Below are 57671 nucleotides of genomic sequence, written 5' to 3'. Positions count from 1 at the left end.
TAAACATAGAATTACAAAAAATTGATAACAGGCAAAGCGCAGAGAATGAGAACCCGGAAGAATACCAACAAGATATAGATCCAATGGGAATCTACGATAATATGGATAATAGGAAAAAAGTCGATTTCGATAACAAGAATGCTATAATGAGAATTTGCGATTTTCAAAATTTTGAAGATCTCTCTGAAGATCTATTGAATTTTGAAGATCTCTCTAATATTGAATATAGGTTTGAAGATCTCCTAATTTAATGAATTTATGATTTGTAAATATAAGTTGTTATAGGTTGTTTTTACAAATTGTGACCATTTCTTATGAGTTTTTGAGGTCTACTAGTTGTTTGTTATCTTTTTATTGAGAAAGAACTTTCAGAAAAAGAATTTCTTCCTTGCAATTCTCGCAAAAAGCTTTTAAAATTTTCCTCTTTAACTATGCAACCTATTAGTGAATCAACTATAGATCTACAATCGCTTTAGGTGGTAACGAATGGTTTTTTGTTATCATATGTTGAAATTGAAAAAACAGTGTATCTCCTTTTAATTTTTACTATTTTAGTGGAGGTTGATGATATTTGTAATGGGAGTTGAAATGTGAATTTTCGTATTAACCGTCAAATACGTGCTCCTAGGGTCCGTGTAATTAGCTTCCAGGGGGATCAAGTGGGTGTTCTTCAAATTCGGGAAGCGCTTATCATGGCGCAAGATTTAGGTCTTGATTTAGTTGAGGTTGCACCCAATGCTGACCCTCCTGTCTGCAAAATTGTCGATTATGGAAAATTTCGTTATGATCAGACAAAACGAGAAAAAGAGAGTAAAAAATCTCAGCATCAGATTAAAATTAAGGAGATTAAGCTTAAACCAAATATTGATGAGCACGATTTTCAAACAAAATTAAAGAAAGCTCAGGTGTTTCTAGAAAAAGGAAACAAAGTTAAATTAACTTGTTGGTTTCGTGGTAGGGAAATGGCTTATCCTCAAATTGGTCAGCGTATTGTCGATCGAATGATAAAAGAGTTAGAGCAATTTGCTCATTTGGAGTCGCCTGCAAAAATGATGGGGCGCAGTATGATTTGCGTGCTTGCTCCTCAGCTTTCTAAGTCAAAAAATAAGGAAAAATCAGATGCCAAAAATGAAAACAAATAAGTCGATTGCCTCTCGATTTAAAGTAACGGGTAGAGGAAAACTTCTCCGTAAAAGTCCTGGTCGTCGTCATCATTTAACAAAAAAATCTGCAGAAAGAAAGCGTCGTTTAGGAAATACAAAAACTGTTCCAGAAACGATGTTAAAGATGTATAAGAAAATGATAGGAGTTTAGAATCATGGTTAGAGCAACGAGTGCACCTGCCTCAAGGCGTCGTCGTAAGCGGCTTTTAAAGCGTGCTAAAGGATTTTGGGGTGATCGTAAAAATCATATTAAACAATCAAGTAATGCGGTAATGAGTGCATTAGCATTTAATTATCGTCATCGAAAAAATAAAAAAAGTGATTTTCGCCAACTTTGGATTATTCGTATCGGGATTGCAGCAAAAATCAATGGTTTGTCTTATAGTAAATTAGTGAATGGTTTAAAAAAGGCACGATGTGAGTTAAATCGCAAAATGCTTTCAGAGATGTCAATTCATGATCCTAAAAGTTTTAAAGCAGTTGTCGATAGAGCTAAAGAAGCGCTTGTCTAATGAATTTTGAGGAAACAATTGAGGCAATTAAAAAAGAGGCTCAGAAGGACTTAGAACAAAGTAAAGATTTAGATTCAATTGAAACCTTAAGATTAAAATACTTAGGGAAAAAAGGTTATATTTCTAAGTTAATGACTGATTTAAGAAATGTTTCCCCCAGTCTTCGTCCTCGTTTTGGAGATTTAATCAATAAATTTAAAAGTTTTCTTGAAGAAAAGATTGCTACGACATCTAAACAATTTGAATTTGAAGAGATTAATCATCGTCTGAGTCATGAAACATTGGATGTGACACTTCCTGGTTCACGTCGTTTTATTGGTCGTCAAAATGTGATTCTAAAGGTCCTGCATGAGGCAATTGACATCTTGATTAATATGGGATTTTCTGTTCAATATGGCCCGGATATTGATTCAGATTTTTACAATTTTGAAGCCTTAAATTTTTCAAAAAATCATCCTGCAAGAGATATGCATGATACCTTTTACTTGACCGAAGATTTGCTTATTCGTACCCATACTTCAAATACACAAGTACGCGTGATGGAATCCTGTCAACCTCCTATTCGGATGATTGCACCGGGCAAATGTTATCGAAATGAAAACATTTCAGCACGTTCTCATCTTTTATTTCATCAAATCGAAGGGCTCTATATTGATGAAGATGTGACTTTTGCAGATCTTCTATCTACAATAGAAGAGTTTTTTACTAGATTTTTTCAACAAACGATTAAGATGCGTTACCGTCCTAGCTATTTTCCTTTTGTAGAACCTGGTATTGAAGTGGACATTAGCTGTATTATTTGTGATGGAAAAGGGTGTGGTATTTGTAAATATACTGGGTGGTTAGAAGTTGTAGGAGCTGGTATGGTCCATCCTGAAGTGATGAAATCAGGTGGGATAGATCCTGAAAAATATTTGGGTTACGCCTGGGGATTTGGCATTGAGAGACTAGCTATGATTCGTTTTGGGATTAACGATATTCGTCTTTTCCTAGAAAATGATTTACGGTTTCTTCAACAGTTTTAAATTATAACAGATCGAGCAAGAGTTTCTATAGGCTAAGCGTTTTAAAGAATGAAGTAGATCTTTTAAAGGAAGAGTGGCAGAGTGGCCGAATGCGCCTGTCTTGAAAACAGGAGATGGGCAACCATCCGGGGGTTCGAATCCCTCCTCTTCCGTCCTTCATTTTCCAACCTAAATAATTCTCTCAACAGTACTTATATCCAAGTGATGCGCTGAGCTATTTTGTAGCTATAACTGCCTCAAACGGCAAAAATGCACAAAAAAGCACATTTTATGCACAGCAATACATTTGGGACTTCTCTTTTGAGAAGAAAATGCCAAGGTCACATTTACTGAATCAGATGGTAGCAAAAGCACAGTTGGTCTTGACTCAAAGATGAGAACAGACCTAAAAAATATCTTGAAGGCACAAAAGATCTTCATAAAAGCGAAGCTGACCTACTATTTATTACTTCTAAAGGTAATCCTATCTATCGAACCCACTTAACCCAAGTCTTCAAGCGAGTCAGGTTAGAAGCGGACCTTGGATTTTTTGTAAGCGCCAAAATGATTCAATGGTCCCAAGTATACGACAAAGTGAAAACAGGAATCTTAAGCAGGATACAGATCCTCGAAAAATTTCAATTAAACAATTTTCCAAAACAACTGGAGGCTTAGCAATAGAACCGGAGAAAAAGTAGTGCCTGAATGCTACAACATACAGGCACAATGACGAAAGATAGTTTTGCGAACCACTTTCTTTACTTCAGTATTCAATATTTACTTTTTAGCGTCAAATCCAAAGTACATCAAATTTGATCTAATACGGTGTTCTTTTTGCTGAGTCTCCTCAACTAAAGGAGACGATATGACAAAAAACGTCAATCACAAAGCTGCAGATGGTGAAATCCCCACTCTGCTTGCTATTCGCAACTTTGCTAAAAAGCACCCATTTATGACCGAAAATTCCATTCGGTGGTTGCTTTATAGACAACCTGAGGGGCTCGAAGAATGCCTAGTCAGACTTTCAAGAAGGATCTTCATCAAAGAAAAGGAGTTTTTTCACTTTTTATCCTCTCAAAGTAAAGCGAATCAAATCGAAGGGGAGGTATCAAATGACTCCTAGAGAAAAGGCCTCAGCTATTGAGGCCCTAATGAAAACACTCGCCTCTCAGGGAGATGCTTCGAATAGCTTATGGCACACAACCTAGAAATAACAAGAGCCTGGCGGCAACCAGACTCCAAAACTCCCCACTCAATAGGAGGAATACATGAATCAAATTGTATCAGATAGTGCAATTTCCAAGCATCCACTAAGTGCAGAAGAAAAGTCCAAGACTCGAGCCGAAGAGCTCATTAACATAGCTCAAAGTTCCTCGGATTTAAACGGACATTCTTACACCGTAAATCCAATTTCCTGCGCAAGTGCTCTTGCAAGTCTTGATCTTCTTCTTGTCCAGGATTGTGAGAAGCAAAGAACAATGATCACAAGCTCTCACACTGATTTTGTTAAGAAGTGGAAAAATCATCCAAAACTCAAGAGGTGTGAATCTCTTGGAACGATACTAGCTCTAGAGTATAGAGATGACAATTGCACCTATTTTTCGACGCTTAGTGATGATCTTTATCAATTCTTCATTAAGCAGAAGATGTTGCTAAGACCTCTGGGAAACGTTCTCTACGTACTTCCTCCTTATTGCATCACTCAAGAAGAGCTTAATCTAATATATGACACAACTACACTAACCCTTGAAGGAGACAGATGAAGACAAAGCTAACCTACCTACTTAGCTAACCTCCCTACTTACCCAAATTGTGCAAAGGGATGTCCTCCACGCAAAATGGCTCAATACCCTCTCCTACCTAGAAAACTGTGGAGCTCGGAAAATTGCTGCCTGTGAACACCCTACTTTGGTAAAAGAAGAAATGCTTAAACATGCTTCAGAGGAATTTCGACATTTTCACTATTTAAAAAAACAGATCAAGAGAGTTTCATCTTCCCGTTTCCCTAATTACCGCCATCCTTCTATTCTTGGAGGAATCAATACTCTAAAATATTTAAACAAATTAGATCTTTTCACATCCGGTTACCTCATTAAAGACTGTTGTCTGGATAAATACGAAGTCAAAAAAATTGCCTATCTCCTTGTGACCTATGCCATAGAGCTCCGAGCTCAGGAATTCTACCCCATTTATGATGAGGTGCTTCGGGAGCATCAATCGAAGGTGTATGTAAAATCCATTATTTTAGAAGAAGAAGAGCATCTACGGGAAATGCGAGAAGGGATTGCAAACTTACCTTCGGGATCAAAATACGCTGACAAAGCATGCTCTTTTGAGCACTACCTATTTAATAAATAGATGGATTGCGTAGAAGCTGATCTTTTCACTCAAGGGCAGGCGCCATGCTAAAGATCAATTGTCGTATCAGCAATGCGACAATTCATTGGCCCGTGTTTCAGATTCATCTGTCTCGATCTTTTTTACTTCTTGAATCACTTGTTGAAAATGCTTCTCCACTAAGGGTATATCTTCGCTCTTCAATAGCTCTTGGTATTTTTTTTACTCTAGACGAGCCTTATCAAGGGCAATCTTGTGACTTACCTTGCCCGCATGTGAAAGGATCTCTCTTGGAGTTGCTACCCTCAAAAAATCATCCAACTTAACAATCCAATCCTTCATGTATATGGGACTTCTATGTAAAGCCTGGAGCTCAGCAAAATCCAAATACATTGAGACAAGCCTATTTAGGATACCCAACTCCTCTTCGCTTAAGTAATTTTTAGCGATCTCTGCATCTGCCTTGCTTAAGCCCTTTCCAGACCAAGAGGTAAGCCCCATATGCTTCTTAGTGCTATCGGCTCTTTTATAAATGATTTCTGCAGCTGTATGGCCATGAGCCGCCCAATGCATCTTGTTTTGCACAATGCGAAAAAACTCTTTCGAAGCCTCAATATTGGGATCATAATCGATACTTGTCGCATAGATATCCAAGACTTTGCGCCAAAAGACCTTCTCCGATGACCGAATATCCCGAATGCGAGCAAGAAGCTCATCAAAATAGTTACCACCACCTAATCTCTTCAATCGCTCATCATCCAGTGTAAACCCTTTGATGAGATACTCCTTCAGCCTAGCTGTTGCCCATATGCGGAATTGCGTTCCTCTGTGGGATTTAACACGGTAGCCCACTGAGATGATGACATCTAAATTATAGTGATCCACCAGTCGAGAAACTTCACGAGTTCCTTCTTTTTGAACTATCCGGAAATTCCGGACAGTTGAATCGGTGAGTAACTCACCTTCTTTAAAGATATTTTGTATATGTTCGGAGATTGTACGCTTATCCTTACTAAACAGCTCAGCCATTTGGGCCTGTGTAAGCCAAACCGTTTCATCTAAAAGATGCACCTCTACTCGTGTCTGGCTATCTTCTGTTTGGTATAAGATGAACGAGCTATCACCTAAGCTACTATCCATGATTTCCTATTTGTATAAGGGCTCGATAGGAATTCTATATCAATCCTTTTTTACATTCACAGAGTTTTCGCATTTTCTGCAGTTGATCTGGACTTTGTAAGATCCAGTACCCTTGAAAATTATGCGCATTTTATGCACACTAAGCCACAATAGTCAGCAGCAATCTTCTGAAAAAGACTGCTCATAAAGGACAAGCTCCCATAGGGAAAAGTTGCTGCTGATTATTGAAATTTGTTGAGAGGTTTAAGTTTACCTCGGACTTGAAAACAGGAGATGGGCAACCATCTGGGGATTCGAATCCCTCCTCTTCCGTTTTTTTCTTTACAAAATTTACATAAAAATAAGAATTTCTGAATCTTTTTCTCTAACCTTTTCTTAATCTCAGTAAATATTTCAATTGTCTCTAAAAAAATTATATTAAAGAAAACAAGCCTCATAATGATCAAATCATTCAAAATTTAGAGAGAAGAGAGTGTCTTTTTCATTTCTTGATTTTTTTCTTTTTTATTCTTAAAAACAACAATTTTTCCTTCATTTTTCTAAATATATTTTAATTAATTCTTTTTATTTAAAATAAATAGTTTAGTTTTATTTGAGATATATAATTAAAAATAGAGATAATAGTATACATAACTAAGTATCTAAGTGCACCATAGTTGGCATAAGGAGGGGAGTATGGGTTCAAAAAGTAGTTTAGGTATATTGGATGCATTAGAAAATCTCAACACCTTATTGGATGTTGATACAATTAATGAGATTGAGATTACGGAAGAATCACGTTTTATTCCACATAAGGAAAAAGAGGGAGAGGAAATTCGAGAGATATACTGGGTTCAAGCAGGATCGGATGATCAAACAGTTAGAGTAGTTAAAGAAACTTTCCGTAGCGTATTTGATTACTTACAATTCTTTTATCGTAAGATGAAAGATACAGGAGATACAAAGAAGTTAGCAGAAGGAATGAATACGATTATGGTTTTAGTGGGTGAAGCCGCGAAGAAACTTGATCGTCTGGGTGTAGTTTTTAAAGAGAGAGTAAGTGAATTTTCTGAGTACAAAGACTTACAAAATTTTTACCGAAGAGAAGTGGTACCAGAATCATTTCAGACATTTGCCAAATCTTCTACTTTAAAGAAGAAAGTTGAGGTCATTCCTCACGAAGAGACCTTGGAGCATCAACTTAAACAAATTTTAGGAAGAGAAGAAGAAGTTGAAGAAGTTGCGGGTATCCATATTCTTAATGATCTCAAAGTGATTCAAAGAGATCATCTTTATGAACTCTTCTATTTGAAAAATGAGCAGGGTACGCATTTCTATACCTATGATCTTGCAAGAAATATTAAGCTTGCTTGCGATTTTGGAGAGTTTGCAGAGGAGTATTTTAGTGATGATCCATTACTGCAGATTAAAAATTGGGAAGATAAAGAATTGCATCTCTTAGCTCTTGCAATACGAAAATCTGCAGGACACTTCATGGATAAATTTTATCAAGAAGCAATGAAATACAAAGAGATGGGATTAATCGCTTTGCTTCATAATGCTTGTATGGCTCTTATGTTAGCTAGTGATCCTAAAAATCTCATTAGACAATTTTCTTTAAAAGGTTGTCATCTTTATTTTTGGGATTTTCTCTTTTTTCTAAGAGCAGTACTTCATAATCGTGAATTTGAAAAACTTGTGATATATGGATCTTCATCAGAAAAATCTTTTTTTCAAAATGCTCTTAATTTGATCTACCAGTTTTGTCGTCTTCTCTATACTCAAACTCATGATAGAAAAGAACTGTCTTCTGTTATTAGCCAAATTGTAGAAAAAACTATCCCCAATAAAAATCACGTAAATGCTCTTTCTGATCGATTGATGCAGACAAATCTTGGATTGATTCAAGCATTTAAAAAACATCCAAGTGGACCGGTTTTCAAGGCAGTCGATATTATTCGAGAAACAAGAGAATTTTGTTTTGATCCACTGATACAAGGCAACCTACCTTTTCATGAATGGACATTAAGTAAAGAGGAACAAGTGATTCATGTTCTTCATCTTCCATGTCCTATTATTCAGCAATGGATCCACCATGCCATTGTTTCTGAAGAATTTAAAACATTTCTAAGAGGATTTGAAATCAATGAGAAACTTCTGATTGTGAATTTCCAAGATAGAACCTCCTGGAAAGAACATGCCCGATCCATGGCTATCGAAGAATTAGCTCAAAAGGGAGAATTTGCCCCATATTTAACTACTATAACTCTTGCTAAAGATACGCATTTTTATAATCAATCTGATCTCTATCAGGAACTGGATAAAGCAGAGAGTTTTATTGGTCATTTAAGAGATCATTTACGTGATCCAACCACAGGTTATTATTTTCCTGATAATATAAATAAACAATTATTTCCTGATTTTATCGATTCTCTTTTAATAAAAATTCACAAGATATTTTTTGATTTTAAAAAGACATTGTCTTATCTAGAACGTTTAGATTTTATTCAGCTTGTTTATCATTTCATTGAATTAAAACTAATTGAAATCATCCAGCCATCCTATATTGCGCTAATTTCTAAAGATTCTCTTGATATTGGTGGAACCTCGAATGTTGGATTGCTCGCTCTTCTGGCAATTGGTTGTAGAAAAAACCTTGATTATAAAAAAATAGAGATGGCTCTTTTTGGATCAACAATCATGCAGCGAGAGCGTGTGATCCATCCTGAACGGTTTGATCGTCTTTATAATTTTATTAGATTGTTAGAAAGTAAAGGAGATTATTTGAGTCACTTTATTGCTTTGTTTAAAAAAGACAGTTTTAATTGGGAAATTAGTTGAGGATAGAGATGGTGTTGTTGATTAAATAATCGATCACTCAATTAACACAGTTTAAAGTGATTTGATAATTTCTAATTTACTTTACACCCTCTTCTTATATAACTCCTTTGAGTTCTAGCTCCAATACGTACTAATACTTCTCGAACATTGGTATTGGTCCATCCTGCTACAACTTTTAGAGGTAGTGATTTGGGATCAAATAAGATGACAGGATCTCCTATTTTTGCCTCCGGAATTTTTGTGAGGTCAATCATCATAAAATCCATACAGATACGCCCAATCATTGGACTTTGCTTTTCCCTTACAAGAACGTATCCTTTTTCTTTATAATCACAGTGTAATCCATCATAATAACCAAATGGAATGGTACCGATCAGACTATCCTGCTTGAAGATATAACCAGAATGATAGCCGACACTCTCTCCCTTTTGTGCTTTCTTAATAAATGATAGGTGGGATTTTAAGGTTAAAGCTGATTCAAACAAGGCTAATCCAATTCTTACAAGGTTACAAAATGGGATAGAAAAACGTTGTGCTCCCGCTCCGTTTGCTGCATGAATCCAATGAGGTAGAGGATCAAAAAAATCTACCACCTCTTTAAAAATAGCTATCTGCTGATTTGTATAACTATCCATTTCAGGGAGGTCTGCAGAGGTAAAGTGAGTCATGATACCTTTGATATAAAGATGCGATAATCTTCTAATCGCTTTGACTAATTGAATCGCTTTTTCTGGATTAACACCAAATCGATTCATCCCTGTATCAATATGCAGATGAATGGGAATGAGTTTTTTAGCAGCATGATTGAGAGCGGTTGCTTCTTCAATAGAACTGATAGCGGGTTCTAAGCAATATTCCACAACTTGTTTAGCTTCAAAAGCAGGAGCCGAAAGGACAAAAATCGGCATTTTAATACCTGCTTTTCTAAGTAAAATCCCTTCATTGACGTGAGAAACCCCTAAAATTTTCACTCCAAAATCAGACAGGTAGGGAACAATATCAATCACACCAGTCCCATAACCATTTGCTTTCACCATTGCCATGATCTCACCTTTTTTCTTAAATGCAGAAATATTGGATTCAATGGCATCAAGATCGATGGTTAGAGTACTAGAACTTAGCATATCGCCATCCAAACCACGCAAAAGAGAGGACAAATGGAGTAAGCATTGCCCATAAGGGAGAAATGACTTGATGTTTACCTAGTATTAAGCAGGCTTTTACAAGAGTAAAAAAGAGTAATATACCAAAAAGAGCCAATGCATAGATTATAAATACTTTTAGAGAAGGCCCAAAGTTTAAGCAAAAAGGAGTAGGAGCAATTACGACAAGAAAGCAAGCAAGGGGAATCATGATTTTATAGAGAAAAAGAGAAGCAATTTCAGCTTCTTTACTTGTAAGATGTAAGCGCCATGAAAAATTAGAAAAAAGTTCAGTTAGAGATTGAGTCAGTGGAAGAAAAATAGGATTTGGAAAGGATGCTTTATCAAAATGGATGGTATCAAAAATTAGCATGTCGAAAGACTCCATTTGTTGTAACTCTCCTTCTATGCGTTGTAAAACATCAACTTTTTTTCCAATTGGATTTTTTCCATAAGGGTAGAACTCTTGAATACGATAAATCAAATCATGATTTTTATATAAGTAAACATCATGAAATGACTGAGTTTCAGATTCAAATTGCTGATAGATTAAAATGCCATTTTCGGTTAACGGAAGAATGCCGATATTTTGACTAACCGATTTTTTGAAAGCGTATTTTTCAAATTTTTTTAAGGCAGTAGAAGATAGAGGTTGAAGAAATTGAAAGTTTAAATAGAGGAAGGTAGCTAAAATCATACTTGGATATAGAAAGATGTTGACCACTTTTTTTATCGAAATACCGCTCGAAATAAGTGTGATAATTTCATTACTCGTATTAAGTGTGGTTAACACCTTAATCGTCGCAATAAGAAGAGCAAGAGGAATCAGAATGTCAGCTCGATTAGGAAATTGAAAGAGGTAGTAAAGACAAATATCTTTAATAGGAATTCCTTCTCGATAAAGAATTTGCATATGGATCGAGTAATCAATTAATACATAAAGGAAGTAGCATCCTCCTATAAATAGAAAAAATGTTTTTGCGATTTCTTTTAATAAATATTTTTTTAAAATCACCTCAACCCTCGACTTAAGCGAAAAAGAGCTAAAATAGAAGCTATGGTAATAAAGAGATGGGGAAGAAAAAAACAGATAGTGGCCATCCAGAGCAAGTGACTCAACTCTTTCCCAGCAAGAAATAAGACTAAAGTGAGTCCTCCAAGAATGAAGACAAGAAGAATGTTTTTTTTATTTTGATTTTTATCCAGGGTAATTCCAAAAGATATGCCCATTAGGTTAAAGGTAAAGACAGCTATTCCTAAAGAAATACGCCGGATCATTTCTGAATAGCATTTTGCAATTTGTTCTCTCCCTGTCTTATACAAATTCTGTATTCGTGCTCTCAATAAGTTAAATTTCAAATGATCATTTGAAATTTTCCATCCTTGATTTTGAAGAAAACGAGAAAAATCAAGAGAAAAACAAGTTGTGAGTTTTTTATTTTCAATAATTAGTTGATCAAAATCAGGATTAGAAAGATTTGAAATCACTGTAACCTCTTCTCCCTTTAATTCATCTCCCTCAATCGTCATTTTTTTTGCTAAAAGCAGAGAGATCCTTTTATTGGTATGATCTTTTAGAGCAATGAGTAAATTCTTTATATTTTTTCCTGTTGAAACTGGTTCCATCTGAACATATGCTCCTTGTAATTTTGCAATTTTTGCGCTTTGGAGAAGCAAAAGAGGATTTTCTGTAGTTAGATGGGATACCATTTGACGACTTTTCAAATGAGCAGATGTTGTAAGTTCAGAAGCAATATAAAAATTGATACAAGACAGGATCATCCCTAACCCTAAAATGGGAGTGGTAATTTGTCTAAAAGAAAGGCCTACGGTTCTTAATGCAGTGAGTTCATGAGTTTGCGATAGTTTTTGAAAGAGAATCATTACTGAAATTAAAGAAGAAATTGGAATAGCAATTGGTAGAACATAGAGGATTTGATAAAAACTAAAGAGGAGTAAATAGAGGAAAGAAGCCCCTATCGCAGCAAAGTGGGCAATTTCTTCCAAGCGACTCACAAACAAGATCCCGATGAATGAGCTAATAGATAGTAAGAAGACTCTGAGATACTCTTTGATTAAGTAGCAAACGATTAATCCCATCTTTTCTTCATTTTTAGTAAATAAGAAGACATGTTACCATCTCTTTTTGATTCCTTGTAGGTATACTTAATGACCCAATTTTTTAGATGTTTGAATCTTACTATTTTCGAGAATTAAAAAAACAATTCCCCTAAATGAGATACCTCTCCCTTTTTATTAAGTTATGATTAAGGATTTTTTGCATTTTTATACATTAGAAGATACCCCTCTTCTTTTGGGATTTTCTGGGGGGAGTGATTCTACAATGCTATTTTATCTACTTTTAGAACAAGAGCACCCATTTGAAGTCGCTCATGTTAACCATGGATGGCGCCCAGAAAGCTCCTTAGAAGCTCTTGAAATTATGAAAATCTGTAAAAAAGAAGGTGTGACTTGTCACACTTGTTCTCTCAGATCCATAGATTCAAATCTTGAAGATTATGCTAGAAAAGAACGCCATCATTTTTTTCAAAAAATTTGCAATGATAGAAAATTAAGAGGTGTGATGCTTGGTCATCATGCAGATGACCAGGCTGAAACAGTATTAAAGCGAGTGTTTGAGGGGGCGTCTCTTCCGAAGCTTAAAGGGCTTCTACCAAAAACTCAAATTGGAGAATTGAATCTATATCGTCCTCTTTTAAAATGGAAAAAATCAGAGATTTTAGATTGGCTTAAAGTGAGAGGAATTTCTTATTTCTCCGATCCAACGAACAAAGATCATCGTTTTTTGAGAGGTAGAATGCGAGAAGAGCTACTTCCTACACTTTCAAAACAGTTTGGAAAACAGGTTCAGACAAGTCTTTGTCAATTAGGCGAATCAGCTCAAGAACTCGCAGATTTTCTTGAGTTTGAACTAGAACCTTTTAGAAAGCAGTTTATTTATTTTGATGGAAATATTTCTTTGGATTTCAATAAATTAAACCTAAAATTTCCATTTATCTATAAAGCGATTATTCGAGATTTCTTTGAGAAAGAAAATCTTACGATTTCAAAATCTACTTTAAATACACTCCTTTCTCATCTATTGAAAAATAGTGTATGTAAAAGAATTCAAGTTGGTCAAAGAGTGGTAGAAATTGATCGTGGGAAATTGACTATCAAAAAGTTAAAATTATTAAGTTTATAGGTTGATGTGGAATGGCAGGATAAGATATGATAAGATGTTGAGATTTAAGATTTTTAAATACAATTTTAATTCCTATTAAATTTCTCTATTTAAATAAAAGTTTTATTTTTATAATAAACAATAAGTATATTTTTAAAAATAGTTAGATATATTATGACTTCAGACAAAAAGAATAAGAATGAACCGAAGAAAATTTTTCCAACTACTTTCTTTCTTTTTCTTTTAGCGATTATTTTGGTGGTAATTACGCTACAGAATTTCATGTCGACTAAATCGGCAAAAGTTGCTTTTAGTCACCAAGTTGAGCATCTTGTAAATTTACAGCTGGTTGTTCCGGAAGAGAGTCATAAGGTCTCTTTGAATGATAATCTTGTGACTTTTAGTGGCAAATTTCGAGAACGTGAGACTGAAGAAAGTCGAAAACGCTATAAATATTTGGAATTGGTAGAAAAAAATCATAATTTAAAAAATGAAAAAAATGAAATCTTGTCAAGTTTAAGTCGCCTTCAAACAAATATTCGAGAAGCAGGTAAATGGTTTTTAGCAATCTCTGGGATATCGATTCCTGAGGGAGGTTATCGTATTGTTGAGGAGGTATATGATCTTCCTGAAAAAGAAAATGCAATTGTCATTAAAGAAATTTCTGAAAAGGAGATGATCAATTTAAAATTGATGCAAGAGCGTTTACAGCAAATAAAGTTGAGTAGTCAAGAGGACCTAACAGGTTTTGAAATTGATCTTGCTCTTTTAGTAACAAATTTTCGTTCTCCTATTTTAGGTGTAAGCGCTGAAGCAATGAAGCAAGAGCTAAAAACTCTTACCAAAGAATTAGAAGAAACTCAAGGGACTTCTTATTCAACTGCGCAAAAAATTTCTATCTATGAAACAATTCTATCTAAGCTCCAGGAAATTGTAGAAGAATTAAATCAACCTGTTGATCATATGCGTTTGAGTGAATTGCGTTCTATACGCCAATATAAAGAGCAAATGGAGCGCTATGAAAAGAGCAATCAAGCCTTAGAACAAAATGAAATACAACTAGATAAAGCACGTCAATCTTTATCTAATGTGATCTGGTTTTTTAATAATAAAGAACTTTCGGGTCGTGCACTAGAACGTCAAGATGTAGAAACATATAGCCATTGGTTTGCTAATGCAAAAGAAGAATGGGACAATTTTAAATTAAATCATGGTCTTTCTTTTAAAGCTCCTGATCAACCTCGTACCCTTGCTCTTGAAAAGACATTTAAGAGTGAAGAACAATCTCCCAATTATTTTAGTTATATTCTTACCATTCTTCCCATTGTTTTTGTCATTCTGCTCCTTTATTTTGTCTTTTCAAGACAAATGAAAGGTGTAGGTGGGTCAGCCATGAATTTTGGTAAATCACCTGCTAGGCTTCTCCAAAAAGGACAAAATAAGGTCACTTTTAAAGATGTGGCTGGTATTGATGAAGCGAAGGAAGAACTTTTTGAAATTGTGGAGTTTTTAAAGAATCCTTCAAAATTCACTACACTTGGTGGTCGCATTCCTAAAGGAATTTTGTTAATTGGTGCTCCAGGAACCGGAAAAACTCTTATTGCTAAAGCGGTAGCAGGGGAAGCAGATCGTCCATTTTTTTCAATTGCTGGTTCTGATTTTGTTGAGATGTTTGTTGGAGTTGGAGCGAGTCGAATTCGTAATATGTTTGAACAAGCGAAAAAAAATGCTCCTTGTATTATTTTTATTGATGAAATTGATGCTGTTGGTCGTCATCGTGGAGCAGGAATTGGAGGCGGTCATGATGAACGTGAACAGACATTAAATCAGCTTCTTGTTGAAATGGACGGATTTGAAACAAATGAAGCTGTTATTTTAATGGCAGCAACTAATCGTCCTGATGTCCTTGATAAAGCACTTCTACGTCCTGGACGATTTGATCGTCGTGTGATGATTGGACTTCCTGATATTAAAGGGCGGTATGAAATTTTAAAAGTTCATGCACGTAAGATCAAAATTGATCCATCGGTTGATCTTCTTACTGTTGCCCGATCAACTCCAGGAGCAGCAGGTGCTGATCTTGAAAATCTTCTTAATGAAGCTGCCTTACTCGCAGCTAGAAAGGGACGTTCTGCGATCACGGGTATTGATGTTGCTGAAGCTCGTGATAAAGTACTTTATGGAAAAGAAAGACGTAGTCTTGAGCTTGATGAAAATGAGAAAAGGACAACAGCTTATCATGAATCAGGTCATACGATTGTTGGATTTCTCGTTGAACATTCTGATCCAGTCGAAAAAGTGACAATTATTCCAAGGGGGTTATCTCTTGGAGCTACTCACTTTTTGCCTGAAAAGAATCGACTCAGTTATTGGAGAAAAGAACTTCTTGATCAACTCGCAGTTCTAATGGGAGGGAGAGTTGCTGAAGAAGTTTTTCTCGGAGATATTTCAAGTGGCGCTCAACAAGATATTTCGCAAGCTACTCGCTTAGCGCGCAGTATGGTTTGTGAATGGGGAATGAGTGAAGTTCTTGGTAAAGTTGCTTATAATGGACCTTCTGAAGAGGCTACCGGATATGTCTATCATCATGATAAAGCTTATTCTGAAGAAACTGCTCGTGCGATTGATGAAGAAGTCAAAAAACTGCTTGATGAAGCTTATGCTAGAGCAACTGGTATTATTCTGAAATATCCTGCACAAATTGAACTTATGACAAAAATGCTTATAGAATTTGAAACTTTAGATGCTGAAGATGTCCGCGATATTATTGATGGCCAATGGGATATGGAAAAAAAACAAAAACGTCTTCTCGAACAAGAGAATTTATATAAACGTCAGCCTGAAACACCACCACCACCTCCTCCTCAGAATGTCAGACCAAAAAAAAACGACTCCGACTTGGAGCTCAATCCAACTTAATCAAAAAAATAAAAGTCGTTTTTTTTAATGAGAATTATTTTACTAGATTTTCTTCTTTATTGATTAGAGCTTTATGACTGAGTTTTAATTGACCCCGTTCATTAATATCTAAAATCTTTACTAGAATACGGTCACCCTGTTTCACATGAGTATGGATATCTTCAATACGATTATGAGAAAGTTCTGAAATATGACACAGTCCCTCTTTACCAGGTAAAATTTCTACAAACACTCCAAATGGAACCACTGAAGTAATTTTTCCATGGTAGGTTTTATTAATTTCAACCTCACTGATTAAACCATCAATGATATTCTTGGCTTTTTGCATTGCTTCTGGATTAGAAGATGCGATGCTTATCAAACCTGAGTCATTAATATCAATTTGGACACCAGTTTCCTCAACAATAGCACGAATTTGTTTTCCTCCCGGCCCAATGATTGTAGCAATTTTACTTGTTTTAATTTGTATTGTCTCAATTCTTGGTGCATAAATGGACATTTCTTTGCGTGGTTGAGAAATCGTTTTGAGCATCTTTTTAAGGATATGAAGACGTCCTATTTTTGCTTGCTCAAGAGCTGTTTTCATAATTTCAATTGTAATTCCTTCAATCTTAATATCCATTTGAAAAGCTGTAATCCCATCAGCATCACCTGTAACTTTAAAATCCATATCACCTAATGCATCTTCTAATCCAAGAATATCGGATAAAATGACAATCTGTTCTCCTTCTAAAATTAATCCCATTGCAATTCCAGATACAGGTCGTTTAATGGGAACTGCTGCATCCATTAATGCAATGCACCCACCACAAACAGACGCCATTGAAGATGATCCATTACATTCTGTAATATTAGATTCAAGACGAATCGTATAAGGAAATTCTTCTTTTGATGGAAGAGTCGCCATTAAAGCACGCTCAGCCAATTTACCATGACCAATTTCACGCCTACCTGGGGGACCTACACGTCCCACTTCTCCAACAGAAAAAGGAGGAAAAAAATATTGTAAGTAAAAACGGCGTAATCCTTCTCCATCTAGATCTTCAAATCTTTGACCCATATTTTCTCCACCTAGAGTACACACTGCTAATGCTTGTGTTTCTCCACGTGTAAAAAGACAACTCCCATGCGAGCGAGGTAAAACATGAGTTTCAATATCGATACATCGAATCTCATCAAATTTACGTTGATCAGCGCGTAAGCCTTTCTTAAGAATCATTTGACGCATATACTTAGCTTGTATTTGCTTCAAAGCAATTTTTAGATCAGCTAAGAGAAATTGAGATTTTTCTTCTTCAGGGAAAAGATAGTCGATCAAATCTTTATGAATGGTTGTCATCTCTTCTTCACGTTTTAGTTTGTCTTGAATACAAATTGCATTTTGTATGGCGTCAGCTTTTTCTTTTTCAATGATTTCTAAGAGATGATGAGGAATCAGACGAATGCTGCTACAGTTTTTAGGTTTTCCAACTTCTTTTTCCCATGCTTTAAGAGCGTAGCAAATTTTTTTGATGACTTCATGTCCAAAGGAGATAGATTTAAGTACTTCATTTTCAGTTAAAAAATTACAATAACCTTCAATCATCAGAATTGAATCTTCTGTTCCAGCTAGAATGAGATCTAAAACAGAAGACTTCATCTCATTGTTTGTTGGGTTAATAATATATTCATTATCAACCATTCCGACTCTAACTCCAGCCACTGGTTTAATTAAAGGAATATCAGAAATCATTAGCGCAGCTGATGCTCCACAAATCGCTAAAGGTTCTGGCTGGTGCTCTCCATCATAAGACCATACATAGGATAGAATCTGCACCTCATTGTAGTATCCAGTTTGAAACATGGGTCGTAGAGGACGATCAATTAATCGAGAAGTTAAAATTTCTTTTTCACTGGGACGCCCTTCACGCTTAATAAATCCACCTAATGTTTTCCCAGCTGAGAAAAATTTTTCTTGATAATCCACCCGTAAAGGTAAAAAATCTATTTCTTCTTTAGCCTCTGAAGCAGCACAAGCTGTATTAAAAACTATAGTGTCTCCAAGATAAACAATTACTGAACCATTTGCTTGCTTTGCGACTTTTCCTGTTTCAAATGTAAGATGTTTGTTATGACTAATTTCGACAGTTTTTGTGTTTCTTTTCATTGAATTCTCCGTGAACGAAAAAAGAACTCAAAACCATAAGATTTGAGTTCTTAAATCAAGTAAATGCAATAGATAATCTATATGAGAGCGAATAATACTCTTAATATGAATTATTTCCTAAGATTTAAACGTTTAATAAGATTTTTATATCTCTCTGTATCTGTTGAATTAAGATACTCAAGAAGTTTACGCCTTTGTCCAACAAGTTTAAGGAGTGCTAGACGGGAGTTATGGTCTTTAGGGGATCGTTTTAGATGATCTGTAAGCTCAGCGATTCTTTCTGTAAGAATAGCAATTTGAACATCAGCAGATCCTGTATCTTTGTCGTGTAGCTGAAATTTTTTTGTGATTTCTTCTTTTGTGCCTTTATCTAGCGACATTTAAAAAATCTCCTGATTTTAATCAATATTCAACATTTATTATACACAACTTAAACTTTCATGTCGAGTATAACCGAAAGAAAGTCCTAATTCATTGTATGAGTTTTTTAGATGGGTTTTTATATGATAAGATTGAAATTTGCCGATGAGTATTTCTAGTCGCTTTTTTTAGTTTATATAAAATATTATTTTGGACATTTTATTCATTTGCGCAGGAAAATTTCAATGATTTTTTATTGAGTGTTTTCGTTTTAAATATCAAAATATATTAAATATTTAATTATTAATCTTATTTTATAAATAAAATAAATTCTTAGATAAGAAATTTTTCTATAAATTTGTAATAAAAATTCGCGCTATTATGATCAAACTAGTTATGGTAGATATTTTCAATTCTCAAAGAAAAAATGAATGATGATTAGAAAAAATTGGATAGGTAATGACTTTCTTGAAGGTGATTTTTTATGATTCAAAAAAATGATGAGTATTTTATGTATCAAGCTCTTCAGGAAGCAAAAAAAGCCTATGAGCAAGAAGAAGTTCCAGTTGGTGCAGTATTGGTGTTTAAAGGGAGAATCATTGCACGTGGTCATAATCAAATTGAGATGCTTAAAGATGCAACTGCTCATGCTGAAATGCTTTGTATTGGTGCCGGAGCACAAGCTTTGAATAATTGGCGTCTTTTAGATACAACCCTTTATTGTACCCTTGAACCATGTGTCATGTGTGCTGGAGCGCTTCTTTTATCACGAGTAGCTACTCTTGTTTGGGGAGGGAAGGATATACGTCATGGAGCAAATGGAAGTTGGATTGATCTATTTACTTATCAGCATCCGACACATAAACTTGAGATTAGATCAGGAATTTTGGAAGCAGATTGTACAGGAATTTTAAAAGATTTTTTTATCAAGAGGCGGTATGAAAATTAGAATCAAGCAATTATTAAATGAAATGGTAGAAGGACAGAGAGAAAAAGTTTTATGTTGTGGACGTCATTTTATTCCAACACTCACTTTAGAAGATGTTCTTCAGCCTAACGACTATCCTGAGCTAGAACACAATCCTCACTTTCGTTACGAAGAAGGGGTTTTAGATGGATTACAGACGATGCGTGCTGCTTTGCTTACCTTGTTTAATGAGGAATAATTAGTGTTTTTTATCTTTAGATTTAGAAATGTTTTTCATCCGTTCTCGTTCACGATAAGTTAAAGAATCCTCTCCATGATCTCCAATTTTATCTAGCATTCTATCCATAAATGCTTCGTCACTTTCTTGCATGACTGTGAGATCGATAATTTTTTCTGAATTAGGTGGTGTATTTGTTGATTGAAAAATCCCAAGATTGAAGGAGTAAGGATTGGGGAGTTTCCAAATGATTCTTCCAAAAAAAAATCCCCAACCAATCCCAATAAGATTTAAAAGTGAGGAGATAAAGTTTCCATAGGAAAGATCCATGAGGATGATAATACCAAGAAATATTGGAATGAGCGATTTGAACTTAATATGCAGTAAAAAAGAAAAGTCTAATTCTAGATCGGGATGGAGCATCGTCCATATGATCATCAATCCATAGATCGAAGGACCAATTCCGTAAATAATAAATTGACTAGAAAAAAGAAGAAGAATGGTTGTTGATACAATCCCTGCAACTAATCCTCCACTCAAATAAAAAAGAAAGAGGCCAATTTTTCCAAAGCGAAATTCAATTTCCGATCCAAAACACCAAAGCAAAACCATTTTAAAAAAGAGAGAAATTAAAAAAGACAAAGAAATTGCAGTATCAAGTGAATGAATAAAGAAATAGGTAAGAAATTGCCAAAACCATCCATGCTTTAAACCCCAAATAGATAGAGTAAACCATTGTAAAGGACCAGGGATTTTTAGATAATGATTCATTAGAAAAGTCAAGATAGGGCAAAACAGTGAAAAAAGAGAAATTGCCCAAATCAAGACTTTTACACCTTTCGGTGGTTGGTGAGATCTAGTAAAAAAAAGAGAGAACCTCATAGATAGGTGTAACTATAGTCTGGTCGATTTTATTAGACAACTATCTATGAGGTTCTCTATTTGAACTTTTCATAAACAAGAAGGTAAGCTTTTAAATCGCTCTTTAGATATTTGTAGGTTTTCTAGAGTTAATATTTTTTTATTGTCTAGAAGGTTGGCGAAGTAGTGCTTTAAAAGTTAAGCTTTGCAGAATTCTATTGATTTGTGAACTTTCTTGTAGAATTTGCATCGACTCATTGTTAATTGAGTTGATGTGAGTTTCATTGATATAGGCACTTTGTTGTAATACTCCCATTTTTTGAGTCAAAAATTGTCGTTCAGCCATCACCTGTTGGTTTTTTGCTTGCCCATTTGACACAGTCAGCTGATTTTGGTGAGTGACCCAAGTAACTTTATTCCATGAACGAACATGGATATGAGTATCCCAAACTTTCCACCATGAATCCCAAAAATTTCTATCAACTGGTACATATTCTACGTGTTGATCTTCTTTTAAATCAGGAACATAATACCATGGTAAGGCAGCTGCTTCCTTGTTTAGTTCTTTTTGAGCTATACCATTAGCTTTAGTTTGCTTAGCTTGAATCAATGCACTCTCAGAAGATGTCATGGCAGCTTCAACAAGATAATAGTAAGCAAGAGCAATGACATTTTCTTGAAAGGCGTTTTTATCTTTAAGATCTTCTTGCGAAGATTGAATATTAGCTAAGGATTCCTTGTTTACAAAAGCAGAGTCAGAAATTAGATTAGACATTTTTTTCCTTAAGTTTTTATATTTGAGTAACTTGTTGTGATAAACTCACTAACATGTTCATTAAATTTCCACACTGAGAGATAGTTTGCTGGCTTTCATTTATTACCGTATTAACTTTTGTTTCAGAAACCTGGGCATTTTGTTTTAAAACAGTTAATTTATTTTCAAAATTGCTTCGAATAGCTGAAATTTTTTGATTACGCGTATTGATCTCTTGTAAAAATGTATTTTTCTTAGCTTGTTCAATTCCATCTATTACCGACTGTCTCACAGTGGTAAAATTAAGTAATGCTTCTTGGTTAATCAAATTGTTTTGTGCCTTATTATTTGCTTGAATTTCCTTTGTCTGTATTGCAGCCATTTCATGGTTAAGTTGTACAGATTTATAAATTTCTAGATAGGCAATAAAAATCGGTTCAATACCACTATCTTGTTTTTTTTGCTCTACTTGATCAAGCTTACCTCCAAAACTTTTAATATTTCCTTTAAATGCTTCTGTGGGTTCAATTTTTGACATAAGACAACCTTTTGTTTTTATAATTTTTATTACTTTACCATCTCACAAATTCCCTGAAAAATCGTATTTAGTGTGCGTAACCAATTTGAATCCTCAGAGGCATTTTGTTGCAGTAGGTTAATATTTGTTGATGCTTGTGTCATTTCTATCTGAGCATCTTGACGAGCTGTGATTAAGAAATTTTGAATATCTTCTCTTATCGCAGCATATTGTTGGTTTTTATCCTGAACTCGATTAATCATAGCATTATCTGCGTTGTAAGGTAGAATACTAAATTTAATGTCACCATTTTGCTTGTTTAATCGATGTTGAGCTTCTGAGTTAGCTGCAATCATTTTTGATTCTGTCAATACGGAATGTTGACGAATTTCCATTGCACTCACAAGAAGAGCGAAAATTGATAGAAAGAAGTTCACTTTACTAGTAGTTTGATCTTCTTCTCCAATGGTCTTGCTTACTACTTCTCTAAAAGCAGGTTTTGTCTGATCAATGATCTGGATGGTTTGATCTAGCATATTGTTAAACCTATGTTATTAAAAAATAATATTTAATTATTATATCAAATAAATTATTAACTTTCAAGAATTTCGTTAAGATTTTTTTATAATATTAATAGATTCTTAATAAAATTTAATTCTCAAACCCTATTATAGGATTATTGATTTTATATATTTAAAAATTAAGAAATGATAAATCTTAGTCAAGATTAAGAGAAGGCAGTGATAAAATGCGCTTTATAAAAATCTTTTTAAAGAATGAAAAATTTTTAAAAAAGGCATCATACTCTAGTTATTCTGTCAACTATTATTCTATTTTTCTTCTTCTAATCCATTTTGAAGCATTGTAGCTTTGACAAATATTTTTTGTTTCCCTATGACAAGTGAATTAAAAGATTTTAACCTGATAAGTATATGCAAGACGGATCTAAATTAAAGATGAATGGATTAGAAGTTAGTAAGCAAAAAATTTTAAAAAAAGATCAGGCTTGCTGCATTATTATTAAATGTGGCCAGCCATCTGCAGATGGAAAAATGTCTGTTGAAATGACATATGAAGGAGATCCATTACTTGCATCTTACCTTCTTGAAAATGCACAAGGTTTTCTTGATCAAGATCATGATGGACTTTCTAATTGACAGAAGCACAGACATATATATAATAATGATACTTTGATTCTTAAGAAGTTTCATGAATGTTTTCTCTTTAATTCAATTAAAATCGATGTTTTCTTTAAGAAAATGTATTTCTAAAACATTTCCTGAAAGAATTATCACTGGGCAGGTTGTTTTTTGGGGAGCATTACCTATTATTCTATTTCTTTTTTTGTTTGCGATTAGTGTTTTTTCTCTTTTTGCTTTCTCTCTTCCATTTCTTGCTCTGTTTGGAATTATCACTTGTTTATATTGGAAAACTTTTGGTTTATGTCTTTCTTATATAACTCTTGGGATTTTTCTTCTTTTTCATTACAACTCCATCCAAGCTGATGAGCAGTTATGGCAGATGGGCATTTTGTTTGCTTTAGCTATTAACTTTTTCATTTTTGTTCTTGCTTTAGAAGAAATTGGATCATTAATTCAACAGAAAATAGAAGCAAAAGATATTAAACTAAAAGAACTTACCCAAAGTTTACTCGATTTTCAAAACGTGAGTAAAGATCAAGAACAGGTACAAAAGCATTTAGAAGAAGAAATTCACTTTCTAAAAGAAGAAGCAGAACATAGGAGATTGGAGAAAAAAGAAGAAGAGAAAAAAATTGCATTCATTGAATCTGAAATAACGTTATTTAATTCTCAAAAAGATTTTCTTATTGCTGAAGCACAAAGAGCACAGAAAATTCTTCATCAAGAAGATCAAGAAACCGTCAAAGAAATTCAAGAAAGACTTGATCGTGCTTCTGATGATCTTCAGAAATCTTTGGCTTCTAGAGAAGCATTAACTATCGAGATGACTAAGTTAAAAACTCAACTAGAAGAAGGGGCAGTTTATGAACAAGAAAATAAAGCTCTTAAAGAACAAATTCTATCACTTATTGAAGAATCTAAACAGTGTCAAAAAGAAAGAGAAGATGACTCTCTTCTAATGGAAAAAAAATGTGATTTATTTAAGAACGAGCCTTATGAGAAAAGCATTTTAGAAAATGAAGTGGAAATTTTAAAAGAAGCACTTCTTGTCATGCAGGGAAAAGTTATGATTTTGCAGGCTTCACCTGTAATTAAAACGGATCAGAATAAGGTGAAACACTTTGAGGGACTATATAAACAATTACGTAATCAGTTTGAAGAAAAAACCCAGATTTTATCTGAAACAAGAAAAGAGTTATTTCGAAAAGAAGGAAAACTTCTTGCAATGGAACGTGAAAAAGATCTCAATGAGCTTTCCTTTACTTCTCAAGATTTTCTCTCTCTTGAAAAAGATTTCAATGTTATGGTTGAGGAGTTGATTTCTTTAGAAACAGAAGTCACTGAACTTGAAGAACTATCTACTTATCTTTTGAATTAGCTCAGTTTTGAGTGATAGACTACATGTGAATTTTTATTGATTGAGTCTTAGCTTTTTTTCAAAAAATACTTTTAATATTATGGTAAAATTGTAAGAACTTCATAACCAGTTTCTGTAACAAGAAGAGTATGTTCCCACTGACCACTTGGTTTACCATCTTTTGTTGAGGCAATCCATTGTGTAATAGGATCGAGGGTCACATCTGGAAGACCAGCATTAATCATAGGTTCAATTGTAAAGGTCATTCCAGGAACAAGAGGAATTTGCATTCGATTACTATAATGAGGAACTTGAGGAGGTTCATGGAATTTTAGACCAACACCATGTCCAACAAATTTATTTACGACTGTGCAACCTTTTTGAGTGGCATAGGCTTCTATAAGATCTCCAATTTCATGAATCATCATACCAGGTCTTACATTTTGTATTGCAAGATTAAGACACTCATAAGAGACATCGTAAACAAGCTGTTTGTCGGCAGAAATATTTCCGATTTTTACCATTCGACTACAGTCGCCATAGTAGCCATCGAGAATAGCTGAAGTATCAATATTTATAATATCTCCTTCTTGAAGAGGAAGGTCATTAGGGATACCATGACAGATCACTTGGTTAATAGAAGTACAGATGCTATTGGGGAAAGGAGGATTGCCATAGTGAAGAGGCGCAGGAATAGCCCCTGCTTCTTTGTGTAATTCAACCGCAAAAGCATCAAGTTCATTTGTGGTGACTCCAACATCTACTTTTTGACAGATGGCATTAAGAATACGTGCAGTGAGTTTACAAGCCTTTCGAATGCCTTCAATTTGCTCAGGAGTTTTTAAAAGAATTCCATAGTTGCTATAATAATAATCAGAAAGTTTTTTCTTTTCTAATAAGGGAGATTCTTTTGGATAATGGCACTTTTTCCATTTTTTTTGACTCCCACACCAACAAGTATCATTTCTTTTCATTACAATTATTTATTCCAAGTTTGGATCTTTGTATTCTTGTATAAAGATCAATATTTTTTATCGAATTGTCTATGTTTTTTCATCAAATATGTAATCATTTTATCATATCCTTAAACTAAGCGCGGAAGTTAATCCACTAATTGCCATTTGTGTAGAAATAAGTATGACAATAAATCCAAATAAACGTTCAGCGGCAGTAATGCCATTTTTTCCAAGAATTTTTTTAATATATCCAGAAAAAAGGAGTGTGGGGAGTAAAAAAAGCCAGGCAATAAAAAGAGCTAATAAGGTAAGAAACTTATTATTGACTGTTCCTCCATATAAGGTCATTGTAGCTAAAATTCCTGGTCCTCCAACAGCAGGAATTGCTAGAGGAACAATCAGTGGGTCTTTAGGAATTTTTTCTTTACCTTCTTCACCAGGTAAAGCAAAGATCATTTGAATAGCAATTAAAAAAAGAATAATACCTCCCGCAATTTGTAAAGATGAATTTGAGACATTAAGCAGACGAAAAAATCCCTGACCAAAGAAAAGAAAAAGAATCATAATACCTAAAGCAATTAACAATTCGCGGAAAATGATTCTTTTTTGTTGTTGAAGATCAAAATGTTTTAATACACTCACGAAGATCGGAATATTTCCCAAAGGATCCATTATAATCAAAAAGAGAAAAGACATATGAAACAAATCATTGATCATTTGACGATCCCGTTAATTCCTTCAAGAAAAAGTTCGATAGCAATCATGGCTACAATTAATCCCATTAATCTTTGACATGCTAACAAACCTTTCTCTTTAAGAAGATTGTGAATTGGATGAGCAAAGAAAATAATTAAGCCTGAAAAAAACCAAGCTACGGATACGGCACTAAAAATCACGAAACTAGAAGAGTTTTCTTGAGCAAAGATCATGATAACAGCAAGAACAGAAGGTCCTGCAATTAAAGGAGTAGCAATCGGAAACATGACAGTTTTTTTTTTATCCCATTTCAGGTTTGCTTCTTGAGGAGAAAAAATCAGACGAATTGCGATCAAAAAAAGAATCAGTCCTCCAGATATTTGAACAGAAATGTAGGAAACTCCAAGAAGGGGAAGAAGAATTTGACCGATATAGTGAAATAGAATCATAATTCCCAAAGCAATGAATAACTCACGAATTGCAATAAGACGCTGTTGGGATTGACTATAAGAATTAATTAGAGACAAATAAGTAGAGAGATTTCCTAAAGCATCAATGACTAGAAATAGAGTCATTGTAGTTCCAAAAAAATTTCCATAACTATTCATATTTGATAAATTTTTACTTCTATTTTACAATTTTGCCATTCTTGATTAAAATTATCTTAAATTAGACAAATTTTGCGTTTGCAAAATAAATTCTACTTTAAAATCCTCTCATAATTCAATAAAATATGCTTATAAGTCTGGATTTTTAGACGAATTCTCTTCAAACTTCGATAGAAGTTGTGTTTTTTTGCCAAAGAGATTTCAAGTTTTTCGATCAAATTTACTCAACGCTAGGTTAAGATTATGGGGTTAATTGAGCCTTATCAAGATAAATTTCCTGCCATTCTTTTATTTGGTCCTCCAGGAGCAGGTAAGGGGACTTTAGGAAAATTTTTGACTAGTTCTGGAACACAATATCATCTTTCTTCAGGAAATATTTTTCGTAGTCTACCTCTTGGTTCTCCAGCTGGTAAATTGTATTATTCTTATGCTAGACAAGGTAAGCTATTGCCCGATGAGGCTACAATTGAAATTTGGAAATATTATGTCGAAGGACTTATTGCAACAAACTCTTATTATCCTGAGAATCAGGATCTTTTACTTGATGGTATTCCTCGGAATTTAGTACAGGCTCATAAACTTGAGGAGTTTGTTAAAGTACGTCATATTATTGTTTTAGAGATTTCAAGTATGGAAGAATTAATCGAAAGGTTAGAAACAAAGGCTCTTATTGAAGGACGTCTAGATAGTATTGAAAAAAATATGTTAAAAAAACGTGTTGAAACTTATGAAAAGGAGATTGAAAAAATTTTAGATTTTTATCCTTCTCATTTAATTTCTCGTGTCAATGGAACTCAGAAACCTCTTGAAGTACTAAGGGATGTGCTTGTACGTTTGTCACATCTTTTATCTCGTGGTGCTAAATAATTTTCTTGAAAATAGGTGATAAGAAATTTCAAAGATAGATTCTAAATCAAATTCTTAAAATTTATGATCTGTTTGTCATCTTTTTGGGTGTTTTTTTTCTTTTTCTTTGTAGAGGCATTGGTCAGCTATTTTGACCAGTTCTTTAATTGAGATTTCGCTTGATTCTTTGAAATAGGCAAATCCAATACTGATGGTAAGTTGATAAGGTGTTTTATCTTTCTTATTTTGTTTTGCAAATGTATCATTAATTTTTTTTTTGATCTTCAATTCTTGATGAGCTTTAGTATTGGTGACAATGATACCAAATTCATCTCCTCCAATTCTACCAATGATATCGTGGTGTCGAAAAGAAAGTCGTAATAATTTAGCAGTATCTATTAAAGCCTGATCACCAGCAGGGTGACCATAAGTGTCATTAATCATTTTAAGATAATCTAGATCAATTAGAAAAAAATAAAAGCTTTGATTGTTTGTTTTTGAAAGAAAAACCTGTTGCTTCAAAAGGGTAAAAAATCCACGACGGTTGTATAAACCAGTCATCTCATCAGTAAAAGAGAGGGTTTTTAAAGTTTGTTGAAGACGGTTTCTTTCAATAGAGGCATAAATGACCCGTTGTAAATGTTTAGGATCCAATTCTTTTTTTGGTAGATAATCTTGTGCACCTAAACGGATAATCTTTCGAATTATTTTTTCGTCAGTGTGAAAAGAGGTGGTGATAATAGGAATATTTGGATTTGTTGCTTGAAGTGTTTTAATGATTTGGAGCTCTTTGCTATCAGAAAGATAGAGATCTGTTAAAATCAAATCATATTTTTCTTCTTTAGCTAATCGGCTGGTTGCTTCCTTGATAGTTTTTGCAATGATGACGGAAAAGGTAATACCCTTGATGTATAAGGATTCTAAAACTGTTTGAATAGAGACGAGATACTTTTCTTCATCTCCAATCAGAAGTAGATTAAACCTCTCACTCATGTGTATTTAAAATTGAGATTCTTCTGTTCATAAGCACTAGAGCAAGTAAGACTGAAAAAAAATGTAAATAATTTGTCTTTTAATTGCTAGGTGATGTTTTGAGTCAGACCGATTGGCATTGTAAAATCTTCATTAGAGCTTTTATAAAGATAAAAATACAACTCATTTTAATGAGTTGTATTAGGAATGAGCTGATGAATATTGAAAGATTGAGTAATAATTTTACGATCTTGCATCCAATTTTTAAGTTTTTCGAGCATTTGAATATCGATATTTTGATTTTTTACTAGCAGAGGATAAGTTAATTTCCAGGCTTCTTTTTCCCATGCTAAAGTTTTTGCACGTCGATCAGGATTATGGAGTTGATAGCACAAAAAAGCATCATCTGGATGGTTGCATGAAAATTGGATACTTTTATCTAGTGCTCTTTGAAAAGCTTGAACGAAGGTAGGGGAGCTTTCAACAGCTTGATTATTTGCTAAGATAATCATTTCATAATATTTAGGAACACCAAATTGTTGGACTGAAAAGTAATTGGTTTCTACACCAATGGCACGTAATTGGGCTGGTTCAATATTCCAGAAACCTCCAAATATGAAGTCAACAACTTGAGCTTCCATAGGAGAAATTAGATCGACACTGATATTTTTACGTAGATTAGGAATAATATTGCCTTGATCTAGCAGAAAGTCGAGAAACGACGTATCGGGTCCTCCAATACAATATCCAAGATTGCATCCTGTAAGATCTTGAGGTTTTCTAATATTAGGATTCTTTCTATAGATAAATCCAGAAAGAGGTTCTTCAATTAGTAGGCCAATGAGTTTAATATCAGCTCCACGAGAACAAGCTTTAAGTGTTCCTGGTAGGTTATTGACTAACAAATCTGTCCGATGTGAGGTGAGGTAGGGTATGGCTCCTCCTTCATCATGCATTTTTTGGATCACCAGGTGAATACCTTCTTCTTCAAAAAATTTTTTTTCCAAACCAACATAAAGGGGGATATGATTAGGATTAGGTAGCCAGTCTAGAAGGAGCCTTGTGATTTTCTCATCTTTCTTTTTAGATTGAAAAACTCCAAAAAGAAGAATAGATAGAATAAAGATGGGTAAGATGAGTGTCTTTTTGTTTATTCGGTTCATCAGAGATGTGTTGGATCTAAATTTCCATATATGAGGTAGGTGTGAAATTTTTTCACAATAAAGAATCACGCCGTATAACAAAATACTGATTGCCATGAGGCAGAAGAGAGCTCCAAAAGTGATTTCAAGCTCAGTTTTTCGACGACTTTCTAGCATTAATATACCCAATCCATTTTGGGCTCCAGCCCATTCTCCAGCAACAGCTCCTACACCTGCAATTGCAGAAGAGATACGAAAACCGGCAAAAATATGGGGCATAGCCCAAGGAAGACGTAGTTTAAAAAATGTTTGCCAAGAGCTTGCTTGATGGGTTTCAAAGAATTCAAGAAGGTCTTTTGGTGTCGAACGCAGTCCTTGATAGATATTAAGAGTCAAAGGGAAAAAAATCATTAAAGCAGTTGGAATCACAATCGCTGTAAAACTCCACCCAAACCAAATGACCATAATAGGGGCAAGTGTAAACATAGGAAGACATTGGATGACGATAAAAAGAGGCTGTAGTAGTGATCGAGAAGCTTGGTAACGCATCATTGTCCAGGCCAAAGGGAAGGCCGTAACCAAGGCTAAAATAAACCCTCCTAACATCTCTTTTAAGGTAAAAAGAGTATGGAAATAGAAACGACTACGTAGTTCCCAAAGTGTAGATAAAATTTGTGAAGGAGGAGGAAGGACAAAAAGCAAGTGGGGGAAAGATAATGAGACAAGCTCCCAAATTCCTAAAAAAAGGAGAAAACACAAAAAAAGCAATCCAACTTTCTTCGACATGGTTATAAATTGTACTTTCGTATATTTTCTGAGTCAATTGATTTTTATAATAGAATGTTATGGCAACACGCATTGAATCAGATAGTATGGGAACGATGGAAGTCCCTTGTTCTGTTTATTATGGAGCACAGACGGCACGTTCTCTTATACATTTTAGTATTGGAAAGCATAAAATGCCTCTTCCGGTGATTCATGCTTTTGGAATCATCAAGAAAGCAGCAGCTGAAGTCAATTGGGAACTCGGTAAGTTAACTGAAGATAAAAAACAATGGATCACCCAGTCAGCTAATGAAGTGGCTGAGGGATTACTCGATACGCATTTTCCTCTTAAAATTTGGCAAACAGGAAGTGGAACTCAGACGAATATGAATGTAAATGAGGTGATTGCAAATCGAGCTATTGAACTTTCTGGTGGAGTGATGGGAAGCAAGTCTCCTATCCATCCTAATGACGATGTCAATTTATCTCAGTCATCAAACGATACCTTTCCAACAGCTATGCATATTTCTGCTGCCAAAAGTCTTAAATTCCATTTCCTTCCTGTATTAAAGAAACTACGAGACTCTTTACATAAGAAATCAATCGATTTTCAGAATGTGGTAAAAATTGGGCGCACACATTTGATGGATGCGATTCCTTTAACTCTGGGTCAGGAATTTTCAGGGTATGTCAATCAAATTGAACAGAATATTGAGCGTATTGAAATGGTCGTTCCTTCTCTTTACGAACTCGCAATTGGAGCTACAGCGGTTGGAACTGGTTTTAATGCTCCTAAATTTTTTGCAAAAAAAATGTGTGAAAAAATTTCTTACTATACTGAGCTGCCTTTTAAGCCAGCAAAAAATAAATTTTCAGCAATCGCAACACATGACTCTCTTGTTGCTGTTCATAGTGCTTTGAAAGGATTAGCAGTCTCTTTAATTAAAATCACCACCGATTTGAGTCTACTTGGTTCAGGACCTCGTTGTGGCTTAGGAGAGTTACTATTCCCAGAGAATGAACCTGGCTCTTCGATTATGCCAGGTAAAGTTAATCCAACTCAATGTGAAGCATTGGCTATGATTTGTGTCCACTTAATTGGTAATGATCAAGCCATCAGTATTGCTGGATCTCGTGGAAATTTTCAACTTAATGTCTTTAAGCCAATGATTATCCATAATTTTCTAGAATCTCTTTCCTTACTTACTGAAGGATTACATTCATTTAATGAGTATTTTATTAAAGATTTAAAACCTAATTATTTGAACATTAAAAAGCATATAGAATCTTCTCTTATGCTTGTCACTGCTCTAAGCCCTGTGATTGGTTATGATAAAGCGGCAAAGACAGCTCACAAGGCTTTTCATGAAAATATGACATTAAAAGAGGCTTGTTTAGCACTTGGTTTTCTATCTGAAGAAGATTTTGATCGTCTTGTTCAGCCTGAAAAGATGCTATAGGATGTTTAGCGCATTGCTTTTTGAAATTTTTCAATTTGAAGAAGCTCACGAGAGAAATCAAGAGCCGAGTTAATATGCGAAAAGATATGATCTTCTCCAATCAATTCATTTAGATGATATCTCTGTAAATCACGTAAAGGACCTTTTTTGACACCAGCAAGGAGAAGAAGAGTCCCTTGCCGTTTGCATTCAATATAAAATTCTTCAAGTGCATGCATTCCTGAAGCATCGATCGTTGGGACTCGACGCATACGCAAAATAAAAATTTTAGGAGGTCGAGAGAGTTCATTAAAGACATTTTTTAATCGATCAGCGACTCCAAAAAAGAAGGGTCCATTAATTTCATAAACTTCTACCTCTTCTGGTACTTCAGTACGACTAATTGAATCAGGATCACGGTAACTTCCCTCAATGTTACTGCCTTGGTCTTCAAAAAACTGTGTTATCGAAACAACATCTGAAAGATCACTCATTTGCTTCATAAAGAGAAAAGCAGCCAGAATCATGCCTACTTGCACAGCAGCAGTAATATTAATAAGAACTGTAAAAATAAACACCGTTATAAGGACGATGATATCTTTTTTTGGAGCTGTGAAAAGATGGAGAAAATGGTGGATTTCACTCATATTCCAAGCCACAATGAGAAGAACTGCTGCTAAAGAAGTAAGAGGAATTTGCATTGCTAAAGGCGCGAATAGAAACATGACTAAAAAAATAAAACCTGCATGAATCATTCCAGCCATTGGAGTAGAAGCTCCTGCTTTGATATTTGTTGCAGTTCTTGAAAGAGAACCTGTTGCAGGTATGCCTCCAAATAAAGATGCGCCAATATTAGCAATTCCTTGTGCAATGAGTTCACAATCTGATTGATGACGCCAACCAGTCATTCCTTCAGATACTACAGCTGAGAGTAGAGACTCCATGCCAGCTAAAATCGCAATCGTGAGTGCATCAGGAACAAGTATCAGCATCTCATTGATTTCAAACATTGGGAAAGTAGGAGAAGGGAGATAGCGAGGCAGGGTGCCAAAACGGCTTCCTATTGTTGGAACATCGATACGAAAAATCCAGGTGATCAGGCCTGTGACGCTAAGTGCGATAATCGCTCCAGGAATTTTTGGTTTGTAATGTCGAAAATAAATAATAATTCCTAGAGTCATAATTCCAAGACTCAATGCCTTGAGATTCCAAGATCCTAAATGTTTCCAATAGGATTGCCATTTTCCTAGGAAATCTATAGGCACGTTTCCCATTTGTAATCCTAGAAAATCTTTAATTTGTGAAGAAAAAATGACAATGGCAATCCCTGTAGTCAATCCAGTTACAACAGGATAGGGGATATATTTGATATAGGTCCCTAACCCTATTAATCCGAAAAAGATTAAGATGATTCCAGCCATTAGGGTTGCCATGAGCATCCCTTCAAAGCCGTGTCTTAGCATAATCCCATAAAGAATGACAATAAAAGTACTACTTGGTCCTCCAATTTGCACCCGACTACCACCTAAGAGTGAAATCAGAAATCCAGCAATAATAGCAGTAAAAAGACCTCTTTCTGGAGGAATACCAGCTCCAATCGCTACAGCAAGAGCTAAAGGAAAAGCAATCACACCGACTGTAATTCCAGCAATGATATCGTTGCGAAATCCAATTAAAGAATATCCTTGGCTAAGACATTGAATTGACTTAGGGACAAAAGTATTAAGACGTTGAAAAAGTGTTTTAGGTTGCGGCATTCTATCAAAAAATACTATCTTATTTTCTATTATTAATTAGGGAATTGTCAATCAAAACCTTCTTATTAATCTAAATTCAAAAATCATCTAGTGTAAAATTATGCTTAACATTGAATTGTTGATTTTTTTTTCTATAGGTTATCTAGCCATAATTTTTGAAAATTTCTTACATGTAAACAAAGCAGCAGTTGCTCTTGTCATGGGAGTGATTTGTTGGATTTTATATTACACTTATTTACATGAAGGAATAAATCCAAATTTGATGGCTGATCAAATATCTGATGTAGCTCAAATCGTCTTTTTTTTACTTGCAGTCATGATCATTGTGGAATTAATTGATTCCCATCATGGTTTTAAAATGATTACAGATATTCTTTATACTTCCTCTAAGAAAAAGATGCTTTGGTTTTTGATAGGGGTCTCTTTTTTTATGTCTGCAGTCCTTGATAATCTCACTTCTATGATTGTGATGGCATCTTTGATGAAAAAAATGATAAAAAATCCAAAGGAACGTTGGCTTTTGGGTTCAATTATTGTGATTGTTGTGAATGCTGGTGGAGCATGGACCCCTATTGGGGACATTACCACGACTTTACTTTGGATCAATGAAAAAATTACGTCTTGGCAGACAATAAAATTGCTTTTTATTCCCTCAGCTATCTGTGCAACTGTTGCTGGTCTTATTGCTACTTTAATGATTAAGGGAGAAAATAAGCCTGTCCCTAGTACTTTTCATATAGCAATGGAGCCAGGGGCTAAGCAGGTCTTATGCATGGGAATTGCCTCTTTGATAATGATTCCAGTCTGGAAAGCTACTCTTGGTGTTCCACCTTTTATGGGTGCCCTTATAGGGTTAGGGCTTCTTTGGTTGGTCACTGACTTGATCCATTTCAAACATGGTGAAAACAGATGGCACTTACGTGTTGTACATATCATGACCAAAATCAATATTTCGGGAATTCTTTTTTTTCTCGGCATTTTACTCGCTATTAATGCACTTGCAGCTAATGGCTTACTACAAGATTTTGCTAAACACCTCGAAGCCTGGCTTCCCGGGCAAAACTATGTGGCAATTTTGATTGGTTTAATCTCTAGTATTGTCGATAACGTTCCTCTTGTTGCTGCAACTATAGGTATGTACGATATTACAGCTTTTCCTATCGATTCGCAGCTATGGCTCTTAATTGCTTATGCCGCTGGAACTGGAGGGAGTATCCTCATCATTGGTTCAGCAGCAGGCGTTGCTTTTATGGGAATGGAGAAAATTGATTTTATCTGGTATTTGAAAAAAATCTCTTGGATTGCTCTTATAAGCTATTTCGCTGGGATTACTGCTTTTTTGTTGACATATTCAATTTTTGGAGGTCTGCCTTAATTAAGATTAAGATGAAGCTAAAAATGAATACAGTCTTTAGGTAAGCATTTTTGTAAATTTGATTTTGATTTTTTATTTTCTTTAAAGCATAGGTAGCATTTTTTTCAATTATTGACTTTTAAATGCATCATCTTAATGCTCCTAGTCTCTTTTGGTATCGGAGAAATGATAAAGATGAAAATTTTTTTTTCCTGCTTCCTGATCAGATTATTGTGTATAGGAACGAGTTTTGCTGCTATTCCATCCAATCAATCATCATTAACTAAAAAGCGTGTACTTGCTGATTTAGATAGTATCCATACGATTTTTTCCGTCAAATACGCCCCCTTGAAGTGGAAAGAGGAATCGACAACATGGCGTCTTGATCAGGCCATTCAAGAAGCAAAAAATAAGATTGAAAATCAATCCTATCCAACTTTAAAAGAGTGCCAAGTCGTTATACGTGATTTCTTTAATTCTGTATGCGACTATCACACTCATGTGGAATTTTATTCTACTGAGAGTGCTTCTCTTCCTTTTCTTATCAAAGGGGCTAACCAACGTTATTTTATTTGTGAGATTGATTCGGATAAAATCTCTAAAAAACAATTTCCATTTGCAGTTGGTGATGAAATCTTAACATTTGATGGCGAACCTATAGATAAGGTGGTTGAGGATTTACGGAAAACAGAATTTGGTTCAAACACATACAGTACGGATCTTGCACTCGCTACAATGTTGCTTACAAATCGTCATGGATCACTAGGAAATAAAATTCCCAAAGGTAATGTGATTGTGACTGGAAGACATAAACGAAATAATAAAATTATTTCAGCTAATCTGAGATGGAACTATATCCCAGAAAAAATCTGTGATTTTTCTAAGATTACTGCTCTCAAAACAGATCTTCAAACAAATGTCAGGTTTCTCAATCATCCATCAATTTTTCATACCCCTTTGAAGCAAAATTCTTTTTTAAGAAAATTTATGGTTTTCCCTCAATGGACTTATTTGCATCCTAATCATAGAACATTAAATAAACATCAGATTGGGGCTCGCTCTAGTTATCTACCGTCGATTGGTAAAAAAATCTGGGAATCGGAACAAGATTCACCTTTTGATGCCTATATATTTGAAACTCCCATAGGTAAAACCATCGGATATATTCGCATTCCTCATTACATGGGTGAAATTGAAGAGGTGTCTTATTTCGGAGAAATTATCAACTACTTTCAAACTGAGACAGATGGGTTGATTATTGATCAATTGGATAATCCAGGAGGTTCTGTTCTCTATCTTTATGCTTTAGCTTCTATTCTGACTGATAAACCTCTTAATACTCCTAAGCATCATATCTCCTTAACTCAGGCAGAAGTAGAGACTGCGCTATCGACTTTAAGTTATCTTGAAGATTGTAAGGATGAAGAGACAACCAATCTAATTCTTGGTGATGAAGCTGAAGGATACCCTATGAGTTATCTATTTGTAGTTTTGATGAGAAAATTTTATCAATTTTTAATTGATCAATGGAATAGAGGAAAGCTTTATACAGATCTTACACATGTATTTGGTGTTGATCAGATTATGCCTCATCCGGAATATCGTTATACAAAACCCATTCTTGTGCTAATTAATAGTCTTGATTTTTCTGGTGGAGATTTTTTCCCAGCTATCTTACAGGATAATAAACGGGCAACTCTAATGGGAACAAGAACAGCTGGTGCAGGTGGCTATCTCATGACTGCCACTTTTCCTAATCAATCAGGAATTAAGGAATTTATGATGACAGGGTCTTTAGCAAGAAGAATGAATAAAGATGTCATTGAAAATAAAGGTGTGAACCCTGACATTCTCTATGAATTAACCCCAGAAGATCTCCAAGAGGATTATCATTGCTATATTGATGCAATTATGCAAACAATTTCATCTTTGGTTAAATAGATTTAAACTGCTGTTTTATTAGTTTTATGAAGTTATTTTTATCTAAGCCTCGTGGTTTTTGTGGGGGAGTTGTTCGTGCTATTGAAATTGTCGAAAGAGCCATTGAAAAATGGGGAGCACCAATCTATGTAAAACATGAAATTGTTCACAATCATCATGTTGTTGAAGGATTAAGAAAAAAAGGTGCGATTTTTATTGAAGATCTTTCTCATGTTCCTTATGGCTCACGTGTAATCTACTCAGCTCACGGTGTCTCTCCTGCTGTTCGTAAAGAAGCAAAAGAACGTCAATTGATTGAGATAGATGCCACCTGTGGACTTGTGACAAAAGTCCATTCTGCTGCGAAGCGTTTTGCTAGTAAAGGGTACCATATTATCTTAATTGGCCACCGCAACCATGTTGAAATCATTGGAACAGCAGGAGAGGCTCCTGAGCAAACTACCATTGTAGAAAAGGCAGAAGATGTGGATAAATTACCATTTACTCTGCAGGATAAGTTATTTTATATCACACAGACTACCCTTAGCTTGGATGATGTTGCTGAAATTACTCAAGCATTAATTTCTAGATATCCTCAAATTACAACTCTTCCTAGTGCATCAATTTGTTATGCAACTACTAATCGTCAAATGGCTTTACGTGAGATCATTGCTAAAACAGATCTTGTGCTTGTAGTTGGTGATCCGACAAGTTCGAATTCCAATCGTTTACGTGAGCTTGCGACAAAACAAGCAATTCCTGCTTATTTAATTAATCGATCTGAAGAAATTGATATTCGGTGGATGAAAAATGTCAAAACTATCGGTCTGACTGCTGGGGCATCTACTCCTGAGGATATTGTTCAACTTTGCATTCAGCAGCTAGTTGAATTTGGTGTGAAAGAGGTTGAGGATATAGTTTTTACTACAGAAGATGTTGTATTTCAAATTCCAAAACAACTCTTGTGATCAGATAGATTTCATGATATAGGTTTGGAGAATGAGATATGCTAATCCATATCAATCCAAAGTTAATCGTAGTTTCTTTCATTTTCTTCTTTGGTATTTTGGTTGCTATAAGGAAAACCATCTTCTTCCTCTGCCTAACAACTTTTCTTTTCCCAACCCTATAAAAGTCATTGATACCAGAAAACCTTGTGTCACTTGGATCAACCACTCTACTTTTTGGATACGTGCTTTTGAAACAAGCCTTCTTTTCGATCCTATTTGGAGTCAAAGATGTTCTCCTTGTTCTTTTATTGGACCAAAACGTCTTCATCTTCCATCGATATCTCTTGATGAGATTTCTTCTTTAGATGCTGTGATTATTAGTCATAATCATTATGACCACCTAGATTATTATACTATCGAGTATTTCTATAAAAAATTTCCCAAACTTCTATGGGTTGTACCAATAGGAGTTAAAAAATGGTTTTATCGCTATTTTTCAAATGCTTATGTTCAAGAACTTGTTTGGTGGGAAAGGATTACGCATCATGGTATCAATTTCACCTCAGTTCCTGCTCAACATTTCTCTGGGCGTGGTCTTTTTGATCGTAATAAGACATTATGGATGGGTTGTGTTATCGAGTTTACCCAGGGAAAACGGATATACTTTTCTGGAGATACGGGTTACAATCCATTTGATTTTAAAGAGATAAATAAAAGATTTTTTAGTATAGATTTGAGTTTGATTCCAATAGGGGCATATCAACCTCGCATGTTTATGAGAGCAGTTCATGTGAATCCAAATGAATCTGTACAAATTCATATTGATATTGGATCAAAATTAAGTGTTGCAAGCCATTGGGGAACTTTTCGCTTATCGAGTGAAGAAATAGCTCGTCCTCCTTACGACTTATTTCTTGCTTTAAAGAAATTTAAGATCTCTTGCAATAGGTTTCGTGTTTTACTACCAGGACAAACGATCAATTGGTAATTAGGTAGAAGATATTATCTTTTTAATGAAGAATTTTAAAAAAATGAGTTGTGTAAAATAGATAGAAGATGAATTTTTTTTTAAAACTTGGAGATTACATTAAGCTTTTCTTGATCAATTTGCGTGCAACAGCATTTCGAATATTGGAAGAGTTGTGCGTTATGGTGCGTTATTATCCTAATTTTCGATTTTTGCTTAATGACTGTTTGTTAATTACACAATATCTTTGGCGAACTCCTTACCAAGAAAGTAAAAAGTTTATGCAGGAAAGAGGAGAAAAGGAGATTTATATTTATGGAGAAACTCCTTTAACCACTATGGATCTCATATCTCGTCAATGTGGAATTCTTTCGCAAGATATTGTTTATGAAATTGGTTGTGGTATAGGGAGAACAGCTTTTTGGTTGCACTATTTTATAAAGTGTCAAGTGATAGGAATTGATTATCAACCCATTTTCATTTCTCGTGCTAATCGTATAAAAAAATGGTTACTTCTCGATCAGATTGATTTTTTTCTCAAAGATATCCTAGAAGTAGACTTTCAAAAGGCCACAGTGCTTTATCTCTATGGAACTTCTTTAGAAGAAAAAACAGTGAAGCAATTAATATTACGCTTTGAGCTGCTTAAAAGAGGTACAAAAATTATCACAGTCAGTTACCCCTTAAGTGACTATTCTAATGTATTTCACTTAGAAAAAAAATTTATGGCTCACTTTCCTTGGGGTAGGGCTGAAACATATTTGAATATCAAAAAATAAGAGAACTTTTTTTAATCAAAGTTTTTTGAATGTGATATTCGAGATTTATCCTGCTCCATAAAGATGCTTAATCACATCATGGTTAGATCGAAGAGTTTCATAAATAAAACTTTCACAGTTCTTAAAGTAGTCTTTTAGTTCATCCATCGAACGAGTATATTCTTCCCAGTCTGCTTTATGAATATCAGACATACATTGACTGAAATTACGAGAGCCTGCAGCAAATGTCGTTTGGACTTGACCCATCCCTTTACTCATCTCAGACATTGAGAAGGTCATTTTTGTTACTCCCTCAATAAATTTATCTTTTTCTATACCTCTTAGACTACTAAAAGCATGGCTCAGTGTATTGATAATAGTGTCCCCTTTCATATGCCCAAGAATAGGGCAAAGACCCGATCCAAATGCTAAAAAACCTGCTCCTAAATTCGCATAAAGAGAATATTGTGCTTCTTTCTTGAATTCATTCACCATATTTCGGATATGACTGATCTGGAGTCTACGCTCTTCCATTCGAGCATGCCTTTCCTGTTCGCGTCCTTTAAGAGAAAGTTCAATCACTTTGATGAAAAGGAGTAAAATATCAAAATGGCTCACACGCATTTTATACAATTCGCTAAAGAGTTTTGACTCTTGAGAAAGATATGTCAAAACTTCTTTGGAATGGAGATGATCGAGATGTTTGTTTTCTACATTCTTATTTAAATCTTCACCAACTTCCATTTCTTCTTGATTATGTCTTTTTTTACGATTATCTTGGTTAAAATCTTTTTCCGAATGATGCTCTTTGATAACTTCTTTTTGATGATCACTTTTATTTTTCTTGTGATAGTCGATCGTATTTTTACTAGCTTGATCTTGGTCTGTTATGGGTTTTTGTTTAGATTGAACCTGATCATTTCGATGAATTTGATTTTTTAAAATATCTTTCTCCAAAAGTGGTTTATTATGAGAAAAAAATGTCAATTTAGAGAGAGAGAGTTGTTTGATTTTGTTATAATAGGCGAATAAAGATCTGAAGATTTTACGAGTAGTAGTGTCAGTCTTTCTAGTAGTATGGTGAGTAGAAAACAGTGCTTGATCTCTATTTTTAAAAGATTGAGAAGCCATTTTCATGTCATAAGACTTTTGAGATATAGAATCTTGTGTCGTAAAATTTGAGAATTTTTTTTGTTCGATATCAGATTTTTTTTGATCTTTTAGAAGTTGTTTATCCAAAAGATAACCATGGATTTTTTCTGGAACTCCCCATGTTTTGGTTTCTTCACTACATGTATAAAAATCTCCTCCATTAGCATACAAAAAACCAAACCTACCCTCTTGCTGTGCAATCAGCTGCTCTAATAAATAGCTTTGCTCAATTGACTGAAAAGGGCCTGCAGAATTAGTGTCATTTACCATTGAAAAATTTCGAGCTATTTCCATTGCTATTTCCTATCTGTTAATCATTTGATTTGACTTAAAGAGTTCAGCTTCAAATTCAAGCATTTTTGCAAGATCTTTAAAAAGCTGTTCAAGACGATCAATATTCCAATCTCCTTCTTCGATTAAATCCTGTCGCTTATGTTTGAGCTCAGCAAGAATTTGGTCGTAGCGTTTGACTTCGCTTAATTTATTTTTGAACATAAAAAGCGTGATTCCTTCACCAATGGTTACTGCTCCGTAACCCATAGAAATTACTCCGCCAAAAAGAGCCATTGCTGTCTGAGTTGCCTCGCTAAAGTGAGAATAACCACCACCAGCAATCCCTACCCCAGAAAGAATTAAACAGAGAACTGCAATCCCAATTTGCATCCAACTGATAATAGCTCGCTTTTTATCTGGATCATTACCAGGTAAAATCTGACTAATTTTTTTCCATCCATCTGTGATCGTAAGGATTTGGTTAGTAATTTGAATCAAACCTCCTGCAACGATCATCCCTCCAGCTACAGCTCCTATTCCAGTTGCAATCATAGTCACACCAGCGATAATCCCTATAAGAGAAGTAATCCAAGAAAATATTTTTACGGCAATTCCCCAATTTTCTGTCGATTTTTCTTTTTCAAGAGCTTCTTTAATTTCATCTAATCGTTTTTGATGTGCTCTTGTTGTTTCCATGTCAAGTGATTCAATTTCTTTTTTGTAAGAAAAACTCGAAGCGTTGTTAGAAAAAATCCCTATTTTTGTCAAAATATAATAAAGAGCAAATAAACCAGTGTTAGGTTTTTCTAACCTCGGTTTTTGCATAGCCATGTCTTTTTTTTCTTTATAGATTTCAGAATTATAATCCGGATGCTTTATTGAAATCGCCTCAATTTTCGCCTGCTTTTTTTTCTTTTTATCTACCGGATTTTCGCTTTCTGGGTTAGAATGATTTTGATCATGGCTCTGACCATCTCTTTCTTTTTGATCATAACGATCTTGCCACCATTGCATAGTGTCTTTTTTCATCCATTGATATTGAAAATGTGAAGTATGATTATGGTTTATATGCTTTGCTTGTGAAGCAGAACCCTGTTTAGAAAGAAGTTTAGATAGTTCACCAGGGCGATTCATTTTAATCACCCTTTTTTGTTCTCCTCCTTTAAAAGAGATCTCATCCATCTCTTGTTCTTTTGTTTTTCTTTCAAATGGTTGAAGAGATTCTTTTGTGAAAGATTTCGCATGCGAAGGGGAGGAATCGATCATTCCTTTTATAGAAGGGAAAATATATTTTGTTTTAGCAAGCTGTTGGTTTACCTGAGTCATTGGTGAATACGTATTGAGTATCTTTAGTCCTGTTTGAACAAGATAAGAATGGACAGATTGAGTTGTGTTAAGAAGACATTCTTTCAAAAAAACATAAGTTTTCTTAGCACTCTCCATTCTACCCTGAGGAATAGATAATGGTTCTAGGAGAGTTAGCTCTTCAATTTCTTGTATTTCTTCAAAAGTTGCTGCAGGTAGGATTGGCTGAGTTATTTGTAATGAATAATGCATTTTTTTTAACTCCTTAATTTATCACAGCTTCTAATTTTATTCGCTCAATTTCTTCTTTCAATTGAGCATAAGCAAATTGATTACTGCAATGATGATAAGCAAGCTCAAGGGCTTTTCTCGCCTCTGTTCTGTTCTCCATTAAGGAATAACATTCGTAAGCATGAAAATGAGGATAAGGGTTATTTGAATCAAGTAGAGTGATCACAGCATATGCATGTAAAGCTTTATCGTATGCTTTAGATAGTTGGAGAATCGCAGCAAAACCCATCCAATATTTTGGTGCATAGGGGTTAAAAAGAATCAGCCAACGAAAGAGTGTCAAGCCATCTTGATAGGCATTCTTCTCGTAAAAATTGTAAGCATCTTCATAGAGCTTTTCCATTTCATAATCTGTGATTCCAAAAGCTTGTTGAAGCGTTTCACTTTTTAGTAGATGATTTGGAATAAAGTCTTCGATATAGCTCTCAATATCCTCTGGAAAGGGAAAGTCTTCTTTTCTTTGAAGGGCAATACGGTCGAGTAAGGCTTTTAATCTCATTTATGGTCTCATATTATGGATGATAGTATCCATAACTTCTTTAAGCAGTTTTAAAACATTTGAGCGAGCCTGATGACACTGTGAGGCTTCTTGAAGATAGCGTTGCATATCCGTACGTTCAAGCTGTGTCACTTTTTCCATACTATCTTTTCGCATCTGGACATTTTCCTTAAGTAGTCTTTTCTCATCTTCAGTCCATTTAAACTTGTCTTGTGGGATATCTAATCCAATAGCACGAACTTTTTCTATCAAATGCTTCATCTCTTCATTCTCTGTCCAGTCTATCTCTCCTTTTTCTAGATTGATTTTAGAGATAAATAGAGTAAGAAGATCAACATTATCAGTGCGTTCCTTAATGCGGATATATAGATCATGTGCTTCTGCTTCAGCTTGACCCAAAATTTTTGCCATAAGAGCCATAAAGCGTATATAGATGTTTTCTACACCACCCAAGGAACGATTGATCTGAGAAGATTCCTGAGAGTTTTCTTCTTGAGAGAGGGAATTGTGAGTCCGTTTAGTTCGATAGGTAGCCTTAAGCTTAAAACTCTTATGCTGCTTTTGTTTTTTTTCTTCATCTTGAGAGTTTTTTTGACCTCCTGATCCCTCTTTTTCTTCTTTGTTTCTATCATGCGCTTTTTCACGAAATAGATTCGTTTTTTCAGAAAACACTTGAGAATATGGGTAAATTCTCGATGAATTACGCGACTGATCCTCTTTTGTTTTCGATTCTTTTTGAGATTTTTCCGGAATATGCTTCTCTTTTTGTTGTGTTTTTTCTTGCTCTGTAAGGGTGACTAATGAGAAAAGAGAAGCATATAAAGGGGGCTTTTGTGCTGTTAAAAAAGGCGTCGTTGTTTTTGCTTGGCCAAAAGGAGGATGATTCTGATGATTTGTGATGGATTTAGAGCCTTCTTTATCTAATCCTTCTGTAGTTAATTTGCCAATTTCCTTAGAAAGAAATAAAATTTCTTTTTCTTGCTCAATCAACTCTTGAGTAATCACAAAAAAACGATGTGTTAAGAGCATAGAACAGAATTGCTCCGCATCATTTTGATAATTGCCACCAACCCATTGACTCAATTCACAAGACAACACATCTCCTGTGTCAAGAAAATCAAAAATGTGTTCCTTTTCATTTGTAGTCAATTTACCCGTATTTTTTGTTGAGGGTTTATCGACATGCTGATTTCCATGGATGATATCTGTTGAGCTGATATCAATCATAATGCTCCCTTGCATAAATAAGCCTTCTAAACTACTTCAATTTGTGATTTTGAACAACCCCATCTTGACGTAAAGCGATTAAAACCTTAAACTCAGCCCTTAATACCATCGCCCAGATGGTGGAATTGGTAGACACGCCAGATTTAGGATCTGGTGCCGTAAGGTGTGGAGGTTCGAGTCCTCTTCTGGGCAACTGATAGCAATATGCCCAGATGGTGGAATTGGTAGACACGCCAGATTCAGGTTTTGGTACCGTAAGGTATGGAGGTTCGAGTCCTCTTCTGGGCACACCTCCATCAGTTGGATATCACTTTAAATGCTTAAAGCAAAAGCTTTTCGTACATTACAGTCAGTTGAAAACTCTATCTACTCTTTTAAAATGTAAATGAAATGGTTTCTATATTAACGAACATTTCAGATAGAAATCACTATCAGCTTCTGATATCCATTTTTTATCTTTTAAAAGTAGTCGCATAAACATCTTATTGAATTAAAGATGATCTATTTTTTGATGCCAGCAAATCGAGGAGATTTTTGAAGCAGTTTTGTTTTGAAAATTCTCAACGAGTCTCGCTATCTTATGAAAAGCAAAAACTACTCCCTCTCTTATTATTTTAGACTAGGAAGATGAAGATATTGAAGGGAAAAGAGAAAAATAGAAATTCCTTAAGAAATATTTGAAGAACATAAATAACAGAGCGTTTCGTGAAGAGCATCTCTGAGTTCCGCGATATGTACGCAGAATCCTATGAATACGATCATCAAGCTAATTCATACGAGGTTGAGAAACACTTGCTTCCACCTTCGATTAGAAGTAATTTGTATTTGATCTCCCTGCTCAGAGATAGGTGTGTAGAAAAATGATCCTTGTCGATTTTGGGAATGCAAATTTGCTAGGTTCATAAGTTCTTTATTTTTAATAAAATATTATCACTTTTTTATACAAAAAAATCAAATATTTAATTAATATATTATAAATATAAAATTTAATTAATTTTTACTTTTTTAACAAAAGTAAATCTAGCAGGTTTTTAGATAAGATATTTTTCGAAAAGTCTGGTTGTCTCATATTAACAAGAAGAAAAATATAATTCCTATCCATAAATAACTTAAATATAGACTTTTAAATAAAAAATTTTATATAATAAAATAAAAAATAAGAAGCATTTTTTTCAGAAAAGTATTTTATTTTTTTTGTAGGAGAGACGTATGTCTAGGTTAAGACAGATTTTCCTATATAGTTTGTGTCTATCTGCCTTTCAGCTTTTAGGATTAGATTATCTTAGACTAGGGGAAGATGAGGATCCTGAGAAAAAAACAGAGACACTACAAGTTGAGTATGCTTCTAGTGCGGATAAAAATAGAGAATCCTCACAACTTGGATTAATTAGTCCTGTAGAAGTTGCTAAATCACGATTGCCTGGAATTCAGTACCAGCAAAAACGTCCTTTTAATTTTTATGATCCTTATCCTTATCAATACTACTATCCAAGGCCAGAATATAAAAGCCACAGTAAGTCGTGTTATTGGTTATATACCAATGGAATCTATGTCTATAGTTGTCAATAATGGATATTTGAACACGCAATTATCACAAGGATCATTCCCTAAGATAGGGGTGAAGAAATTCTATTATCTCTACTGGCGTAACTTTTTGAGTTTATATAACAAATTTACTCTTCTTTTTTTTCTTTAAAAAATTGAGTATTTGTCTCTTTTTTTGATTTTTAGTCAAGTTTTTTATTGAGTTCTGAGACGGATTCGACGGGCCTCCCTAAACATAGAGTAAAAAAGCATTGCTGATAGTCCTCCAGCTAATGTGAACATGCCTCCTACAACCACAGGAGTAATAATCGTCAGCTTCGTGAAGTGTTTGAGAAAATCTGCTTGTATTGCTCTTCCAAACCCTCCTCGATAAACGGAAAATAATATCAATCCAGCCAAAAATACGATGATCCCGGTTAATACAATTGTAAGAGTGATGCTTGTTGCAGTCATGAGTCGATTTTCCATCATAACTGGAGATCTTTCTTGATTGGAAGAAATGTTTACTAGATTTCCCTCCTGAGGGTTTGAGATATGAAAGAACGATTGTTGTGTATTTAACGATTGTTGTGTATTTGAGGAATTCAAGTTTGTACTCTTATAAATTTAATTGTTTATTTAAATAATATCAGATAAGTTTATTAATTTAAAGTTAATAATTTACTATAGATGCTTTCTCAGATAAAAAAATAGGTCCTATTTAATAGATTAGGTATTATTCTCTCATGATATCTTTTTTATGAAGAAATCTAAGTTCGAGTTAGGATAAAAATTAGGTATCGAATCCATATTCGGAGTCATATACCGTTGGTTCTCCCTCAACAGTCTTGTTAAAATCGACGTGATCGACGCGAGTGCCAGTCTGTGCGCAGTCAATATTCCCCTTTTCTAGAAAAAAGAGGGAAAGAGTCTTTTTTTTATACGAGTTCTGTTTTTGTAGATAACAAACTAGGGCTGTGATTCCTCCAGCCACTGTGATCCCTCCTCCTATGATCATAGGGGTAGCAACAGTTAACTTTGTGGAGTGTTTAAGGAATGTTGAAGATGCTCCAAACCACCCCTGGTGCATCCCAAATACGATCAATCCAGATAAAAATAGAAGAATTCCTGTGACTATTAAGGTGATAGTCAGATATCTTTTTATTTTCTCGTGCGAATTTAAAAGGTTATTTGCAGACCTTTGCTCTGTTGATGCTGGGAAGACATCGAAGGCATGCATATCCTCATAAACCGCAGATGTATCAGGTGGAGAGTTCATGCTTTTGCCATTTTGTTTAGCATAAAATTATAAATAATAAATTAATTATACACAATTAGTTATTTAACGAATAGAATGTTTTTAAGTTTGAGACAAGATGGAGATTGAGTTTTTCAGTGAATCAGTTGAATAATGGATTTATTCCCTAACTTTGATATGCTTCTTCTAGGATGAGACCAAAGGACTTAAAGAGAGTTTTTTCTTGGGATAAAAGGCAACCGATGATTATAGATCGGGTTTTTCATGTTCCTAATTATTATCATGAGCATGAAGCATTTTTTTTTCCAGGATGGGATCATAATATTCTTTTTAATAATCAAAATCCACTTTGTATTGAATATTGTACTGGGAATGGAAGCTGGATTACTGAAAAAGCTAAGGAATTTCCTGATACAAACTGGGTCGGAGTTGAAATGTGTTATGATCGGGTACGTAAAGTATGGTCTAAAATCAAAAATGCCAACCTATCTAATTTGATTATAGTGGCTGGAGAAGCATGGACCTTTACTCATTACTATGTTAAAGATTCTTTAGTAGAAGAAGTCTATATTAATTTTCCTGATCCATGGCCTAAGAGAAAACATAAAAAACATCGATTAATGAATTTTGCATTCATTCATGAACTAGCCCGTATCTTAAAATTAGGGAAGAAATTAACTTTTGTTTCTGATGATGCTAATTATCTCATAGAAACTATAGGGGCTTTTGAAAGACACCCTAATTTTATTCTATCTCATCTTGATGATAATTTGCCTAATTATGGTGCTTCTTGGTTTGAAAATTTATGGCGTAGTCAGGGGAGAAAGATTCAGTATCTACAATTTCTTACAGTTTAATGGAACTCGTATTTTCAGGTTTTAATCAGCATTTTTTATATAAAGGAGAACCTTTTTTTTCTCGTATCTATAGTGGAGAAGGGGAGTTACCTAAAGGGTTTAATGTCCAAGAAATTGTATTGGACGCTTCAGAAAATTCTTCTTTAAAATGGCAGTTCCAAATAAAAGATGCTTTGGTTTTATGGAGGCTAGATTTTGCTTTAGATATCGCAATTTTATCAGATGAACCACGTTATTTAGCATTAGAACTCGCTCTCGATCATTTTCTAAAAACAGTATGGCCACGATTTGAAGAGTCAACTTTTGGTATTGCTCTTTATAAAGGTCCTTTTTTGCCACCGATCATCAGTATTATCAAAAGATTAGCCTCTCATCTTCCAGAAAATCTCTTATCTTTTATATTTCTAGACACTGAAGGCATTGCTGATCTTCAAACCTATTTCCGCTCGCTCAATCAGTTTGCACTTGGCTTTTTTATTCCAGTTTTAAAAGGCAAATGGTCTAAAATGTATCCCTATGCTTTTCCCGCCCTTGCTTGGGATCATGTTTATTCCCCGATGGGTTATTCCTCTGAGGTTCTTTTGTCTTCTTTTCCAGAAAAAAGACTTTCGACTGGTGTGATGATACCGAAGTATGGTTCTTTTCCACTTCCTGAAGAAACATTTCGAATCATTCCAGAAGAGATTCTTACAGAGGAGTGGGAAGGATTAGATCGATTAATCGTATCTTCCTCTGCAATGACTGAAGAGGCTCAGCGTAAATTGCATGGATTTGTTGCTGCAGGAGGTGAAGTCATTTATTTGTGATTAGATGCTTATTTTTATTACTAGAGTATAACACGGATGCATTCCGAGCCTACAGGTTTTCAAGTTGAGATAAGAAGGCTTCTGCTTCAGGAAATTGCTCGGCTTTTTTCCCTTTCCTTTTTGCACTGAAGTGGTCAATAATTTTGCTAGCTAGTCTTTTCCCTAACTGAACACCTTCTTGATCAAAGGAGTTAATATTCCAACAAAATCCTTGAAAGGCAATTTTATTTTCATAATAAGAGAGAAGTGAGCCAAGAGTAAAGGGATCGAGTCGCTTAGCAAGAAGAATACTATTTGGCCTATTCCCTGGGCACACCTTATTAGGATTTTCGTTTTTTTCTCCTTTCGCTAAAGCAATTGATTGTGCAAAGAGATTAGATAAGAGCTTTTCTTGTGAAAATGACCCTTCAATATTAAGATCTTCTTGGTATTGCGAATCACGAAACGCAATGAACTCACAGGGAACAATATTAGTCCCTTGATGAAGGAGTTGATAAAAAGAGTGTTGCCCATTAGTGCCAGGTTCCCCCCATATAATGGGGCCTGTATCAAAGTCCACGGGGTTACCATACCTATCAATGCGTTTTCCATTTGATTCCATATTACATTGTTGTAAATGAGCAGGAAAACGAAGAAGAGCTTGTGAGTAAGGAAGGATAGCCACTGTGGGATAATGAAGAAAATTGCGGTTCCAAATCCCAAGCATAGCTCCTAATAATGGTAAATTTTCGTCAAAATTGGGATTCATCGCAATCGAATCCATCTCATGAGCTCCTTTGAGGATATTAGTAAATTGATCAAATCCAAGAGTAAATGAGAGAATCACACCACCTACCATTGAAGTTGCTGAATAACGTCCTCCAATAAAATCCCAAATATAGAAGGAGGCCAGGTAGCGTTCTGGGTTGTCCATTTCGCTTTTTTCTTGGGTGACAGCTAAAAAATGTGCTTCTGGTTTACAACCTGCTTGTTTGAAATATTGACGGACGAGCAATTCATTAGTGCGAGTTTCTAGTGTTCCTCCTGACTTGGAGACAACAACAACAAGTGTCTTCTTAGGATCAATAGCTCTCAAAACAGCTGTAGCATCATCTGAATCAACATTAGAAATAAAATGGGCTTGTCGATCATGTTTTTTAAAAGCTCGAAGCGCAGTATAAAGTGCACGTGGGCCTAAATCTGATCCTCCGATGCCAATTTGAATGATATCAGTAAATGTATCTTTTTTTTCGATCTGATTCATGAATGTCTTGAGTTTTTCAAATTCAGTTTTTGCTAATGTGCTTGCTTCTATTGCCTCTTTTTGTTGATTAGAATGAGTAAAAAAATCACGTGTGGCTGTGTGAAGAACTCGTCTATTTTCACTCGGATAACCTATAATTTTATTGATGATATGACCGGATTGCATCCCTTGCATTTTTTCTATTAAACCAGCCTCATTTGCGAGCTCTTTTAAAGCATCTATCACATCTGCGTTGACACGTTCTGTTGCAAAAAGTAACTTAAATTCGCCTGCTTGCATCGAAAACTTTTCAATTCGAGCAGGGGAAAGATTCCCTTCAATAGTTAGATCATATGGATTTGAGGCTAAACCCTTGAGAATATGAGTAGCTTTATAGTGGCGAAATGAAGTTTTTTGATTCGTTCGTGTTGGGGTATATCTCATGAATTTCTCCATTTATCTAAAAGTAGATCAAGAATCCACTCTCCATAAGCCAAAATAGTTAATAAAAAAATGAATCTATATGAAAACAGACTCAGAATTTCTATACTAAATTTAAGGAAGAAATGAAAGAAAAAATTCCAAGTCATTTTTGAAGACTTGAAATAAGTGAAGTTGTAAATGAATCTTCGTTTTTTCTTGTGATTGATGCAGATGAGGAAATTGTCTCTGATAAACGTGGTTTTTCTCATTGCATATTTAGCACAAGAAATAGATGATTAAGAGAGCTTTAAAACAAACCTAGAAAAGAAAATAGAGAGCATTTTGATAAACTTTTCTATGAAATATCTTGATGATTTTATCGCTTATCTTGCTAGTGAAAAAGGGCTTTCTCATCATACAATTCAAGGGTATCAAAGAGATATCAAGGGATTTTTAACCCATTATCCCATGAATTTTGAGTCAGTATTGGATCATCTATCTGACCTAAAGCATAGGGGCTATGCTTCTGCTTCAGTTGCCCGCGCTTTAATTGCTATCAAAGTTTTTTCTCGTTTTCTTTTTCGCGAAAAAATTTTAGATACAGATCTTAGTCTCTTATTACAAACACCTAAAATCTGGCAACTTATGCCTGAATTTATGACTCAAGATGAAGTGACCTCTCTTCTAGAAATTCCTAATACTAATACGTTTATTGGAGCTCGTGATCGAGCGATTTTAGAGGTTTTGTATGGAAGTGGGTTACGAGTTTCAGAGGTTTGTGCTCTCTCGATCTATTCAATTGATGAAACAAGTGTTAGAGTCAAAGGTAAAGGAGAAAAAGAAAGAATTGTGCCAATTGGTCGTCTTGCTCTTGAGTCGATTGACTACTATTTAGCAAGATTTCGTGATCAATTTTCTGGTTCTATTCTTTTTGTGACTCAGAGAGGTAGAGGAATTGATCGATTTACTATTTGGAGAATGATTAAAAAATATGCTTTAAGAGCAGGAATTCACAAAAATATTTCTCCACACACTCTTAGACATAGTTTTGCTACACATCTTCTTGACCATGGAGCAGATCTAAGAATTATTCAAGAGATGCTTGGTCATACCCATATTGCCACTACAGATCGCTATACACATGTCAGCCAAACTCGCCTTCAGATGGCATTTTCGAAATTTCATCCTCGCAAATAATAGAACATTTGTTTACATTCTTTTTTCTAGTTTTAATGAGGTTTTTCTGTGTTATTTGTTGATTTAATGCAATTTCAAAAAAAAGAGATATTCAAATATGGAGAGGATATTTTTTATCTTTTTTTTGGTTCTTTCTTTCTTGCATTAATGTCACAATGCTCTTTCTATCTTTGGTTTACACCTATTCCAATCTCTATGCAATCATTTGGTGTTTTACTAATAGGATATCTTTTTGGTTCTAAGCGTGGCTCTCTTGTTATTATGACCTACCTTACAGAAGGGGCTTTTGGTCTGCCTGTTTTTGCAGGAGGAGGAAGTGGAATTGCTACCCTGATGGGTCTGAAGGGAGGGTATTATCTTGGTTTTATTCTCTCTGCTTTTTTAGTAGGCTATTTAATAGAAAAGAAGTCACAAGAAAGTTATCGAAAGCTATTTATAGTCTTTCTTCTCGGAACATTTGTTATTCTGACCTTTGGAGCCACTTGGCTGGGGTGTTTTATTGGAATGGGGCAAGCTTTTCCTTTAGGGGTTGCTCCTTTTTTAATTGGAGATTTTCTTAAAGCATCTGTAGCACTTTTAGTCGTTAGGGGTATGAAGAGATTACCAGAATGATCTATAGCAGAGATTCATCTCATGTTTCACATCTTATTCCATGTTGATTTTCTGATTAGCATCACAAAATAAATGATCTTAAGATATTTAAGTTCTGTGATCCGCAAGAGCTAAGTAGATGTCAGGATGTTGTTTTAACCACTTAATTAAATAACGAGTCGTTTCAGGATTTTTCTGTAAAAAGTTATGATAAAAGCTTTTTCCGATAAATCCTCTGCTTAATGCTGCATTAATTTCTGGTTCTTCCCAGATTAAATACATGCTATAAAGGACTTTAAAAAATGCAATTTCTTGTGTATTTGCATAATCTGGTAAAAAGTGATGTTGAGTGATTTTCAAATAGACATGCTGTGCTTTATCAATCGCATTAGCTCCAGCTGAACGGTTAATTGAATTCTTACAGTTTTTATTGTGTTTATAATCTAGATAAAAAGTCAATACGTTAAGGTAAAGCAGCTTATCAGCTCCTTGCAAAGTTTTCCCATCAGGTTTTTGGTTTTTTAAAAGAGCAATTCCAGCTCTTATACAGTCTTGCTCTGGGTATTGTTCTAATGTTTTGATGAGTTCTGGTTTCAATTCACGAAAAGAATCAATTAATTTAAACATGGCTTCATGATATTTAAGAAAATCTTTTTCGTGAGTAAGAAAATCGATTTTCTTTTTTAAATGAGCTAGCTGCTCTGATTGCAGATTAAGTTGTTGCCATAGATCTACAAAAATTTCAATCAGAGCTTGATCATTCAGATCTCTAATTGTGGCTCCGATTTCTGGGGGGATAGGGTATTTATTCCACGCATCAAATGAGATATTCATATGAATGAGTTTGAGTTTGATATAACCTTCTTTCCCAATTTTTAGAACCTTTCGATTGAGGTGATAAATTGCCTTATTCTGATCACCAATTAGCTCTATTTCTTGCCATGATAAGAGAGAGGTGAAAAGAATTGTTTTAGGATCAGCATTAGGGTGAGAATCTATTAAATAGACTTCTTCATCTTGAACATTCAAGATAAAGAGAATCTGTTCGATAATATGATTAACAAGATTTAAGGCGCCTGAATAGCTTCCGATATATTCGCCTGTTTCAGCATTAAAAGCGTACCTTTGATTCATAACCCCCTTGAATCCAGGTAAGCAATTTTCTCTTGTACGAATACTAGAAGTGGTCTGATTTTCGAGATAATGATACTCAATTCTACCTGTGTTTGAGTCAATTTTTTCAATTTTGTATTTGGCATATTTTGTTATCAGTCGAAACGCTTCAGTCTCATTTTTATGGATGACTTCTAAAATTGAGAGGATTGGAGGACGTTCTAATTGGTTTAAAATCAGAAATAAGATTTCATTCCTTTCTTGAATTCCAAGAGCTGCTATTTGTAGATTTAATTCAGAAAGATCATCGATCAAGCTTTTATCTTTCCCAGATATTAGGGTTAATTCCTGGCTAATTTTCAGAGGATCAGAAGCAGAAGAGGGGATAAAATCTATATAGCCAATCTCTAAAGCTGCTTTTTTAGCTGCTTTAAAGAAGTTTTCTTTTTTCTCTTCATTTGAAAAAAAAAAATCCCGAAGAGAATCTTGTGATAACAGAATTGCAAGGACCGTTTTATATTTTGCCTCATTTGTTAATCTCTTTGAGGCAATGAGAAAAGGCATTTTCTTAAGTAAAAAAGATTGAATTTTTAATGTTAGACGACTAGAGAATGAAAGATCATGTACATAACTCCATTTACGTTGGTGAATAGCTTCACTTTCTTCATCAAAGCAAGTTTTTTGTGTAAGAGGTTGAAAAAGAGCAATTTCATTAATTCTAGCATCATCTTCTTTTAAGCAAATGGAAATCTGAAATATTTGTTCTAATAATTTTGACATAGTTAAACTATTATTTACTTTTAATAAATTTTATTTTATTTTTTATTTATAATAAACTTATTTTTCTATTAAATAATCTATTGAAAATAGGCTATTCGAATCTTCCTATCGCTTGAGTTTAAATTTTTTTTGTTCTAGATTTTAAAGGAAGTATGGAGAGAAAATGAAAAAAATTGCTGTGACTGGGGCAACAGGGCGGATTGCCTATAGTCTGTTATTTCGTATTGCTCATGGAGATCTTTTCCCAAAACCGGAACCTATGATTCTTAGCTTATACGATCTTCCAGGAACTGAGAAGGTTATGGAGGGGATTGCTATGGAATTAGAAGATTGTGCATTCCCTCTTCTTCAGGGAGTTACGATAGGTTCTGATGTATATAAGCAATTTGCACAGGTGGATCTCGCTTTGCTCATTGGTGCTAAGCCACGTCTTGCTGGAATGGAACGAGCAGATCTTCTAATAGAGAATGGAAGAATTTTTGTCGAACAGGGAAAAGCTCTTGAAGCTATGGCTAAAAAAGATGTGAAAGTCCTTGTGGTGGGAAATCCCTGTAACACAAATTGTCTTATAGCTATGCACCATGCTAAATCTATTCCGCGGGAAAATTTTTATGCAATGACTCGTCTTGATCAAAATCGTGCATCGAATTTTTTAGCTAAAAAAGCAGGTGTTTTGGTTAAGAATGTGAAAAACGTGACAATTTGGGGCAACCATTCTATCACTCAAGTCCCAGATTTCATTAATGCCACCATTGAAGGTAAAAAAACTCAAGATGTAATTAAAGATTCGAAATGGTTAGAGAAAGAATTTATAGAAATGGTGCAAAAGCGAGGCGCAGAAATTATTCGAGTGTGTGGTAAATCCTCTGCAGCTTCTGCAGCAAATGCTATTATTGATTCAGTACGAGATATTTATACGCAAACACCTAAAGGAGAATGGTTTGCTGCTGCTGTTTATTCAAATGGAAATCCCTATGGTATTGAAGAGAATTTGGTTTTTGGGTTTCCTTGTCATTCGATAAGAGAAGAAAAATCTGAAATTGTTTCTGGTCTCTTTCTAAACTCTTTTCTTAAGGAAAAAATCATTGTTTCTCAACAGGAATTGATTTTTGAGAGAGCTTGTATTGAGAAGGAGTTACTATGAGTGAAGAGGTACTTTTTAAAATCCAGAAGAAAGATTTAGAAACTGGATTAAGAGGGATTCCAGTTGGTTACTGTGTGACATCAAAAGTGGATTCTCAAAAAGGACTGTATTATGTGAATTATCCTATTTCTCAGTTGGCAAATTGGGAACCAGAACGGGTCATTTATTTACTTTTACATGGAGTTGATCCTAATACAACTTGTTTAATAGATTTTAAAAATGCATTAATTCAACGTGGACATTGTCCCGAAAAGGTGCTTCATGCAATTACCCAAATTCCATGTGAAGGAGATCCAATGGCTCTGTTTTCAACAGCTATTTTGATCTTGGGTATGCATATTGCCACAGGAAATTATCGAGAAGATTGCTTGAATTTGATCGCCAAACTCCCTCATTTAACTGCAGCTCTCATTAACTATCATGCTGGTTGGGGAAAAACACCTCCTTCAAAACCAGAATTAGGATATATGGAAAATTTTACCCAAATGATCCTTGCGCCTCAGAAAAGTAAGACACTACATCGTGTCTTAAAAATTTTCAATATTCTTCATTATGACCATGGAGGAGGAAATCTTTCGACATTTGTAGGAAAGGCTGTTGCCTCTGGATTAGAAAATATGTATGGATCAATTGCAGCAGCGATGAATGCTCTTGCAGGCCCTCGTCATGGACGAGCCAATCAAGAATGTCTACATTTTGTCAAGACTATGGTTGAAGAAGTTGGAGAAGAGGGCACAGTAGAAGAGGTCGAAGGAATAATAAGGAAAAAATTAGCCTCTAAGGAGCTAATTTATGGTTTTGGTCACGCTGTGCTTCGTATCGAAGATCCTCGTGCAACTGTTCAGTATGAACTTGCTGATTCACTTTTTCATGATCATGTGCTCATTAGAATGGCTTTTTTAATTCGATATGCCGGAACCAAAGTCTTAAAAGAGAATCCAAAAATTGCCTCTCCTTATCCAAATGTTGATGCTATTTCTGGTCCTTTACTTACAGCAGCAGGATTTCCTTACTCAGATTACTATACTATTTTATTTGGTCTTTCTCGTGCTGTCGGTATCGCTATTCAAATTGTTTATGAAAGAGAAGAGGCTCGTGAGGGAAAAGGAACTCCGATTATTCGTCCAAAGTATTTATTTAAAAGAAGAAAAGACAATGACTCTTAAAGAAGTTGTAAATATATTTAATCGTTCTCTTGCGCATATCTTTGTCTTAAAAAAAATTTTGTTTTTTTCTATTTTTCTTTTTATCTCAGGATCTATTCTCCTCTTTTCCCAAAATTTTATCACTTGTTCGACTGCATGGTTTAAACTGCTAATTCAATATGTTCCCCTTTACTTGGCAATCGGGTGTACTATGATAGGGGGGATTTTTCTTATTCGGATTTATGATAAAGAGCTAAAAGAAAAAGATGGCCAAATTTTAAAAATGGTTTTAAAGGAATCGGATGGAGTCGTCCAAGTGCTCTATCTTATCTTGAATCTTTTAGTGATTTTCTTGTTATTTTGGCTACTCATTGGGATATTTCTATTTCTAAAAGCTATTCCCTATCTAGGTCCCTTTTTTGGTATCTTTCTAGCCTTCATCCCTTTTTTATTGAATTTTGGGATTCTTTTACTGTTTGTGGTAGCTTTTTTGAGTCTCTTTTTTTTAACTCCCTATCTAGCTAAATCAGAAAAGTTTGATCGTTTTTCTCTTCAAAAGCGTTTGAAAAAGAATGGTTTCTTGAATTTCTTACTCCTTGGAATTGGCTCTTTTCCCTTTTGGATCACATGGCTATTTGCAAAACAGGCTCTACTTATGACATTTGATCTTTATGTACATGGAGCCACCCATATGACAATGATGCTTCAGGGGTTTTTTATCCTGGTACCATTTACGCTTATTTTGACACCTACATTGATTTTTTTATTTCATTTTTCTTATGAATCCTATCTGATTTTTATTCCTCCTCATGAATCACTTTCTTAATAGAATCGAATATATTTTTCTAATCAACAGATAGTTATGAGGAAGCAGGGAATTTATAGTAAATTTCTTTAGGAATATGGGAAATATTTTTGGTGATTATTGCACGAGCGACCCGTTTCCCCACCCAGCCATGGTACAGAAGACCTTTTGAACCTAATCCAGTCATAAAATATATGTTTTTTGTAGCTTGTCCAGCAATGGGAAGGTGAGAAGGGGTGGTTGCACGAAGGCCAGAACGACAGTTGAGAATTTTAGCATTCTCAACCATTGGGAAAAAAGAGATGATCTCTGGAAGAATCTCTAGGGCTGCTTTTTTTTGATCAGGATTGGAGGAATCAAATTCACGTTCAAAAGTTGCTCCTACTAGGCATCTTGTTCGATCTTGGCTCATGACAAGATATTTAG

At 34.7% G+C, this 57671-nt stretch carries 54 protein-coding genes, 3 tRNA genes and 1 pseudogene (2 of these 58 cut by a window edge); 33 read left to right on the top strand and 25 right to left on the bottom strand.

Features of this window, described 5'->3' with window-relative positions; genetic code table 11:
• The 9 genes from R3E91_01570 to R3E91_01530 form a co-directional block, all read left to right on the top strand.
• Positions 1 to 251: the end of a hypothetical protein gene (locus R3E91_01570; GenBank protein MEZ5314888.1), read on the top strand. 460 nt of this gene lie to the left of the window's left edge; only the last 251 of its 711 coding nucleotides appear in the window; its start codon lies beyond the left edge, outside the window; it ends in the stop codon at positions 249 to 251.
• A gap of 339 nt (positions 252 to 590) precedes the next feature.
• The gene (infC, locus tag R3E91_01565; GenBank protein MEZ5314887.1) at positions 591 to 1142 is read left to right on the top strand and encodes a translation initiation factor IF-3; all 552 of its coding nucleotides are present in this window, start codon (positions 591 to 593) and stop codon (positions 1140 to 1142) included.
• Positions 1120 to 1314, top strand: a complete 195-nt coding sequence (rpmI, locus tag R3E91_01560; protein ID MEZ5314886.1) for a 50S ribosomal protein L35 — start codon at positions 1120 to 1122, stop codon at positions 1312 to 1314. Before infC ends, rpmI begins: the two co-directional genes overlap by 23 nt.
• A 4-nt stretch (positions 1315 to 1318) precedes the next feature.
• Positions 1319 to 1675 carry a 50S ribosomal protein L20 gene (gene rplT / locus R3E91_01555; protein MEZ5314885.1) on the top strand — a complete coding sequence of 119 codons (357 nt, stop codon included), beginning with the start codon at positions 1319 to 1321 and terminating at the stop codon, positions 1673 to 1675.
• Positions 1675 to 2700, top strand: a complete 1026-nt coding sequence (gene pheS, locus R3E91_01550) for a phenylalanine--tRNA ligase subunit alpha (protein ID MEZ5314884.1) — start codon at positions 1675 to 1677, stop codon at positions 2698 to 2700. Before rplT ends, pheS begins: the two co-directional genes overlap by 1 nt.
• A 67-nt stretch (positions 2701 to 2767) precedes the next feature.
• Positions 2768 to 2852: transfer RNA gene (locus tag R3E91_01545), tRNA-Ser, on the top strand.
• Between the two features lie 692 nt (positions 2853 to 3544).
• Positions 3545 to 3802 (top strand): hypothetical protein, encoded by a 258-nt coding sequence (locus tag R3E91_01540; protein MEZ5314883.1) that lies wholly within the window; start codon positions 3545 to 3547, stop codon positions 3800 to 3802.
• Positions 3803 to 3947: 145 nt separating this feature from the next.
• Positions 3948 to 4442 (top strand): aminotransferase class III-fold pyridoxal phosphate-dependent enzyme, encoded by a 495-nt coding sequence (locus R3E91_01535; protein MEZ5314882.1) that lies wholly within the window; start codon positions 3948 to 3950, stop codon positions 4440 to 4442.
• A 49-nt stretch (positions 4443 to 4491) separates the two neighbouring features.
• Positions 4492 to 5037, top strand: a complete 546-nt coding sequence (locus R3E91_01530; GenBank protein ID MEZ5314881.1) for a ferritin-like domain-containing protein — start codon at positions 4492 to 4494, stop codon at positions 5035 to 5037.
• A gap of 201 nt (positions 5038 to 5238) precedes the next feature.
• Here R3E91_01530 and R3E91_01525 read toward each other — a convergent pair whose 3' ends face one another.
• The gene (locus tag R3E91_01525) at positions 5239 to 6156 is read right to left on the bottom strand and encodes a virulence RhuM family protein (GenBank protein MEZ5314880.1); all 918 of its coding nucleotides are present in this window, start codon (positions 6154 to 6156) and stop codon (positions 5239 to 5241) included.
• A gap of 675 nt (positions 6157 to 6831) precedes the next feature.
• On the opposite strand from R3E91_01525, the gene R3E91_01520 reads away from it, so the two are divergent.
• The gene (locus tag R3E91_01520) at positions 6832 to 8976 is read left to right on the top strand and encodes a hypothetical protein (protein MEZ5314879.1); all 2145 of its coding nucleotides are present in this window, start codon (positions 6832 to 6834) and stop codon (positions 8974 to 8976) included.
• A gap of 71 nt (positions 8977 to 9047) precedes the next feature.
• Here the strand turns inward: R3E91_01520 and alr are convergent, their stop codons facing one another.
• The 3 genes from alr to R3E91_01505 are packed head-to-tail and all read right to left on the bottom strand — an operon-like array spanning position 9048 to position 12218.
• The gene (gene alr, locus R3E91_01515; protein MEZ5314878.1) at positions 9048 to 10100 is read right to left on the bottom strand and encodes an alanine racemase; all 1053 of its coding nucleotides are present in this window, start codon (positions 10098 to 10100) and stop codon (positions 9048 to 9050) included.
• Complete coding sequence (locus tag R3E91_01510) at positions 10087 to 11133, bottom strand: LptF/LptG family permease (GenBank protein ID MEZ5314877.1); 1047 nt, start codon at positions 11131 to 11133, stop codon at positions 10087 to 10089. Before R3E91_01510 ends, alr begins: the two co-directional genes overlap by 14 nt.
• A complete protein-coding gene (locus R3E91_01505) occupies positions 11130 to 12218 on the bottom strand; it encodes an LptF/LptG family permease (protein ID MEZ5314876.1) in 1089 nt (362 codons plus the stop codon). Before R3E91_01505 ends, R3E91_01510 begins: the two co-directional genes overlap by 4 nt.
• A gap of 178 nt (positions 12219 to 12396) precedes the next feature.
• On the opposite strand from R3E91_01505, the gene tilS reads away from it, so the two are divergent.
• Together tilS and ftsH are read left to right on the top strand one after the other, a co-directional pair.
• On the top strand, positions 12397 to 13323 hold the full coding sequence (gene tilS / locus R3E91_01500; GenBank protein ID MEZ5314875.1) for a tRNA lysidine(34) synthetase TilS: 927 nt from the start codon (positions 12397 to 12399) through the stop codon (positions 13321 to 13323).
• Positions 13324 to 13476: 153 nt separating this feature from the next.
• Positions 13477 to 16221, top strand: coding sequence for an ATP-dependent zinc metalloprotease FtsH (gene ftsH / locus R3E91_01495; GenBank protein ID MEZ5314874.1), 2745 nt, complete (start codon positions 13477 to 13479; stop codon positions 16219 to 16221).
• 34 nt (positions 16222 to 16255) lie between these two features.
• Here the strand turns inward: ftsH and pnp are convergent, their stop codons facing one another.
• Together pnp and rpsO are read right to left on the bottom strand one after the other, a co-directional pair.
• On the bottom strand, positions 16256 to 18367 hold the full coding sequence (gene pnp, locus R3E91_01490) for a polyribonucleotide nucleotidyltransferase (protein ID MEZ5314873.1): 2112 nt from the start codon (positions 18365 to 18367) through the stop codon (positions 16256 to 16258).
• A gap of 110 nt (positions 18368 to 18477) precedes the next feature.
• Positions 18478 to 18747 carry a 30S ribosomal protein S15 gene (gene rpsO / locus R3E91_01485; protein MEZ5314872.1) on the bottom strand — a complete coding sequence of 90 codons (270 nt, stop codon included), beginning with the start codon at positions 18745 to 18747 and terminating at the stop codon, positions 18478 to 18480.
• 464 nt (positions 18748 to 19211) lie between these two features.
• On the opposite strand from rpsO, the gene tadA reads away from it, so the two are divergent.
• Positions 19212 to 19676 (top strand): tRNA adenosine(34) deaminase TadA, encoded by a 465-nt coding sequence (gene tadA / locus R3E91_01480; GenBank protein MEZ5314871.1) that lies wholly within the window; start codon positions 19212 to 19214, stop codon positions 19674 to 19676.
• Complete coding sequence (locus R3E91_01475) at positions 19666 to 19893, top strand: hypothetical protein (protein MEZ5314870.1); 228 nt, start codon at positions 19666 to 19668, stop codon at positions 19891 to 19893. The genes tadA and R3E91_01475 overlap by 11 nt, the downstream gene beginning before the upstream one ends.
• Here R3E91_01475 and R3E91_01470 read toward each other — a convergent pair whose 3' ends face one another.
• The 4 genes from R3E91_01470 to R3E91_01455 form a co-directional block, all read right to left on the bottom strand.
• Positions 19894 to 20697, bottom strand: coding sequence for a rhomboid family intramembrane serine protease (locus R3E91_01470; GenBank protein ID MEZ5314869.1), 804 nt, complete (start codon positions 20695 to 20697; stop codon positions 19894 to 19896).
• 196 nt (positions 20698 to 20893) lie between these two features.
• Entirely contained in the window at positions 20894 to 21508 is a 615-nt protein-coding gene (locus R3E91_01465; protein MEZ5314868.1) for a DUF720 domain-containing protein, read from the bottom strand.
• A 16-nt stretch (positions 21509 to 21524) separates the two neighbouring features.
• Complete coding sequence (locus R3E91_01460; protein ID MEZ5314867.1) at positions 21525 to 22025, bottom strand: DUF720 domain-containing protein; 501 nt, start codon at positions 22023 to 22025, stop codon at positions 21525 to 21527.
• A gap of 29 nt (positions 22026 to 22054) precedes the next feature.
• Positions 22055 to 22540 (bottom strand): DUF720 domain-containing protein, encoded by a 486-nt coding sequence (locus R3E91_01455; GenBank protein ID MEZ5314866.1) that lies wholly within the window; start codon positions 22538 to 22540, stop codon positions 22055 to 22057.
• A 420-nt stretch (positions 22541 to 22960) separates the two neighbouring features.
• Between R3E91_01455 and R3E91_01450 the strand changes: the two genes are divergently transcribed.
• Complete coding sequence (locus R3E91_01450; protein ID MEZ5314865.1) at positions 22961 to 23161, top strand: hypothetical protein; 201 nt, start codon at positions 22961 to 22963, stop codon at positions 23159 to 23161.
• A gap of 52 nt (positions 23162 to 23213) precedes the next feature.
• Complete coding sequence (locus tag R3E91_01445) at positions 23214 to 24524, top strand: hypothetical protein (GenBank protein ID MEZ5314864.1); 1311 nt, start codon at positions 23214 to 23216, stop codon at positions 24522 to 24524.
• A 77-nt stretch (positions 24525 to 24601) separates the two neighbouring features.
• On the opposite strand, the gene R3E91_01440 is transcribed toward R3E91_01445, so the two are convergent.
• The 3 genes from R3E91_01440 to R3E91_01430 all read right to left on the bottom strand — a co-directional run bounded on the left by R3E91_01440 (position 24602) and on the right by R3E91_01430 (position 26763).
• Positions 24602 to 25477, bottom strand: coding sequence for a methionyl aminopeptidase (locus R3E91_01440; GenBank protein MEZ5314863.1), 876 nt, complete (start codon positions 25475 to 25477; stop codon positions 24602 to 24604).
• Between the two features lie 102 nt (positions 25478 to 25579).
• Entirely contained in the window at positions 25580 to 26155 is a 576-nt protein-coding gene (locus R3E91_01435) for a MarC family protein (protein MEZ5314862.1), read from the bottom strand.
• A gap of 17 nt (positions 26156 to 26172) precedes the next feature.
• Positions 26173 to 26763, bottom strand: coding sequence for a MarC family protein (locus R3E91_01430; GenBank protein ID MEZ5314861.1), 591 nt, complete (start codon positions 26761 to 26763; stop codon positions 26173 to 26175).
• Positions 26764 to 27006: 243 nt separating this feature from the next.
• Here R3E91_01430 and R3E91_01425 point away from each other — a divergent pair, with 243 nt between their 5' ends.
• Positions 27007 to 27630: a nucleoside monophosphate kinase gene (locus tag R3E91_01425; GenBank protein ID MEZ5314860.1), complete on the top strand. Its 624-nt coding sequence runs from the start codon at positions 27007 to 27009 to the stop codon at positions 27628 to 27630.
• A gap of 75 nt (positions 27631 to 27705) precedes the next feature.
• On the opposite strand, the gene R3E91_01420 is transcribed toward R3E91_01425, so the two are convergent.
• Together R3E91_01420 and R3E91_01415 are read right to left on the bottom strand one after the other, a co-directional pair.
• A complete protein-coding gene (locus tag R3E91_01420) occupies positions 27706 to 28602 on the bottom strand; it encodes a GGDEF domain-containing response regulator (GenBank protein ID MEZ5314859.1) in 897 nt (298 codons plus the stop codon).
• A 167-nt stretch (positions 28603 to 28769) separates the two neighbouring features.
• Positions 28770 to 30509 carry an ABC transporter substrate-binding protein gene (locus R3E91_01415; protein MEZ5314858.1) on the bottom strand — a complete coding sequence of 580 codons (1740 nt, stop codon included), beginning with the start codon at positions 30507 to 30509 and terminating at the stop codon, positions 28770 to 28772.
• A 59-nt stretch (positions 30510 to 30568) separates the two neighbouring features.
• Between R3E91_01415 and fumC the strand changes: the two genes are divergently transcribed.
• Positions 30569 to 31948 (top strand): class II fumarate hydratase, encoded by a 1380-nt coding sequence (fumC, locus tag R3E91_01410; protein ID MEZ5314857.1) that lies wholly within the window; start codon positions 30569 to 30571, stop codon positions 31946 to 31948.
• Positions 31949 to 31953: 5 nt separating this feature from the next.
• Here fumC and sulP read toward each other — a convergent pair whose 3' ends face one another.
• Complete coding sequence (gene sulP / locus R3E91_01405) at positions 31954 to 33684, bottom strand: sulfate permease (GenBank protein ID MEZ5314856.1); 1731 nt, start codon at positions 33682 to 33684, stop codon at positions 31954 to 31956.
• Positions 33685 to 33784: 100 nt separating this feature from the next.
• On the opposite strand from sulP, the gene nhaD reads away from it, so the two are divergent.
• The 5 genes from nhaD (at position 33785) to R3E91_01380 (ending at position 39654) form a co-directional block, all read left to right on the top strand.
• Entirely contained in the window at positions 33785 to 35059 is a 1275-nt protein-coding gene (gene nhaD / locus R3E91_01400) for a sodium:proton antiporter NhaD (GenBank protein ID MEZ5314855.1), read from the top strand.
• Between the two features lie 174 nt (positions 35060 to 35233).
• Complete coding sequence (locus R3E91_01395) at positions 35234 to 36979, top strand: protease-like activity factor CPAF (GenBank protein MEZ5314854.1); 1746 nt, start codon at positions 35234 to 35236, stop codon at positions 36977 to 36979.
• A 26-nt stretch (positions 36980 to 37005) separates the two neighbouring features.
• Positions 37006 to 37926 carry a 4-hydroxy-3-methylbut-2-enyl diphosphate reductase gene (ispH, locus tag R3E91_01390; GenBank protein MEZ5314853.1) on the top strand — a complete coding sequence of 307 codons (921 nt, stop codon included), beginning with the start codon at positions 37006 to 37008 and terminating at the stop codon, positions 37924 to 37926.
• Positions 37927 to 37957: 31 nt separating this feature from the next.
• The gene (locus R3E91_01385; protein ID MEZ5314852.1) at positions 37958 to 38896 is read left to right on the top strand and encodes an MBL fold metallo-hydrolase; all 939 of its coding nucleotides are present in this window, start codon (positions 37958 to 37960) and stop codon (positions 38894 to 38896) included.
• A 68-nt stretch (positions 38897 to 38964) separates the two neighbouring features.
• Positions 38965 to 39654, top strand: coding sequence for a class I SAM-dependent methyltransferase (locus R3E91_01380; protein MEZ5314851.1), 690 nt, complete (start codon positions 38965 to 38967; stop codon positions 39652 to 39654).
• Between the two features lie 45 nt (positions 39655 to 39699).
• On the opposite strand, the gene R3E91_01375 is transcribed toward R3E91_01380, so the two are convergent.
• From R3E91_01375 to R3E91_01360, 4 genes and pseudogenes are all read right to left on the bottom strand, one after another.
• Positions 39700 to 41079 (bottom strand): hypothetical protein, encoded by a 1380-nt coding sequence (locus R3E91_01375; protein ID MEZ5314850.1) that lies wholly within the window; start codon positions 41077 to 41079, stop codon positions 39700 to 39702.
• A gap of 9 nt (positions 41080 to 41088) precedes the next feature.
• A complete protein-coding gene (sctE, locus tag R3E91_01370) occupies positions 41089 to 42615 on the bottom strand; it encodes a type III secretion system translocon subunit SctE (GenBank protein MEZ5314849.1) in 1527 nt (508 codons plus the stop codon).
• A 13-nt stretch (positions 42616 to 42628) separates the two neighbouring features.
• A complete protein-coding gene (locus R3E91_01365; GenBank protein ID MEZ5314848.1) occupies positions 42629 to 43153 on the bottom strand; it encodes a SycD/LcrH family type III secretion system chaperone in 525 nt (174 codons plus the stop codon).
• Positions 43154 to 43597, bottom strand: a pseudogene (locus tag R3E91_01360) (hypothetical protein).
• Between the two features lie 893 nt (positions 43598 to 44490).
• Between R3E91_01360 and R3E91_01355 the strand changes: the two are divergent.
• From R3E91_01355 to R3E91_01345, 3 genes are all read left to right on the top strand, one after another.
• Positions 44491 to 44572: transfer RNA gene (locus R3E91_01355), tRNA-Leu, on the top strand.
• Positions 44573 to 44586: 14 nt separating this feature from the next.
• A tRNA-Leu gene (locus R3E91_01350) sits at positions 44587 to 44668 on the top strand.
• Positions 44669 to 45589: 921 nt separating this feature from the next.
• Positions 45590 to 45949, top strand: coding sequence for a hypothetical protein (locus tag R3E91_01345; GenBank protein ID MEZ5314847.1), 360 nt, complete (start codon positions 45590 to 45592; stop codon positions 45947 to 45949).
• Between the two features lie 171 nt (positions 45950 to 46120).
• Here the strand turns inward: R3E91_01345 and R3E91_01340 are convergent, their stop codons facing one another.
• Complete coding sequence (locus tag R3E91_01340) at positions 46121 to 46396, bottom strand: hypothetical protein (protein MEZ5314846.1); 276 nt, start codon at positions 46394 to 46396, stop codon at positions 46121 to 46123.
• 301 nt (positions 46397 to 46697) lie between these two features.
• Positions 46698 to 47183: a hypothetical protein gene (locus R3E91_01335; protein MEZ5314845.1), complete on the bottom strand. Its 486-nt coding sequence runs from the start codon at positions 47181 to 47183 to the stop codon at positions 46698 to 46700.
• Positions 47184 to 47404: 221 nt separating this feature from the next.
• Here R3E91_01335 and R3E91_01330 point away from each other — a divergent pair, with 221 nt between their 5' ends.
• Together R3E91_01330 and R3E91_01325 are read left to right on the top strand one after the other, a co-directional pair.
• A complete protein-coding gene (locus tag R3E91_01330; GenBank protein MEZ5314844.1) occupies positions 47405 to 48019 on the top strand; it encodes a tRNA (guanine(46)-N(7))-methyltransferase TrmB in 615 nt (204 codons plus the stop codon).
• Entirely contained in the window at positions 48019 to 48825 is an 807-nt protein-coding gene (locus R3E91_01325; protein MEZ5314843.1) for a hypothetical protein, read from the top strand. The genes R3E91_01330 and R3E91_01325 overlap by 1 nt, the downstream gene beginning before the upstream one ends.
• Positions 48826 to 48874: 49 nt before the next feature.
• Here R3E91_01325 and R3E91_01320 read toward each other — a convergent pair whose 3' ends face one another.
• A complete protein-coding gene (locus R3E91_01320; protein ID MEZ5314842.1) occupies positions 48875 to 50491 on the bottom strand; it encodes a glucose-6-phosphate isomerase in 1617 nt (538 codons plus the stop codon).
• 336 nt (positions 50492 to 50827) lie between these two features.
• On the opposite strand from R3E91_01320, the gene R3E91_01315 reads away from it, so the two are divergent.
• Both R3E91_01315 and R3E91_01310 read left to right on the top strand, forming a co-directional pair.
• Positions 50828 to 51667, top strand: coding sequence for a tyrosine recombinase (locus tag R3E91_01315; protein MEZ5314841.1), 840 nt, complete (start codon positions 50828 to 50830; stop codon positions 51665 to 51667).
• A gap of 48 nt (positions 51668 to 51715) precedes the next feature.
• Complete coding sequence (locus R3E91_01310) at positions 51716 to 52279, top strand: biotin transporter BioY (protein MEZ5314840.1); 564 nt, start codon at positions 51716 to 51718, stop codon at positions 52277 to 52279.
• A gap of 87 nt (positions 52280 to 52366) precedes the next feature.
• On the opposite strand, the gene R3E91_01305 is transcribed toward R3E91_01310, so the two are convergent.
• Positions 52367 to 54151: a hypothetical protein gene (locus tag R3E91_01305; GenBank protein ID MEZ5314839.1), complete on the bottom strand. Its 1785-nt coding sequence runs from the start codon at positions 54149 to 54151 to the stop codon at positions 52367 to 52369.
• 163 nt (positions 54152 to 54314) lie between these two features.
• On the opposite strand from R3E91_01305, the gene R3E91_01300 reads away from it, so the two are divergent.
• From R3E91_01300 to R3E91_01290, 3 genes are read left to right on the top strand one after another with little or no spacing between them, the layout of a single operon-like run.
• Entirely contained in the window at positions 54315 to 55295 is a 981-nt protein-coding gene (locus R3E91_01300) for a malate dehydrogenase (GenBank protein ID MEZ5314838.1), read from the top strand.
• The gene (locus tag R3E91_01295; GenBank protein ID MEZ5314837.1) at positions 55292 to 56461 is read left to right on the top strand and encodes a citrate (Si)-synthase; all 1170 of its coding nucleotides are present in this window, start codon (positions 55292 to 55294) and stop codon (positions 56459 to 56461) included. The genes R3E91_01300 and R3E91_01295 overlap by 4 nt, the downstream gene beginning before the upstream one ends.
• Positions 56451 to 57266 carry a hypothetical protein gene (locus tag R3E91_01290; protein ID MEZ5314836.1) on the top strand — a complete coding sequence of 272 codons (816 nt, stop codon included), beginning with the start codon at positions 56451 to 56453 and terminating at the stop codon, positions 57264 to 57266. The genes R3E91_01295 and R3E91_01290 overlap by 11 nt, the downstream gene beginning before the upstream one ends.
• A 34-nt stretch (positions 57267 to 57300) precedes the next feature.
• On the opposite strand, the gene R3E91_01285 is transcribed toward R3E91_01290, so the two are convergent.
• Positions 57301 to 57671: the final stretch of an FAD-binding oxidoreductase gene (locus tag R3E91_01285; protein ID MEZ5314835.1), read on the bottom strand. The gene runs 715 nt beyond the window's last position; 371 of the gene's 1086 nt are visible here — the last part of the coding sequence; its start codon lies off the right edge, out of view — the gene reads right to left on this strand; the stop codon is at positions 57301 to 57303.

It is taken from the genome of Chlamydiales bacterium (assembly GCA_041395025.1).
Lineage (GTDB): Bacteria > Chlamydiota > Chlamydiia > Chlamydiales > JAAKFR01 > JAJACP01.
The sequence above is the reverse complement of the archived record's forward strand: the minus strand, read 5'-3'. Positions and strand labels throughout refer to the sequence as shown.

What these genes read in the sequence shown, in the direction of transcription:
- rpmI (MEZ5314886.1), top strand. Translation starts at nt 1,120, where the DNA reads ATGCCAAAAATGAAAACAAATAAGTCGATTGCCTCTCGATTTAAAGTA.
- rplT (MEZ5314885.1), top strand. Translation starts at nt 1,319, where the DNA reads ATGGTTAGAGCAACGAGTGCACCTGCCTCAAGGCGTCGTCGTAAGCGG.
- pheS (MEZ5314884.1), top strand. Translation starts at nt 1,675, where the DNA reads ATGAATTTTGAGGAAACAATTGAGGCAATTAAAAAAGAGGCTCAGAAG.
- R3E91_01540 (MEZ5314883.1), top strand. Translation starts at nt 3,545, where the DNA reads ATGACAAAAAACGTCAATCACAAAGCTGCAGATGGTGAAATCCCCACT.
- R3E91_01535 (MEZ5314882.1), top strand. Translation starts at nt 3,948, where the DNA reads ATGAATCAAATTGTATCAGATAGTGCAATTTCCAAGCATCCACTAAGT.
- R3E91_01525 (MEZ5314880.1), bottom strand. Translation starts at nt 6,156, where the DNA reads ATGGATAGTAGCTTAGGTGATAGCTCGTTCATCTTATACCAAACAGAA.
- R3E91_01520 (MEZ5314879.1), top strand. Translation starts at nt 6,832, where the DNA reads ATGGGTTCAAAAAGTAGTTTAGGTATATTGGATGCATTAGAAAATCTC.
- alr (MEZ5314878.1), bottom strand. Translation starts at nt 10,100, where the DNA reads ATGCTAAGTTCTAGTACTCTAACCATCGATCTTGATGCCATTGAATCC.
- R3E91_01505 (MEZ5314876.1), bottom strand. Translation starts at nt 12,218, where the DNA reads ATGGGATTAATCGTTTGCTACTTAATCAAAGAGTATCTCAGAGTCTTC.
- ftsH (MEZ5314874.1), top strand. Translation starts at nt 13,477, where the DNA reads ATGACTTCAGACAAAAAGAATAAGAATGAACCGAAGAAAATTTTTCCA.
- pnp (MEZ5314873.1), bottom strand. Translation starts at nt 18,367, where the DNA reads ATGAAAAGAAACACAAAAACTGTCGAAATTAGTCATAACAAACATCTT.
- rpsO (MEZ5314872.1), bottom strand. Translation starts at nt 18,747, where the DNA reads ATGTCGCTAGATAAAGGCACAAAAGAAGAAATCACAAAAAAATTTCAG.
- tadA (MEZ5314871.1), top strand. Translation starts at nt 19,212, where the DNA reads ATGATTCAAAAAAATGATGAGTATTTTATGTATCAAGCTCTTCAGGAA.
- R3E91_01475 (MEZ5314870.1), top strand. Translation starts at nt 19,666, where the DNA reads ATGAAAATTAGAATCAAGCAATTATTAAATGAAATGGTAGAAGGACAG.
- R3E91_01465 (MEZ5314868.1), bottom strand. Translation starts at nt 21,508, where the DNA reads ATGTCTAATCTAATTTCTGACTCTGCTTTTGTAAACAAGGAATCCTTA.
- R3E91_01460 (MEZ5314867.1), bottom strand. Translation starts at nt 22,025, where the DNA reads ATGTCAAAAATTGAACCCACAGAAGCATTTAAAGGAAATATTAAAAGT.
- R3E91_01455 (MEZ5314866.1), bottom strand. Translation starts at nt 22,540, where the DNA reads ATGCTAGATCAAACCATCCAGATCATTGATCAGACAAAACCTGCTTTT.
- R3E91_01450 (MEZ5314865.1), top strand. Translation starts at nt 22,961, where the DNA reads ATGAATGGATTAGAAGTTAGTAAGCAAAAAATTTTAAAAAAAGATCAG.
- R3E91_01445 (MEZ5314864.1), top strand. Translation starts at nt 23,214, where the DNA reads ATGAATGTTTTCTCTTTAATTCAATTAAAATCGATGTTTTCTTTAAGA.
- R3E91_01440 (MEZ5314863.1), bottom strand. Translation starts at nt 25,477, where the DNA reads ATGAAAAGAAATGATACTTGTTGGTGTGGGAGTCAAAAAAAATGGAAA.
- R3E91_01435 (MEZ5314862.1), bottom strand. Translation starts at nt 26,155, where the DNA reads ATGTCTTTTCTCTTTTTGATTATAATGGATCCTTTGGGAAATATTCCG.
- R3E91_01430 (MEZ5314861.1), bottom strand. Translation starts at nt 26,763, where the DNA reads ATGAATAGTTATGGAAATTTTTTTGGAACTACAATGACTCTATTTCTA.
- R3E91_01425 (MEZ5314860.1), top strand. Translation starts at nt 27,007, where the DNA reads ATGGGGTTAATTGAGCCTTATCAAGATAAATTTCCTGCCATTCTTTTA.
- R3E91_01420 (MEZ5314859.1), bottom strand. Translation starts at nt 28,602, where the DNA reads ATGAGTGAGAGGTTTAATCTACTTCTGATTGGAGATGAAGAAAAGTAT.
- R3E91_01415 (MEZ5314858.1), bottom strand. Translation starts at nt 30,509, where the DNA reads ATGTCGAAGAAAGTTGGATTGCTTTTTTTGTGTTTTCTCCTTTTTTTA.
- fumC (MEZ5314857.1), top strand. Translation starts at nt 30,569, where the DNA reads ATGGCAACACGCATTGAATCAGATAGTATGGGAACGATGGAAGTCCCT.
- sulP (MEZ5314856.1), bottom strand. Translation starts at nt 33,684, where the DNA reads ATGCCGCAACCTAAAACACTTTTTCAACGTCTTAATACTTTTGTCCCT.
- nhaD (MEZ5314855.1), top strand. Translation starts at nt 33,785, where the DNA reads ATGCTTAACATTGAATTGTTGATTTTTTTTTCTATAGGTTATCTAGCC.
- R3E91_01395 (MEZ5314854.1), top strand. Translation starts at nt 35,234, where the DNA reads ATGAAAATTTTTTTTTCCTGCTTCCTGATCAGATTATTGTGTATAGGA.
- ispH (MEZ5314853.1), top strand. Translation starts at nt 37,006, where the DNA reads ATGAAGTTATTTTTATCTAAGCCTCGTGGTTTTTGTGGGGGAGTTGTT.
- R3E91_01385 (MEZ5314852.1), top strand. Translation starts at nt 37,958, where the DNA reads ATGAGATATGCTAATCCATATCAATCCAAAGTTAATCGTAGTTTCTTT.
- R3E91_01380 (MEZ5314851.1), top strand. Translation starts at nt 38,965, where the DNA reads ATGAATTTTTTTTTAAAACTTGGAGATTACATTAAGCTTTTCTTGATC.
- R3E91_01375 (MEZ5314850.1), bottom strand. Translation starts at nt 41,079, where the DNA reads ATGGAAATAGCTCGAAATTTTTCAATGGTAAATGACACTAATTCTGCA.
- sctE (MEZ5314849.1), bottom strand. Translation starts at nt 42,615, where the DNA reads ATGCATTATTCATTACAAATAACTCAGCCAATCCTACCTGCAGCAACT.
- R3E91_01365 (MEZ5314848.1), bottom strand. Translation starts at nt 43,153, where the DNA reads ATGAGATTAAAAGCCTTACTCGACCGTATTGCCCTTCAAAGAAAAGAA.
- R3E91_01345 (MEZ5314847.1), top strand. Translation starts at nt 45,590, where the DNA reads ATGTCTAGGTTAAGACAGATTTTCCTATATAGTTTGTGTCTATCTGCC.
- R3E91_01340 (MEZ5314846.1), bottom strand. Translation starts at nt 46,396, where the DNA reads ATGATGGAAAATCGACTCATGACTGCAACAAGCATCACTCTTACAATT.
- R3E91_01335 (MEZ5314845.1), bottom strand. Translation starts at nt 47,183, where the DNA reads ATGAACTCTCCACCTGATACATCTGCGGTTTATGAGGATATGCATGCC.
- R3E91_01330 (MEZ5314844.1), top strand. Translation starts at nt 47,405, where the DNA reads ATGATTATAGATCGGGTTTTTCATGTTCCTAATTATTATCATGAGCAT.
- R3E91_01325 (MEZ5314843.1), top strand. Translation starts at nt 48,019, where the DNA reads ATGGAACTCGTATTTTCAGGTTTTAATCAGCATTTTTTATATAAAGGA.
- R3E91_01320 (MEZ5314842.1), bottom strand. Translation starts at nt 50,491, where the DNA reads ATGAGATATACCCCAACACGAACGAATCAAAAAACTTCATTTCGCCAC.
- R3E91_01315 (MEZ5314841.1), top strand. Translation starts at nt 50,828, where the DNA reads ATGAAATATCTTGATGATTTTATCGCTTATCTTGCTAGTGAAAAAGGG.
- R3E91_01305 (MEZ5314839.1), bottom strand. Translation starts at nt 54,151, where the DNA reads ATGTCAAAATTATTAGAACAAATATTTCAGATTTCCATTTGCTTAAAA.
- R3E91_01300 (MEZ5314838.1), top strand. Translation starts at nt 54,315, where the DNA reads ATGAAAAAAATTGCTGTGACTGGGGCAACAGGGCGGATTGCCTATAGT.
- R3E91_01295 (MEZ5314837.1), top strand. Translation starts at nt 55,292, where the DNA reads ATGAGTGAAGAGGTACTTTTTAAAATCCAGAAGAAAGATTTAGAAACT.
- R3E91_01290 (MEZ5314836.1), top strand. Translation starts at nt 56,451, where the DNA reads ATGACTCTTAAAGAAGTTGTAAATATATTTAATCGTTCTCTTGCGCAT.